The sequence below is a fragment of the Cupriavidus sp. FW216-B1 genome (assembly GCF_058789195.1).
Window position 1 is genome coordinate 1 of sequence record NZ_JBYTEL010000023.1, and the last position, 57,671, is coordinate 57,671.

Sequence of the window (57,671 nt, forward strand, 5' to 3'; positions counted from 1 at the left end):
GACTTCTTCATCTGCAGAACTCCCTCTTAACGAGAAAATTCTACTTCTCCCAGCGGTGGATTTCAGGGGGTATTACCGCTGCAGCCAACACTCCCAAGGCCGGCGAATCCTGCACCTGCCGTTGCAGGAGGCCAAACGCAAAAAGAAAAATCGGTACGTGGACAATATACAACGTGTAGGAATACCTGGATGCCTTGCGGGCAAAGATGGGAATCGAGACACGCCCCTGCAGCATCAACGCAAGCAGGGCAAAGACGCAGAAACCTACAGCAATGTTGAAATGCGCAATCGTAACGAACCGGTCTGCGACAGCATCGTGAGCGTAGCTCGCCTCGAGGAAGCGGGCCCCAAACCATATTGCTGCCGCAAAGGAAGCCGCCGCCCCACTCCACCACCATCCCGGGCGGCGCAGTAGCGCATTGTCATGCAATACGGCAAGCAGATATCCGGCCCACCATACGGGAAGGTAATAGACAAATGCATCATTGTTCATTCCGTGCCAGACCACGGCACCCATCAGCGGCAAGGCGAGCAGCTTCCACCAACCTCGCGGCACGGCAAGAATGGCAGCCAGGACGTAGTACCAGACCTCGATAGACAGGCTCCACAAGGGGCCATTCGCATTCGGTGTGTCGGTGACAAAGCCGTTCAGCATCAGTGCTGCCCCGACCAATTGAGTCCTGTCGCTGATGAATGCGGACCGCGCCAGCGCATGTCCCGGCGCTACCAGAAATGCATTGGTTCCACTTGGGAAAAACAGTGGCGCGAGCTGGAGCAGAACGGCGATGAGCAACAGTGAAACCACGAGCGGCGGCCAGATCCTGATGATCCGGTCCGCGAGATACCTTGGCAGCGAGAACGAACCACCATGCCTGGCGACATTGCTCGACACGGACTTGCCGATCAGCAGGCCGCTCATGACGAAGAACACCATGACCGCACTCTGAGCAAACAATCCCATCACGGGGTTGAGCTTGTCGAATGCCGGCGCAACGAGGACCTGGTTCGCGTGCCCGATGACTACGGCAAACGCCGACAGTCCCCGCAGCGAGTCAAGCTGGCTGGATTCGGCGTTGGTCAGGGACCTGAACGTCATATGGCGTGGGGCTTACGCAAACAGTCGGGGCATTACGTGAACACGGCCACGACCGTGCGACAGATGATGCACAGGTCGAGCCAAAGCGACCGGTTCCGCACATACTCCACGCAATACCGCAACTTGGCCGGCATCACCTCCTCAACATAGGTACGCTCCGGATCCGCGCTGTGGCCGAGCAGAGCGTTCTCGTCCTTGTACTCGATCGATGCCAGATCCGTGATGCCCGGCCTCACGCTCAACACGGTCTCGCGCACGTCGGCCGGGTACAGCGCCACGTACTTGGGCACTTCCGGCCGCGGTCCGACCAGGCTCATTTCGCCGGTGAATACGTCGATCAGTTGAGCGAGTTCGTCGAGTTTGTACTTGCGTAGAAACGCGCCACTGGCGGTGATGCGACGATCTGCACCGATCGTGATCAACGGCCCCTTTCCCTCGCCCGACACGACCATGGTGCGGAACTTGTGGATACGGAATGTGCGCCCATGCAGGCCGACACGCTCCTGGCGGAAGAAAACGGGGCCGGGCGACTCCCGCTTGATGGCAATGGCGATGGCGGCAAATACCGGTGCCAGCACGAGCAGGCCGGCCGCACTGGCGACCAGGTCGAAGAGCCTCTTGATCAGCATCAGTTGAACGCGCTCCGAATGGTCCGGATGACGCGCTCGACATCTTCGTCGCGCATGCGCGTGTACAGCGGCAGCGTCAGCGTGTGCTCATAGATGCGTTGGCTGACTGGGAACATTTCGGGCGTGAGCTTGTAGGTGTCGCGCCAATATGGCTGCAGATGCAAAGGGATATAGTGGACGCTACAGCCGATGCCCTGCTTGAACAGGTGGTCGATCAGCGCATCGCGCGTGCACGACGCGCCTTCGGCGAGCTGGATCACATAGAGATGCCAGGAATGGATGTCGCCTTCGGCGGCGTGCGGCGGCAGGACCAGCGGCAGGTCGGCCAGTGCCTCGTCGTAACGGGCGGCGATGGCGGCGCGGCGCTGGTGGAACGCATCCGCCTTCCTCAGTTGATGGATGCCGATCGCGGAAGCGACGTCGGTCATGTTGTACTTGAAGCCAGGTGCCACGATCTCGTAGTACCAGCTCGGCGCGGTCGACACGAAACGGTCGAACGCATCGCGACTGATGCCGTGCAGACGCATGACCTTGGCGCGCTTGGCGATCTCCGGGTCGCGCGTGACCACCATGCCGCCCTCACCGGTGGTGATGGTCTTGTTGGCGTAGAAGCTGAACACAGTGGCGTCGGTGTCGAGCGTGCCGACCAGCTTGCCTCCGCTGGTCGCGGGCAGCGAATGCGCTGCGTCTTCCACCACACGCAAGCCGTGCTTCTTCGCGATCGCGATGATTTTTCCCATCTCCGCGGCGCGACCGCCGAAGTGCACCGGCATGATGGCGCGCGTACGCGGCGTGATGGCCTGCTCGATTGCGTCCGCGTCGATGCACAGCGTCTCGGCGCTGACATCGACGAATACCGGGTGGGCCCCCAGGTAGCGGATGACCTCCGCGGTGGCGGTGAAAGTATGGGTGGTCGTGATGACTTCGTCGCCAGGACCCACACCCACAGCTTCCAGCGCGAGGTGCAGGCCGGCCGTGGCCGAGTTCACTGCGATAGACTCCACGCCACCGCCAAGGAACGCAGAGAAGTCACTCTCGAACTGCTTGGTCTTCGGCCCCGTGGTCACCCAGCCGGAACGCAGCGTTGCCACGACTTCCGCGATCTCTTCTTCGCCGATTTCCGGCTGTGCGAATGGAAGGAAACTAGTGTTCATGGTAAAGCCATCCCTTGGCTTGAATGCTTCGAAAATTGGCCGTGCGTCGGCCTGCGAGACAGCACCGCGAAGCGGTGCGGCAGTATTTCACGATCCTGTGCCGGGCTCGGCGATGCGGCGCAGTTCCGCCAGCCGGTCGGGATCGAAATAGGTGTCGTCGATGCCGCCGTTGCGGACGAACTCGAGATCGTATTTTTCCGTGGTGCCGACAATGCGTCCCGGGTTGCCGACGACTACGGAGTGATCGGGTATGTTGCCCCGGACCACGCTGCCGGCACCGATGACGCAGCCCTTTCCTATCCTCGTGCCCGGCAGAATAATCGCGCCGCTCCCTACAAATGTAAAGGCTCCGATCACCACCGGCGACTGGATGAAGCCAGTACGCTGCGGCGTCGGTGTGGAGATGAAATGCCTGCCCAGCAAGCGAATCGACACGTGGCTGCTATGCGACAGCACGGCATTGAGCGAACTGATCTGTACGCCCTCCCCTATCTCCACGCCGCCGCTAGCATCGATCAGGCAATGCGGCCCGATCCAGCAATGGTCGCCGATGACAAGGTCACGCTCGGACAGTATCTTGGCGCTGGAGCTGACCCGCGTAAAGCGCAGGAACCTGCCGTCACGCCGAGAAAAATATCCGTAGACCATGAACGGGCGCAACAACATGCCCAGGACATTGAGCACCACCGATATCGCGTAACCGGCTGGGGAGAGATAGAGTCGGCGGAACATGGGGGTCCTTTCAGCGCAGCGTATCGGTGAAACGCACGAACGCATCGTGTTGCACGTACTGGTCGAAGCGCGGCGCCAGCGCGGCGGAGTTGGCTTTGCAGGCATCGAGCAGCTTGCGATCCGCGACCAGGGTCTCGATCGCAGCGGCCAGCGAATCCGCATCGCCGGGCGTGTACTGCCGCCCGAGCTGCTGACTGGCGATCAGGCGCTGGATCTCGCGTTCGAGCGAATTGACGGTGGCCACGCCTGCCGCGAGGTAGTCGTAAAACTTGATCGGCATCGACACCGTCGAATGCGCCAGATAGGTACTCAACCCGATGTCGCAGTACTTGTACATCAGGTTGAGGTCATTCGGATCCAGCCGACCCAGATAGACCACATTGCCACCCGGTTCTGCGCAGGCGCCCTCGAGCAGGCCGCGCTGGGGGCCGTCGCCGGCGAACAGGAACTTGACCGGCTTGCCGCGCAGCCGCTCTGAACCAGCCGCCTTCAGGATCGACTCCATGTCGTAGCCCGCACCGAGCGTACCGGCGTAGATCACCCATACGTCATTCGGTTTCTTCTGCTCCAGGCCAAGCCTGCGCAGGACGCCGCCACTCTCCTCGGCCATGGCCGCGCGCATCTGCGCGACGTCCACGCCCCAGTAAGACACACCAGACGGTACCGACGGTGCCGAGCGCACGCCTACGTCGCGGTAGTCCTCGGACACGCCGACAATCCCGTCGCACGCACGCAGGATCGAGGCCCGCCGCATGTACAGCGGCGCCAGCAGCAGACGCTCGAACGGCCGCAGCGGCTTGGGCAGGATCATGGCGAAGACTTCCGGCCAGATGTCGATGATGTCCGCCACGAGCTTGGCACCAATGCTGCGCGCCATCTCCACCACGTACTTGCCGTAGAAGATTGACGGTTCGGCCAGGACGATCAGGTCGGCCTTGTCCTGCGGGTTGGCCTTCACCCGCTGCGCGACATTCTTGGCGAAGTTGCGCTCGCTGCGAATGCGCGCCATCGAGACGTGGCTGCTGTACGGGGTGGTCGGCACGATACGGACGTTGACGCCGGTTTCCAGCCGCCGCTCGCTGTAGCCCTCGCTGCGGAATTTCTTGGAGCGGTGCTCGAAGTTCGATAGCCACCAGGTCACCTCGTGGCCGGCGCGGGCATAGGCCTCCGCCAGCATCGCGCTGCGGTACTCGCGCCACGCTTCTCCTGGCAAGCTGCCGTAGGGATTGACGATCCAGACTTTCATTTTATGATTTTCGCGACCAGGTAAATAAGGCAGAACTGGAGAATGACGAAAGGAAACATCATCACATCTGCAACAAAGAGGATTGGGCTCGCCAGCAACACACACATCAGTGCCGTCAGACACCCCAGAGAGAGAATCGAAGGCGAGCTACGAAACCAGCACCGACTAAGTGCAGTGAGCGTGCCAAGGATAGCTCCTGCCAAAACTAGCATGAGCCATCCTCCTTGTAAGTAGAAGGCCCCCGGCAGAGAGGGAAAGGCCCCCGCAAGGAACCAGTCAGTATCCGGAGTCTGAATGATATGCAGCTTTGCTGCCAGACCTAGGACAGTAATGAAAACCACAGTCGCAGAATTATTCACGTGACCATAGTCAGCTATAGCAACTGTGGTCGCAAAGCTATGCGAAAAATAGGAAACCGACATCACCAGCAAATTAAGCAGACTGGTCGACGTGTTCCTCGGATCCATATCTTCCAGCCACTCACTTGGAAACAGACCGAGGTCCTGAAGCACGCCGTAAGAATAGTCTGTCACGGATATGCCGGCTGCATCTGCGCGCTGAAGAAAAATAAATACAAAATACAATCCGCTAACAAAAATAAGTCCCAGTGCCAACCATAGCGACTTGCGGCTCGCCGTCGGAATGCCGGGATATACACGTCTACCCATCAGAATCCGGGTAGCAATATAGAACAACAGCGTCAGGATCAGCGTTGACCGGCCTCCCGTCAGCACGGTATTGGCGAAGGCAAGAAGCCCCGCAACCGTTCCGTAGACAATGACCCGCCTGCCGAGGCCGGCATACGGAAAGAGAACAATTGCAGCTATATAGCAGGAACTTAACAAATATCCCAGGGCACTAGCCGGGGATGATATCGCGCCCTCCCGTTCGGCCCCAAGTTCCCGCCATTGCTCCCGGGCGACAGCGAGGCCCGCCGAGTAGTCTATCCCCTGCACTACGATCTTGTCATAAGCTAGCGCAGCAGTTCCGAGCGCTGACAGGATCAATGCAATCAGCACCAGCCTGCGATCAATCGTCCACTCCGGTATATCAGCCGGGGCATCTGGCCAACGCTCCACAGCCAGATAACCAAGGGTCACTGCCAGTACGAAAATCAACTGAATCACCAACCCCAATAGCACCGCCTCTCCCATTGGCCTTACCGGCAGAATTAACTGCAGCAACCAATAGAAGCACCATGCGACGAGGAAACTCTTTAGTATCTTCACGACAAGTTCATCGACAGACACAGCAAGTAGTAGAGCGCATTTGACTGGCCCTGAGCCGCAACTCGTTCATCCGTGACCGCCGTAGCACGCCAATGATCGCGACGTGACTGCAGCGAGAAAACGGTATCTGTACCATCGAATTCATTTATCTCTCCCGACACGCAGTGCAGCGAATCCGAAAGCAAATGACATGAATGAAAGCAGCAATGTCAGGAAGGAAAATCTGAAGAGCATCGTAAACGAGACAGTATAATGGCTCACGATGAGCCAAAGAAAGATCGCACCCAACAAGACCGCACTCTGGCTGATAAATAGTAAACGTGTCTTTGCAGAAATGATCAGATAATTTGACCAGAAATCCGAAGCTCGAAATGCCGCAGCCGCCAAAAACAGCGGTATATAATTCGCCACTTCTGCATACTGACGGTAATGAGCATCAATTCCCCACTTGATGATATAGAATCCCGGAATAGCGCTCACAGTCAGAACAGTAAGGATTCCCAGCGATACCTTGCACGTTTGCAGACGCACGGACTCGGGACCGTCGTGGTAGACACGCGCGGCAAGCCCCGGAAAGAAATTGGCATTGATGGTCGCCTGGAAAGTCGATGCCATCGAGAGTAGGGTCCAGCCAAAGGCAAACTGAGCAAAAACCCTTTTATCCAATACGTCCACAGCAATCCAACGGTCGACGTTCTGAATTAGAAAGGCAAGAATCACACTGAACAGAAGACCGCTGGCAACATGCCATTCCGAACGACGGAGGTGACGAACGGCCAGGCGTGGTAGCAAGCTGAGTCCCAACGGGAAGCGCTGCCCCGCCCGTACGGATGCAATCACCGTTACAGCGGCCGTGAGCCCCAGTTCCGCCATCAGGACTGCCTCCGCGCTGCCCCATTTCAAAGCCGCGCACAGTCCAGCAATGGAGACAACGCAGCTACGCACAGACAACGTGACAGCAAACTCGACCTGCCTCAACCGACTCTTGCTTTCCGTGGAGATCACGCCGAAGAGTTGATTGCTCAGGCCGTGGAATGTGGCAAGTGCCAGGAGCAACCCCGCCGCCCCGGCAAGTGACGCGCCCGTCAGACTCAGAACAATGAGGGGAACGGCAGAAGCAAGAGTCACGAGTGCGACCTTGCTCATCAGCACCATACCGCGCATGACACGTCCAGCCACGAACAATCGCGGCATGTCCCGTTGCATCAGCAGATAGAGACCAAATGCGTTGACCATCCCGAGCGATGCGGAAATCAGCAGGCCAACGCTGAGGGTGCCGAACTGCTCGACATCAAGCACTTTGGCATACGCGAACATGCGGCACATCATCAAGATGGCCGCAAATCCATTTAAGCATGTGGTTACAAGATTTCGCTTATGGCTCATCGGTTATCGCGCTGTCGCCTCTATCCACAAGGCTGTGCTCAGATCGGGTAACTAGTACCCCGAGGACGATTCTGCGGCCTTGAGGTATTCGGTTGCGACTGGGGTAGTTCCCCCCCCACTTGCCGTGGACTAATTTCCGCGATGCGGCACTCTGGCTCCTGACCGCGCGCCAAAAGCCGGGGACGGGGGCAAACTGGTCAGCACCACTAAAGATACGAGGCGAGCTCGTCGTACTTGTATGCCCGTACTCTTCCGGTCCGCATTATCTATCGCCAATCGGCATGCGCTCCCGGATTGCGTCCAGATAGCGGAACACGCCACGCCGATGTATCGGACGGTACGTCGGCGGAATCGGCTTCTGCGCTTCGCGCAATTCCTCCCAGCGCCGCTCGTGCAGCAGCTTCAGCACGCGATCCTCGCCGCTGGTGTCCGATGCGACTTCGGTATCGTCGGCCTCGACGCGGCGAGTAAGCAGCAGCCGTTCGAGCCGCGTGGCGTCCGGTTCCGGATTGTACGCATACTGCGTGGTCGTCCTGGCGCGAATGTCATCCACGTACTGGTTGAAGCGAAAATTGAACGCGTAGGCAAAGCGCAGCACCTGCCGCGCGATCTCGTCCGGCATCTGCTGGCCGACCCTGGCCAGATTGGGTGCATCGTCGGGACCGTAGAGCTGGATCTGGAAGCCGGCGGTCTGGTAGATCGAAGTACCGAGGGCGATGATCTGCTTGCCCAGCGCACCGGCTTCGAAAGCAGCGCTGCCGCCATTGACCACCACGGCGTCGGCCTGGGCGATCAGGTCGAGGGTGTTCGCCCGCTCCTTGCTGCCGATGATATGCACGCCGCGCCGTTGCGCCCACTCGGTGTACATGCGCTCGGCAAGGCTGCCGTCCCGCAGGCCGATCTTCTCACCCCAGTTCGGATGGCAACGCAGGATGCAGCTGGCCGGATCCACCTCGAGGTGATCGAACAGGAAATCCAGCGCTGCTATCTGGTCAGGCCACCTGGTACGCCAATCGGGATGCCCGTCGAACTCGTTCAGACTGCTGGGAGTGATCAACAGCTTCAGGCCGCTTCGTTGCGCTGGCCATGCGAGGTCTTCGGCATTGCGATTGTAGGCGCGCCACTCCAGCGTATTCGTGCGCAGGAAGCGCGCAGCAAGCAGCGACGCAACGATGCGCGCCTGGGCTTCGGTGAGCGGCTTGTCCGCATATTCGCCGACCACGCGGCCGACTTCCCCGAGCGCCAGGCAGTTCTGGTCCGGAATCAGCAACAGGCCGTCGCCGAACCAGGTACGCTCCATCGAGATGAACGGGATACCCTTGGCTCTGGCCGCTTCCAGCAGTGCTCGCGGACCTTCCATGCGCCCATTGAAACAGACGATGCCATCCAGCTTGCGGTCGTCGATCCAGCGACAGGCGGCGGCGAAGGCTTCGGCCGAGCCGGTAGCGAGCCGCTGGTGCAGCGCATGGAATTCCCCGGTCTGCTTATCGGTCTGGCTTTCGGTGCGAAGAATAGTGCAGGCACCGGAAAACCCCCATTGCTGCGCAGCGTCCGCAGCGGCCTTGGCACCGGCCGGATCGCGATAGCGCCGCATCGAATCCACCCCCGGGGCGAACGAGCGGATTCCGCCCATCGTGCACTTCAGGCATTCCTTGGCCGAACTCGAACTATCTCGCAGCTCGCGCGTGTAACACTCCGACAGCGCGCTGTCGCAACTGAGATAGAACACTTCGTGCCCGCGCGCCTTCATCATCGACGAAAGGAAGTAGACGTGTTCTACGTGTGGGCGATAGGCATAGATTGTGGCAAAACCGAGACGCATATAGTAGTAGTTATGGGTGCAAACAAGACCGGCGCGGCAGCGGCGGCAATAGCCGTGACCTCGCTCAGGCGAGCAGGTCCCAGGCGAGCGGCGTGCCGCGGCTGATGTCCCGCTTCACCGCGCGGCCCAGCACCTGATCGAAGTGCCGTGGTGCGAGGCCGAAACCGGGCCGGATAGCTCGCACGCTCGACGCGTCGAGTACGTCGCCGGCCTTGAGATCGCGCGTAATGTAGAGCGAGCGGCGGAACACCAGCGATTTCTGCTCCGCTTCGGTGGGGCCATAGCTCACTCCGCCGAGGCCCTGCCAAGCACGGTGCGTTTCCACTACCAGCGACTTGAACTCGGCTGGCTCGAGAGAGAACGTCGAGTCCACGCCGCCGTCGGCGCGGTCCAGCGTAAAGTGTTTCTCGATCACGGTGGCGCCCACGGCGATACTCGCCACCGACACGCCCACGCCCATGGTGTGGTCGGACAGGCCCACTTCGCAGCCGAACAGCTCTCGCATATGGGGAATGGTGCGAATATTCGTATTCTCGGGCGATGCCGGATATGTGCTGGTGCATTTCAGCAGGATCAGGTCCTTGCAGCCCGCCTCGCGTGCGGCACGCACGCTCAGATCCAGCTCGGCGATGCTGGCCATGCCGATGGAGATGATCATCGGCTTGCCGGTACGCGCGACCTTGCGGATCAGCGGGATGTCCGTGTTCTCGAACGACGCGATCTTGTAGACGGCCACATCGAGCCCTTCGAGAAAATCGACCGCGCTGTCGTCGAACGGCGTGCTGAACGGAATCATGCCGTGCCCGCGCGCGCGCTCGAAGATGGCCTTGTGCCATTCCCAGGGCGTATGCGCCTCGTGGTACAACTCGTAGAGCGACTTGCCCTTCCAGAGACTCTTGGGGTCCGAAATGAAAAATTCGCGCTCGCGGATATCCAGTGTCATGGTATCCGCCGTGTAGGTCTGGATCTTCAGCGCATGCGCGCCCGACGCCGCTGCGGCGTCGACGATTTCCAGCGCGCGGTCGAGCGACTGGTTGTGATTGCCGGACATCTCGGCGATCAGGAATGGCTCATGCTCGCGGCCGACCAGGCGTCCGCCGATATTGATCGTCATTTCGATGCTCCTTCGGGCAAGAAACACAGCGCGCGCAGCGCCTGCCGGTCACTTTCCCATTGATTGCTGAATTTGGCGAAGCACAGGATATCCTCGCGCCGGCCCTGCTTCATGTAGTGCTCGACGAGACGGCCCTCTTCGCGGAAGCCGAGCTTGCGGTGCAGCCCCACCGACCCCTGGTTGAAAGCGAACGCCTCCGAGGCCAGCTTATAGATGCCCAGCGTATCGAACGCATGGGCCAGCGACAGGTAACCGAGCGCCGAGCCGGTGCCTTTCGGTAGATCCTGCTCGCCCAGGTAGAAGCCCCAGGTACAACGCTGGTGCTCACGGCTGATTCCGGTAAACGAGCTGAACCCAACCGGCACGCCACGCAGCGCGAACACGGTGAACGATGCGCTCGGATGCTGGAGCGCCGATGCGAACCAACGCGCATGCTCTTCGGGCTTGATCAGGTGGTCCGTGTACATGTTGCTGCGCACCGGCTCGCTGTTGCGCCAAGCCAGCAGGATGTCCCTGTCTCCCTCACGGATCGGACGCAGTTCGCAATCGTCGAATCTATGCATGCTGCCGGCCCTCGTAGATCAGGTCAGCCGCTCCACGCGGCTGGCGCCGGGCCAGGGCCGTGACGCGCCTCGACATTGCTTGCCGTCCGGCGCCATCGGCCTGCATGGCAGCCACCGCCCGGGCGATGTCGCTCGGTGTGACCGTCGACACATCGCCCAGGTTGACGATATAACCGGCCCCGGCCAGATCGCCAGCAGACTTGCGCTGATTGTCGGCCAACACGATGGCGATGGTCGGCAGGCCCAAATAGCAGCGCTCCCATGTAGCGGAACCGCAGGCCCCGATCGCGATATCCGCCCGGGCCATCAGCTCGGCCATGTTGCCTACCTGCACATGCAGGCAGGCGTTAGGCGTGCGTTCACACAAGATCCGTACCTGCTCACGATGCGGCGCGGCGGCACCGAGCACCACGTCGATGACAATGCCGGCGGCGGCGGCATCGCGCAGGCCGAGCAGCGCGATGCCGGTGGCATTGTCTTGGTCCATGCCTCCCATGAACAACAGGACACGCCGGACCGGGCCCTCCGTGCGTTGCACGCTGGCGGCGGCGGTGAATTCCGGCCGCAGCAGTGCATAGCCCGGACCCAGCAGGCACGTGCAGTGCGCCGGCACGAGCCCACTATAGCGCCGGTCCATGTCACTGTAGTAATTCTGGTCGAGCAGGAGGTCGCAATCGTGGCGGCGGTCGGCCACGTCGTCGATGGCCATGATGCGCGGCGCGTGGCCGCGCATCGCCTGCTCCCACCGCCAGTCGATGCCATAGTGGTCGACGACCAGCCAGTCGGGGGCCCAGCCTGCGAGCACGGCGGAGCTTTGCGCCAGATCCTCTTCCCAGGCAACGCCCAGCCATGCGCTATGAGCCAAGTCGCCGACATGCCTGCCGGCCGCCGGGGGCAGCACATGGCACGCATAGCCCCGCTCGTCTAGCAGCGCCGCCGCCCCGCCCGGATGATCGCGGCTGATGAAACGCACCTCGGCTCCGCGCTCGCGCAGGGCATCGGCCAGCGTCAGGCAACGCATGACGTGGCCTGACCCGATCTGCACGGAAGCATCGGCGCGAATTGCAACCTTCATGGCAATCAGCGTACCTTGAACAGCGGCTCGAGCGGCGCGCACTTCAGCATCTGCTCGATGCCGCCGTCGCGCACCGCCTGGACCAGCATCGGCAGCGTGTGATCGTACGCGGAGAACAGCTTGGCGATGTCGGCGTCGGTATGCTTGTAGCCCATGTTGTGCGTGCCGAACGTCAGTATGCCCTGGGCCAGCATCTCCTGCATGAACAGGGTCTTCAGATGCCACATCGGGTAGCGCGCGGTGTCCTTGATCAGCAGGAAGCTCCAGCTCGGATGCCCGGAAACCGAGAGAAAATCGTCGGCACCCAGTGCGGCGATGCGTTGGCGCAGGCCGTCGATCACCACCTGCCCCTGGCTTGCCAGGGTGGCGGTGACGGGCTCGCGTTCGAGCTTCTTCATGGTGGCAAGCGCCGCGGCCAACGACAACGTTTCGCCGCCGAATGTGAACGAGAAGAAGATTTCCTCCATCAGTTGCATGACATCGGCGCGGCCCGCGACGGCGGAGACCGGATAGCCGTTGGCTAGACCCTTGCCGAAGGTGGCCAGGTCGGGGGTCACGCCGAACAGTTGCTGGGCACCGCCGTTGGCGTAGCGGAAGCCAGTGATGGTTTCGTCGAACACCAGCAGCGCGCCGTGCTTGTGCGCCAGTTCCTTGACCGCCTGCAGGAAACCCGGGGCCGGTTCGACCACGTTCATCGGCTCGAGGATGACCGCGGCAACCTGGTCCGGATGGGCTTTGAAGATCGCATCGAGACTGGCGATGTCGTTGTATGCCCAAGAGTGCGACAGGTCGCGCGTAGCCTGCGGCACGCCGCGGTTGCGCGCAGTGGTGCCGATGTACCAGTCCTGCCAGCCGTGATAGCCGCACACCGCCACGTGGTCGCGGCCGGTAAACGCGCGCGCCACTCGCACGGCGCCGGCGGTGGCATCGGAGCCATTCTTGCCGAAGCGGACCTTCTCCGCACAAGGAACCATCGACACCAGTTGCTCTGCCACTTCCATCTCGAGCCGATGCGGCAGCGAGAAGATGATACCGTCCTCCAGTTGCGCCTTGACCGCGGCGTCAACGTCGGGATCGCTGTAGCCCAGCGTCAACGCGCACAAGGCGCTGATCATGTCGACGTATTCATTGCCGTCGACATCCCACACGTGGCTGCCGCGACCGCGTTCGATGAAATACGGCGATACGCCGAACGGGTATTGCGTGCGGCTCTTGCTGAACGTCTGCGAACCGAGTGGAATGGTGCGCAAGGCGCGTTCGAGCAGGGCTTCAGACTGTTGATAGCGTTGCGACATGATGTTCACACACCTCGAGGTTGTTGGTCGTCTTGCACAAGAGATTTCAGGTAGCCTGCGTTGCGGACCTGTCCGGAATTGATTTCCAGCAGTTCGGGCCGCTGCGCCATCAGGCGTAGCACATCGGCCATCAAGAAGGCGGGATTGCCACGGTACAGCGCCTCGTAGATTGCCTCGACGAAGACCATGTCCGATGGCTCGTCCACGGTCCACCGCAGCGACGACAGGTCCTTTTTCCGCGTGAGCCCGCCCAGCCGGAAGCGCTCCGGATGCTGATAGATGAAGGAAGTGACATGCTCTCGCTGCGAAGGCAGGCTGGCCTCCCTCCAGATCGTCTCGAGCACGCTGAAACGGAACACTTCCACATCGAGCCCGTCCGGATAAGTGGGCGGCAGTACATTGCTGGCATAGTCGTAGCCGCCGTCACGATAAAAATCGATGACCGCATCGATGACTTCATGATCGGCCAGCGGGCAGTCGGCCGTCAGCCGCACGACATGCTCCGGCCTGATGTCCTTCACCGCCGAGTAGAAACGGTCCAGCACATCGTCGAGGCTACCGCGAAACACCTCCACGCCAGCCGCAGCGCAACAGGCCGCGAGCGCATCGTCGGAGGGACTGTCGCTGGTGACCACCATCAGCCGGTCGATGTTGCGGGCGCGCCGCAGGCGCTCGATCTGCCGCAGGATCATTGGCTCGCCGAGCAACGGCTTCAGGACCTTGCCCGGCAGGCGCGTCGAGCTCGTGCGCGCTTGCAGCAGTGCCATCACGGTCATTGATACTCCTTCTTCAGCCCGGGCCAGTTCGACGGCATGACAGCTGCCGATGGCGCCATATTGCATTCCGCGAAATCGAGATCGAGATAATCAGAGCTGCGCTCCCATGCCGCGGCGATCTGCCCAAGCTGGCCCTGGTCGAGCACGCCGACCACGACGTGGTCGATCGCGCCTTGCTGTCGCAGGAACGCGAGGCTGCCCTCGAGCTGGCTCGCACCGGCCTTCCTGCATATGGCCTGGAAACGACTGAAGCCGGGCACCAGCGCATGCAGGAATGCCGGCAACTGCTCGGACAGCAGGACGCCCTGCAGGAATGCCGAGCGCGTGTGGATCTCCACGCCAGCCGTCTTGAGACGCTGCAACTCGCCGGACGCGGTGAAAGACTGATCCAGGATGTTCAGCGGCAGTTGCATGGCATCGATGCCGAAACACTGCGTCGCGGCGCGCGCTTCCTCCACGCCGTAGACCGATACGCCGATACGCTCAACCAGTCCTTCCGCCTTGAGCGCCTGCAGCGCGGCGTACAGATCCTGGCCGCCCTCGCCCAGCAGGTCGCCCGCGTGATGCACCAGCAGGCCATCGAGGCGGTCCACTCCGAGATTGTGCAGGGAGTCGCGCACCCCCTGCACCACCCGCCGGATCGCGGCGGCGTCCGCCACGGCGCCGGCGAGCGGCAAGGTCTTGGTATAGATGCGGAAGGCGCGAGCGGTATCGCCGCTGCGGCCAAGCACACGCTCGCTATCGCCGTAGGCCGCGGCGGTGTCCAGCACCTCCAGGCCCAGTTCGCGCGCGCGCGCCAGAATGCGGGCCACCTCGTCCCCGGAAACCTGTCCGGCCGTATTGGTGATGCCATAGGGCAGTCCGAACTGCACCGTTCCCAACGCCAGCTTCATGCAAGTATCCCGCGCAGCGTGGACGTGACGTACTCTTGCTGCGCATCGGTCAGGCCGGGAAACATCGGCAGGCTGATCGCGCCCGCATAGTAGGCCTCGGCGTTGGGGAAATCGCCGTCCTTGAAGCCGAGCTCGCGATAGTACGGCTGCGTGTGCACGGGGATATAGTGCACGTTGACGTGGATGCCCGCCGCGCGCAACGCGTCGAACACGGCTTTACGGCGCGCGGTGTCGTGCAGCACAACCGGATACAGGTGAAGACCGGACAAACCATCCGAATGCTGAAGCGGCACCGTCACGGCGGCTCCGGCGAGCAGTTCGTGGTAGCGGCGTGCCAGTTGGTGGCGCCGCGCCACGAAGGCATCGAGGCGATGCATCTGGCTGACGCCCAGCGCCGCCTGCATGTCGGTCATGCGGTAGTTGTAGCCCAGTGCGACCTGCTGGTAATACCAGGCACCGTCCGCAGGGCCTGTCATCTCGTCCGGGTCGCGCGTGACACCGTGCGAGCGTGCCTTGCGCATCGCCTCCGCCAGATCGGCCCGGTGAGTTACGCACAGTCCTCCCTCGGCAGTGGTGATGACCTTGACCGGGTGGAAGCTGAAGACGGTGATGTCGGCGTAGTCGCCGCATCCGATCGGCTTGCCCAGATAACGGCCCCCGATGGCATGGGATGCGTCCTCGATGATCGCAAAGCCATACTCGTCACCAAGCGCGCGGATAGCCTTCATATCGCAGGACTGGCCGGCAAATGCCACCGGAATCACCACCTTGGGCAGGGCATCGCGCGCCGCGGCGTCCTTTAGTTTGGCAGCGAGCGCATCTGCGCACATGTTGTAGGTGCGCGCATCGATATCGACGAAATCGACGCAGGCGCCGCAGTAGCGCGCGCAGTTGGCCGACGCGACAAAGGTATTCGGCGTCGTCCAGACCGTGTCGCCAGGACCCACGCCCAGCGCCATGCAGGCAATGTGCAGCGCGGAAGTGGCACTGTTGACGGCGACCGCTTGCCCGCCACCAACGTAGGCCGCGACTGCTGCCTCGAAGGCCGGCACTGCCGGGCCCTGCGTCAGGAAATCGGACTTCAGGACGGCTACCACCGCCTCGATGTCATCCGCCGAGATGTCTTGCCGGCCGTAGGGAATCATGCCATCGCCTTGGCGTTGAATTCGCGGATTTCCTCCGGAGTGAGGAAATGCGGGTTGTTGCCGGAGTTGTACTCGAAGCCCTGGCTGACGCGCACGCCCTCCTCGCCCAGCGCATTGACCGTGTAGTCGATGTCCGAGTGATGGAACTTGATGGTCGGGCGCAGGACGTAGTGGTCCTCAAATTCAAGCGTGAGGTGCGAGTCGTCGGCGGGGCACATGATCTCGTGCAGCTTCTCGCCGGGGCGGATGCCGATCACGCGCGTGCCGACGCCGGGCGCCACCGCTTCAGCCAGGTCGGTAATGCGGATCGACGGAATCTTCGGCACGAAAATCTCCCCGCCGTGCATGCGCTCGAAATTCTTCAGCACGAAATCGACGCCATCCTGCAGGCTGATCCAGAAACGGGTCATATCCGCATGCGTGATCGGCAGTTCCTTTTCACCCTTGGCCAGCAGTTGCTCGAAGAACGGGACCACCGAGCCACGCGAGCCGACCACGTTGCCGTAGCGGACCACCGCGAACGAGGTCTGGTTGGCGCCGACCATATTGTTGGCCGCGACGAACAGTTTGTCCGACGCCAGTTTGGTCGCGCCGTAGAGGTTGATCGGGTTGGCCGCCTTGTCGGTCGACAGGGCGATCACCTTGTGCACGTTATTGGCGATCGCGGCGTTGATGACGTTCTCGGCACCGTGAATATTGGTCTTGATGCACTCGAGCGGGTTGTATTCCGCGGCCGGCACCTGCTTGAGCGCGGCGGCGTGAATGACATAGTCGATCCCGCGCATGGCCTGCGAAAGACGCTCACCATCGCGCACGTCGCCGATGAAGTAGCGCATCGCCGGCGCGTCGATCTCCTGCTGCATCTCGAACTGCTTGAGCTCGTCGCGCGAATAAATCACCAGGCGCTTGGGCTTGTAGCGGCGCAGAATGGTGCGCGCGTACTTCTTGCCGAACGAGCCCGTACCGCCCGTGATCAAAATAGACTTGTTATCAAACATTGCGTATCTCTTCTGAAGTATGAGCTGAGCCGCTTATACAAAGCGCTTGAAGTAATCGACCGTCTTGGCAAGTCCATCGCGGAAATGCACTGAAGGGTTCCAGCCGATTACTTCTTCAGCAAGGCGGGTGTCAGGGCGGCGTTGCGTGGGATCGTCGGCCGGCAGCGGCTTGAACTCGATGGTCGAGCGCGAGCCGGTCAGATCGATGACGTGGGTTGCCAGTTCGAGCATCGTCATCTCGTGCGGGTTGCCCAGGTTCATCGGGCCGGTGAATTCCTTCGGCGTGTCCATCATGGCAATGAAGCCGTCGATCAGGTCGTCGACGAAGCAGAACGAACGCGTTTGCTTGCCTTCGCCGAACACGGTGATCGGTTCGCCGCGCAGGGCCTGCATGATGAAATTCGACACCACACGACCATCGTTCTGATGCATGCGCGGGCCATAGGTGTTGAAGATCCGGGCGACCTTGATCTCCAGGCCATGCTGGCGATGGTAGTCAAAGAACAGCGTTTCGGCACAGCGCTTGCCTTCGTCGTAGCAGGAGCGGATGCCGATCGGGTTTACATTGCCCCAGTACGCCTCGGGCTGCGGATGCACTACCGGATCGCCGTAGACCTCGCTGGTGGAGGCCTGGAAGATCCTGGCGCCGAGCCGCTTGGCCAGGCCGAGCATGTTGATGGCACCATGCACCGAGGTCTTGGTAGTCTGCACCGGATCGTGCTGGTAGTGCACGGGCGACGCCGGGCAGGCCAGGTTGTAGATCTGGTCCACTTCCACGAACAGCGGGAAGGTCACGTCGTGGCGCATGAACTCGAAGCGGGGATTGCCCAGCAGATGCTCGATATTCTGCTTCGCACCGGTAAACAGGTTGTCGACGCACAGGACTTCGTTGCCTTGCTCGATCAGGCGGTCGCAAAGATGCGAGCCAAGGAAGCCGGCACCGCCGGTCACCAGGATACGCTGGCGGGAATTGTAATTTCGCATGTTCAGGACTTTGTTCTAGGAACGGCCAATGCCGAAATACTCGAAGCCCTGTTTCTTCATCGAAGACGGATCGAAAAGATTGCGGCCATCGAAAATCAGGGGGGTCTTCATTTCGCTGCGCATGGCTTCGAAATCGGGACTGCGGAAAGCCTTCCATTCCGTGACGATCACCAGCGCATCTGCGCCGTCCAGGGCAGCCTCCGGCCGGTCGGCGAAATGCAGGTGCTGCAAGGCTTCCGGCCGGCCGGCCAGATCCTGGGCCAGCACGCGGCGCGCCTCGTCGGTCGCCACCGGGTCATGCGCATGCACCACGGCGCCGCGCGCCAGCAGTTCCTGAATGATGACGCGGCTCGGCGCCTCGCGCATGTCGTCCGTTTCCGGCTTGAAGGCCAGGCCCCAAATCGCGAAGCGCTTGCCGACGAGATCGTTGCCGAAGCGCGCCAGGATCTTGTCGATCAGCACGCGCTTCTGTGCCTGGTTGACCTGTTCGACCGCGTCTAGCACGTGCATCGACTGGCCGAATTGCGCTGCGGTCCTCGCCAGCGCCTGTACGTCCTTCGGGAAGCACGAGCCGCCGTAGCCAATGCCGGCGTACAGGAAGCTGTAGCCGATGCGGGGGTCGGAGCCGATGCCCTGGCGCACTAGTTCGATGTCTGCGCCGACACGGTCGGCGAGGTTCGCCAGTTCGTTCATGAAACTGATGCGGGTAGCCAGCATGGCGTTGGCCGCATACTTGGTGAACTCCGCCGAACGCACATCCATGAAATACATGCGCTCATGATTCCGGTTGAATGGGGCATAGAGCGTGCGCATCATCGCCTTTGCCTTGTCGCCAGCCGCGTCGGCAGGTACTCCCACCACGATACGGTCGGGACGCATGAAGTCCTCGACTGCGGCGCCTTCCTTCAGGAATTCGGGATTGGAAACGACCGCGCAATCGAGATGAGATGCCTGGCGCTTTGCCAGCTCTTCTGCGACCGCGGCCTTGACCTTGTCCGCGGTGCCGACCGGCACCGTGGATTTGTCGACGATCACCTTGAATCCGTCCATGTACCGCCCGATGTTCCGGGCCGCTTCGATGACGTATTGCAGGTCTGCCGAGCCGTCTTCGTCGGGAGGCGTACCGACTGCGATGAACTGGATGTCGCCGTGGGCCACGCTCGCGGCCACGTCCGTCGAGAATTTCAGGCGGCCCGCCGCGCGGTTCCGGTCGATCAGGGCCTTCAGGCCCGGTTCATAGATGGGGACCCCGCCACCGTTGAGCAAATCGATTTTCTTGGCGTCTACGTCAAGGCAAAAAACATTGTTGCCCAATTCGGCCAGGCAGGTTCCTGTCACAAGCCCGACATAGCCGGTTCCGATAATAGTAATTCTCATTTCTCAAGCCAATATTTGCTTACACAAAGCGGCAACCGGAAGAAAAAACTGCTCCGTCGCCATGACTTCACATTCCCGAAAATAGTCCGCCGCCGCAATACAGATCTTCACGCTTCCAAACAAGGCATTCTCCGATGCGTAACCGGGTATTGACGGTTCGGGACTCGATTGGAATGCTGCAGCCTGGCATGCACGAATCTGCAAGCCAGGTGAGGAAGACAAGGGAGAAGGCTGCGCGAGCGGCTGCGACAGAACGCAAGACCGCGTCCCGTCCCCGTCTCTTGTCCGCTTGCTCAATGGCCGGCACGGGACAAGAAAATTGCCGATATTTTGCCACAGTTTGGATACGCCGAAATGAAACGGCACCAAGGCGAGACGAAGACGCCACACGGCACGCGATAACCGGCGTACTCTGCGTGACCTGAGGCTTGACCATCGTTCCGTCCTCAGCGCAGCAGGCGAATCCGGGGTGCCGGCTCTTCATGCAAGTGGTCCTTGATGTCACGGTCGGGACGAAAACCCGACACGCATTCGAGAAGAATATTCCGGATTGCTTCACAGTCGTTGCAGTCGCAGGCTGCGATAAGGCCGCGCATTTCTTCGTCGAGTTTCTCCCGACTCAGGCAGGATTCATCCGCTTTCATGATGCGCGGATGTCCGGTGCCGCTGACGGCATCCCCGATCAGGAGTTCCTCGTAAAGCTTCTCGCCCGGACGCAGGCCGGTAAATGCGATCTCGATATCCCCATTCGGATTGTTCTCGTCGCGCACCTGGAACCCGCTCAGGTGAATCATGCGGCGGGCCAGATCGACGATTTTCACCGGCTGGCCCATGTCGAGCACGAATACCTCGCCGTCGCCACCCATTGCACCAGCCTGGATGACAAGCTGAGCGGCCTCGGGGATCGTCATGAAATAGCGAATGATGTCCGGGTGGGTGACGGTCACCGGACCGCCGTTGGCGATCTGCGTCCTGAACAGGGGCACCACCGAACCACTCGATCCGAGCACGTTGCCGAAGCGCACGATGCTGAAGCGGGTGCGCACCTGCGGGTCCTGCGCGAAGGCCTGCAGGCAAAGCTCGGCCATGCGCTTGCTGGCGCCCATGACATTGGTCGGCCGCACCGCTTTGTCGGTCGAAATCAGCACGAACGCCTCTACGTTGGCGCGGATCGCCGCCTCCGCCGTGACCCGCGTGCCGACTGTGTTGTTCAGGATGCCCTCGGTCATGTTGAATTCGACGATCGGCACGTGCTTGTAGGCCGCTGCATGGTAGATCGTCTGTACGCCGTAACGGGACATAATCCCGTACACCCGCTCGCCGTTCTGCACCGAGCCAAGCACCGGCACCAGTTCGATCGACAGCCCCTTGGCCGCGATAGTCTGCTGGAGCTCGTATTCGAGCGCGTATAGGGCAAACTCGGACTGCTCATACAGAACCAGCCGCAACGGGCTGTTCTTGACGATCTGTCGGCACAGCTCTGAACCGATCGAGCCGCCCGCGCCGGTCACCATGACGCTCTTGCCATTGATGTTGCTCATCAACAGCTTCTTGTTGGGCGCCACCACATCACGGCCCAGCAATTCGTCGATCTCGACCTCGCGCACATCATCCAGGCGTACCTCGCCGGAAACCATCTCGGCCATGCCTGGCACGGCGCGCACCTCGACAGCCAGCGGCTCGAGCGCGTTCACGATCTCAATACGCCTGCTGCGCGCTGCCGACGGGATGGCGATCAGCACCTGCTGGACCGCAAAACGCTTGACCAGGACTGGCAACTCGTCCGCGCCGTGGACTTTGATCCCGGCGATGCTGAGGCCACGCTTGGCGGAATCGTCGTCGACGAACGCCACTGGCTCGTACTCCGTGCCGACGCCCAGTGCCACGGCAAGTTGGCGGCCTGCGTCTCCGGCACCGTAAATGATGACTTTCTGCCCGTGGCGGGCGAACGACGGCAGCATCCGAAACGCAGCCCGCACAAAAAACCGGCTGCACACGATGTAGACGATTGCGAGCAGCCAATAGATCAGCAATGCGCCACGCGGCACGTTGGACAGGTTCAGGAAGAAAATCAGCGAACCGAATATGCCGATCGAAATGGTGACCGCGGCCACGATCGTCAGAATGGCACGGTCCTCCATGTATCTGACCACCGACCGGTACAAGCCCAGTTTGATGAAGACAGGGATGGCAACCAGCGAGGTAACGAAGTAGATCCCGATCGGATACTGCGAACTGACCTGCCAATGATCCGTGCGCAAGCCGACAGCCGACCAGAGCGAAAGCGGCAGCAGAAAGAAGTCGAGCACCAGCATCAGAAGGATCTTTTTCTGGCGCGACATCTCGGAGATTTTCTTGAGCAGCATGATTAGTGTTGAATAGGTCGTTGCGTCATGTCAGGCAAAGACTTCTGCCTCGGCAAACGCACTGCCCTGACGGTCCTTTTCGGACTGTATCGCGGTTCCCTCCAGAGGCCAGCGGATACCCAGTTGCGGATCGCCCCACGCAAGGGTTTTTTCATGGCTCTGGCTCCAGTACTCCGACGTCTTGTAAATCACTTCCGCTGCATCGGACAAGACCAGGAATCCATGAGCGAATCCCGGCGGTACCCAGAGTTGCTGGAAGTGCTCTGCGGACAGCTCTATTCCTGCCCAATGTCCAAACCGCGGCGATGCGCGCCGCAAATCCACCGCCACATCGAAAATCCTTCCCGAAATGACACGAACCAATTTTCCCTGTGGCTGCCCGACTTGATAGTGCAAGCCACGAATCACATTTTTCACGGACCGGCTGTGATTATCCTGCACAAACGCGCCTGTGAAGCCGGTTGCACTTTCAAAATCACGGGCATTGAAGCTCTCAAAAAAATATCCCCGCTGATCCGCAAACACCTGGGGTTCGAGAATCAGCACCTCCGGAAGTGCGGTCGGTGTCGCTTTCAGCCTCATGCCAGCCGCCCCTCGGCAAGTATCTGATCCAGCAAGTGGTGAACGCCTTCCCGCCAGTCCGGCAGGTGAATGCCGAAGGTCTGCCGCAGCCTTGCCGTGTCGAGGCGGGCGCTGGCCAGACGCGGGGCCGGCAACGGATATTCGCTTGCAGGAATCGCCTGTAGTTGGTCAGGACCGGCCTTCAGCGCTATGCCATGCTTCGCCGCATAGCCAAGTACCTCGCTCGCGTAGCCGAAGGGACTTGTCTCTCCGGCAGCGGCAAGATGGAAGATACCCGCCGCAAAAACCTGCCGTTCGCCGAAAAGCCAGTGCCGGGCAACGATCTGCGCCGTAACGTCGGCAACGAGCGCCGCACTTGTCGGTGCGCCGAAGCGGTCGGAAATCACGCGGATGGACGTTTGCTCGCGCCCGAACCGCAACATGGTCTTGGCAAAATTACTGCCATGCACGCCCGCAACCCAACTGGTGCGAAGAGTCAACGCCGCCGCACCCGCGGCGGCAATCGCCCGCTCTCCGGCGGCCTTGCTCTTGCCGTAGACGGAAATCGGATTGACCGCGTCACTTTCCGTGTAAGGAGCATGCTGGTTTCCGTCGAATACGCAATCGGTCGAGTAGTGGACCAGGAGGCTGCCGAGCCGCTTCGCCTCTTCGGCAAGGATGCCGACGGCGGTCCCATTGACGGCGAAGGCCCCCTCCTCATCCGCCTCTGCCCTATCCATGCCAGTGTAGGCGGCCGCATTAAGGATGACGTCGGGACGATGTTCACGCACCACACGCCGGATCATGTCCGGCTGCGTCAGGTCGCACGCGGCGCGGTCAAGAGCCACTACCCGGCCAAGGGGGGCAAGGGCCCGCCGCAGTTCAAAGCCAACTTGTCCGTTTCTTCCTGTTACAAGAAGAGTCGGCGCACCGCATGACACATTACTCACATTACTCATCCCTGCATCTTCCTGCGCTGTCCGGACGCAACATTCGAAACCCACGACTGGTTGTCCAGATACCACTGGACGGTCTTGCGCAGGCCGGTCTCGAATGTCTCGGCACATGTCCATCCCAGTTCCGCTCGTAGCTTGCGCGCATCGACGGCATAACGTCGGTCATGCCCGGGGCGGTCGGCCACGAAGGCTATCTGGTCCCGATAGGAACCGAGGCCCTTGGGGGCTAGTTCGTCCAGCAGGTCGCACAGCGTCTGCACCACCGCGAGGTTGGTCTGCTCGTTACCGCTGCCGACGTTATAGGTCTCGCCTACCTTGCCCCAGGCCAGCACGCTGCGCAGCGCGGCACAGTGATCGCCGACATAGAGCCAGTCCCGTACATTGAGCCCATCACCGTAGACGGGCAGCGTTTCGCCGGCCAGCGCCCTCATGATGACCAACGGGATCAACTTCTCGGGAAAATGATAAGGACCGTAGCTATTGGAGCAGTTCGTCGCCAGGACAGGCAAACCGTAGGTGTGGTGATATGCCCTTACCAGATGGTCGGCCGCGGCCTTGGACGCCGAATACGGGCTATTGGGTGCATACGCTGTCGCTTCCGTGAAGGCCGCCTCATGGGCTTCGAGCGATCCGAAGACTTCGTCCGTGGAGACATGCAGGAAGCGAAAGGACTCACGCTCGGAGCCATCAAGATCGCGCCAGTAAGCCCGGCTGGCCTCGAGCAGCGTGAAGGTCCCGACAACATTGGTCTGGATGAATGCCGCCGGGCTCGCAATCGAGCGGTCGACGTGGCTTTCTGCCGCCAGGTGGACCACGGCACGCGGCCGGTACGCCGCAAAGAGCCGATCGAGTGCTCCCCTGTCGCAGATATCGGTCTGGGAAAAGACATGACGCCCGTTGCCTTCGAGCGATGCCAGGGAATCCAGGTTGCCGGCATAGGTCAGCTTGTCCACGTTGACGACGGCATCGGCGCGATCGTCGCGCAGCCAGTCGAGAACGAAGTTGGCGCCGACAAAACCGGCGCCACCAGTGACAAGAATATGGGACAAGACCTGTGCTCCCTGCTATCTAGGTATTCGAGAACACGGCGATCGCCAAGTCTCCGCCTGGCCCGGTTGGGGCGGCATCATGTTAAGTATTTGCAGAAGTGGCGGTATTCTATCCGACAGAATCCCCTAGCTTGAGATGCTCGCCCATCTTTTTGTAGCCTGTTGTAACGTATCTGTACCGCCAAATACCAGCAGCATGAGGCTCTGACACAATATTTAACCACTTCTGATTTGTGACTCAAAACCCTCTTTTCGCCATCGGCGACCTCCAAGGCTGCGCCGGTTCGTTCGACGAACTGCTCTCCCGCCTTCCCACCGACAGCACCCTGCGCTTCGTCGGCGACCTCATCAACCGCGGCCCCGCTTCCCTGCGGACGCTGCGCACCGTGCGCGCCCTCGGCGCGCGCGCCGAATCGGTGCTGGGCAACCACGACATCCATTTCCTGGCGGTGGCCGCGGGCGTGCGCAAGCGCGGGCGCAGCGATACGCTGGACGAGATGCTTGGCGCGCCGGATTGCGATGAATTGATCACATGGCTGCGGCACCGGCCGCTGGCCATCCGCGAGGGGGGTTTCCTGCTGGTCCATGCCGGTGTATTGCCCCAGTGGACCGCCGCGCAGACGGTGGAGCTTGCCCAGGAGATCGAGGAACAGCTCCGGGGCGCCAACTGGCAGGGTTTTCTCGCCGACATCTTCGGCAACGGCGCCGACCGCTGGAGCGACGGCCTGCGCGGCATCGAGCGTCACCGCGTCGTCGTCAACGCGCTCACGCGCCTGCGCTTTTGCAGCGCGGATGGCGTGATGGACCTGAAAACCAAGGAGGGGCTTGCCGATGCGCCGGCCGGGGTCATGCCGTGGTTCGACGTCCCGGGCCGCCGCACGGCCGACACCACCGTGGTGTGCGGCCACTGGTCCACGCTCGGGCTGGTGATGCGGCCGAACCTGATGGCGCTGGATACCGGCTGCGTCTGGGGCGGCAAGCTGACCGCCGCGCGGCTGACGGCGGATCCGGCCGGGCGGACGCTGGTGCAGGTCGAGTGCCCGCAGTACTGCGACCCGCTGGCCTAGCGCAGCCGGTTTATTGCGACGTAGCCGGCGCGGGCGAGCCGTCGTCCGCGAGGCCGGGCAGGTCGTCAGCGGGCGCGGCCGGCGGCGCTGGCGCTGTTGACCCGCACGACCGCGTCCACGGCGTGCTGCCGGGCGCCCTGGCTCAGGTGGCTGACCACTTCGCGCGCGGCTTCGGCCAGTTCGCGGCGGCTGGCCGACGTTGCGTGCAGCGCGGGGGCGAAGCTCAGGCGGGCGGTGATCGGGCCGGAGCGCAGCACGGCGTTGAGCGTATCGAGCAGGCTCAGGTCGCCGATGTACGCGGGCGCGGTGGTCGGCTGTCCGGTGGCGGCGTCGAGGTAGGACAGCCCGACCGGCTGCACCGGCAGGCCGCCGGAAACCGGCGCCTGCATCAGGTTGGCGTGAAACGGCAGCACGCTGGCGCCGTCGGTGGTGGTGCCTTCGGGGAACACGCAGACGAGGTCGCCCTGCAGCATCACGTCGGTGATGGCGTGCAGCACGCGGTGCGCGTCGCGCTTGCGCGCGCGTTCGATGAAGATGGTGCCGGTGTGGCCGCACAGCCAGCCGATCACGGGCCAGTCGCGGATCTCCGACTTGGCGACGAAGCGCGGCGGGTACCAGCTATTGATGACGTAGATGTCCAGCCAGGAGATATGGTTGGACACCACCATCGCGCCGCGCGGCGGCAGTTCGCCCGGCTCCAGCCCCTGGACTTCGAGCGTGATGCCGCAGATGCGCAGCAGCCGGCGCGACCAGCGCCGGATGTGCCAGCGCCGGGACTCGGCGCCCAGCCACGGGAACAGCAGCGCGCAGGTGACGATGCCGCGCAGCAGGTGGAGGATCAGCGCGGTCTTGCGCAGCCAGGTCATGCGTGGCTCCCCGGCACGGTGTCAGTGCAGTTCGTGGACGACGTGGCCGCTGACGAGCGTGGCGCGCACGCGGCCGCGCATGTCGTAGCCGAGCCACGGCGAGTTCTTGCCCTGGCTCTTGAGCACACGCCGCTCAACCTTCCATTCCTGTGCGGGGTGGAAGATGCAGATGTCGGCGGTGCTGCCGCTGGCCAGCGTGCCGGCGGGCAGGCCCAGCACGCGCGCGGGCTCGGAGGTGATGCGGGCGAGCGCGCTGGCGAGCGGGACCTTGTGCTGCTCGGCCCAGCGCAGCGTCAGCGGCAGCAGCAGTTCGAGCCCGGTGGCGCCGGGCGAGGCTTCGGCGAAGGGCAGCAGCTTTTCGTCGTCGTCCACCGGGGTGTGGTCGGAGCACAGCGCGTCGATGGTGCCGTCGATCAGCCCGGCGATGATGGCGTCGCGGTCGCGGCTGCCGCGCAGCGGCGGCGAGAAGCGCATCTGCGAGTTGAAGTAGCCGATGTCCATATCGGTCAGCGAGACGTGATGGATGTTGACGTCGCAGGTCACGGCCAGGCCTTCGCGCTTGGCCTGGCGCACCAGCTCGATGCCGGCGGCGGAGGACAGGCGGCACAGGTGCACGCGCGCGCCGGTGCTGCGCATGAGTTCGAAGATGGTGTGCAGGCGCACGGTCTCGGCGATCACGGACACGCCGGACAGGCCGAGGCGCGAGGCCACCGCGCCGCTGGCGGCCACGCCGCCGCCGAGATAGGGATCCTCGGGGCGCAGCCACACGGTGAAGCCGAAGGTCTGCGCGTATTGCAGCGCGCGCAGCAGCACGCGGGTGTCGCGGATCGGGGCTTCGGCCTGCGAGAAGCCGATGCAGCCGGCCTCGGTGAGCTGCGACATCTCGGTCAGCGTTTCGCCCTTGAGGCCGAGCGTGAGCGCGCCGAGCGGATAGACGTGGGTCTGGTTGAGCGTGCGGGCGCGGAACTTGAGCATTTCCACCAGGCCGGGCTCGTCGAGCACCGGATCGGTGTCGGGCGGGCAGACCAGGCTGGTGACGCCGCCGGCGGTGGCGGCGGCCACCTCGGATTCGAGCGTGGCCTTGTATTCGTAGCCGGGCTCGCGCAGGCGCGCGGAGAGGTCGACCAGGCCGGGGCAGACGACCAGCCCGCTGGCGTCGATGGTCTTGTTGGCGTGGAAGTCCGCCGGCGCGCTGCCGACGCCGACGACCTTGCCGGCGGCAATGTAGAGGTCTTGCTGCGCATCGACGTTCGCGGCCGGGTCGATCAGGCGGCCGCCTTTGATGTGGATCTTCATATCGTGTCGCTTGGCTTGTTGCGGTTGTTCTGGCTGTGGCGCTGGAGTGCGGTCGCGGTCAGTCGTGGTTCCCGGCCACGATCCCCATCACCGCCATGCGCACGGCGATGCCGAAGGTCACCTGGTTGAGGATCACGGACTGCGGCCCGTCGGCCACGGCGGAGTCGATCTCCACGCCGCGGTTCATCGGGCCGGGGTGCATCACGATGGCGTCGGGCCTGGCCAGCGCCAGCCGCTCGGGCGTGAGGCCGTAGGCCTTGAAGTATTCCTGCGCCGACGGCAGCAGCGCGCCGCTCATGCGTTCGTTCTGCAGGCGCAGCATGATGACCACGTCGACGCCCTTGAGCCCTTCTTCCATGTTGTGGAACACGCGCACGCCCATCTGCTCCAGGCCGGACGGCAGCAGCGTGCGCGGGCCGATCGCGCGCACTTCGGGCACGCCCAGCGTGGTCAGCGCGTGGATGTCGGAGCGCGCCACGCGCGAGTGCAGGATGTCGCCCACGATGGCCACCGTGAGCTTGGTGAAGTCCTGCTTGTAATGGCGGATCGTGTACATGTCGAGCAGCCCCTGGGTGGGGTGCGCGTGGCGGCCGTCGCCGGCGTTGATCACGTGCACGTGCGGCGCGACGTGCTCGGCGATCAGGTAGGGCGCGCCGGAGCTGGCGTGGCGCACCACGAACATGTCGGCCGACATCGCCGACAGGTTGTTGATGGTGTCGAGCAGCGACTCGCCCTTGCTGGTCGAGGACGCGTTGATGTTCAGGTTGAGCACGTCGGCCGAGAGCCGCTTGGCGGCGATCTCGAAGGTGGTGCGGGTGCGCGTGGAGTTCTCGAAGAACAGGTTGAACACGCTCTTGCCGCGCAGCAAGGGCACCTTTTTGACGTCGCGGTCGGAATCGGACAGCGAGACGAACTGGCTGGCCGTGTCGAGGATGTGCGCGATCATCTCGCGCGACAGGCCTTCGATCGACAGCAGGTGCTTGAGCTCGCCGTTCTTGGTCAGTTGCGGGTTGCGGAACGTCTTGATCATGGCAGTGGAAGAGAGCCGGGCGGCGGCGATTGGCTGGTCTGGAGCGGTCTGGTTCGTTGCTGAGCTTGCAGGCCGGCCCGGCGTGGCGGGCATCCGCCCGCGCGCGCCCGGCCCGGCCATGCGCCGGCCTCAGTTGCCGGTGGCCTCGACGGCGAAGGCGAAACGCATGCCGGCGCCGCTGCCCTCGTGCGACAGCACCAGCGTGGTGCCGGGCGGCAGCTCGACGTGCGCGGCGACGAAGTCGGCCGCGGCCGGCAGCTCGCGCCCGCCGCGGTCGGCCAGCACGGCCAGCGCCACGCGGGCCGGGCGGCCGTAGTCGAACAGTTCGTTGACGGCGGCGCGGATGGTGCGGCCGGTGGCGAGCACGTCGTCGATCAGCAGGATCTTGCGGTCCTGCACGTCGAACGGCAGCGTGGTCGGCTGGGCCTGGCTGTGCAGGCCCTTCTTGGCGTAGTCGTCGCGGTGGAAGGCGACGTTGATGACCCCGTGGCCGGCCAGATGCAGGTCGGCGGCCAGCCGCTCGGCGATCCAGGCGCCGCCGGAATGGATGCCGGCCACCGACCATTGCGCACGCTCGGCGTCAGGCAGCGCGGCCTGCACCTGGTCGCGCAGCGTGCGATAGAGCGCCTCGGCGTCTGGAGAGGAAGTCTGGGTCATAGGGGATGCTGGTCGAAGTACTGTTGCAGGATAAGGCGGGCGGCCTCGGCATCGAGCTCGCCGGGCCGGTAGCCGGCCATCTGGGCCAGGCGCGAGGTGTAGCGTTCGTCGACCCACTCCACCGGCAGGCCGAAGCGGCCGTTGAGCTGGTTGCCGAAGCGGCGGGCGAGGCGCATGGAAGGCTGCTCGCCGCCGTCCGGGTTGACCGGCATGCCCACCACGAACCGCACCGGCGCCCATTCCCTGACGAGCGCGGCCACCGCTTCGAAGCGGGCTTCCACGGTGGGATTGGGCAGGATGACGAGCGGGCGCGCCTCGCGCGTGATGAAGTTGCCGAGCGCCACGCCGATCTTCTTCTCGCCGTAGTCGAAGGCGAGGACGGTGCCGTCGGCGGGCAGCGGGCGTGGCGGCGTGGACGCCGCTGCGCCCTCAGGCATGCCCGGCCTCGCCCGAGAGCATGGTGAAGTCGATGCCCAGCAGGCGGATGGCGGCGGCGAAGCGTTCTTCGGGCGGCACGCTGAAGATGATCTCGGGATCGGCCTGGACCGTCAGCCAGCCGTTGCGGCTGAGCTCGTCCTCGAGCTGCCCGGCGCCCCAGCCGGCGTAGCCGAGCGTGAGCAGGAAGCGGTGCGGGCCGCTGCCGTTGGCGACGGCTTCGAGCACGTCCTTGGAGGTGGTCATCTCGAGCCCGCCGGGCACCGCCAGCGACGAGACGTAGATGCCGACCGGATCATGCAGCACGAAACCGCGCTCGGTCTGCACCGGACCGCCGAAATACACGGGCTGCTGCGCCACCGGCTGGATCTCGAGCTTGAGGTCGATCTTGTCGAACAGCGTGGCCATGTCGATGTCGATAGGCCGGTTGATCACCAGGCCCAGCGCGCCGCGGTCGTTGTGCTCGCACAAATAGACGACGGAACCCGAAAAGGTCGGGTCTGCCATGCCGGGCATGGCAATCAGGAACTGATTGGTGAGATTGATTGGGGCTTCCAGCGTCGCCATCCCTGCATTTTATCAAATCAAAGCCGTCCGTCCGGAAAAGATTCGCCCATGCCGCACTGCAACATGAACACCCTTCCGGCCCCGGCGCGCGTTGCCGCGCGCCCTACTCCTTGCGCGTCAGCGCGGCGAGGTCGTCCGGCGTGAGCCAGCGCCATTCGCCCGGCGCCAGTGCCGGCTCCAGCACCAGCCCGCCGATGGCGCTGCGGTGCAGCGCCTCCACGTGGTTGCCGGCCGCCGCCACCATGCGCTTGACCTGATGGTACTTGCCCTCCGACAGGGTCAGGCGCAGGCCGCGCTCGCCGGTGGCCTCGCAGGCCACGGCGGCAAGCGGCGCCGGCTCGTCCTCCAGTTGCACGCCGGCCAACAGCGCGTCGACCTGGGCCTGCGTGACGGGCTCGGCGGTCGTCACCTCGTAGACCTTGGGCACCTTCTTCTTGGGCGAGGTCTGGGCGTGGATGAACTGGCCGTCGTCCGACAGCAGCAGCAGCCCGGTGGTGTCCTGGTCGAGCCGGCCCACCGCCTGCACCTCGCGCTGGCGCAGCGGCACCGGCAGCAGGTTGTACACGCTGGGATGGTGGCGCGGGCGCTGCGAGCATTCGTAGCCGACCGGCTTGTTGAGCATCAGGTAGGCCTTGGTGTGGCCGATCCATTCCTCGCCGTCCACGGTCAGGCGCAGCCCGTCGATCTCGAACTGCGCGCGCGAGTCCTCGCACAGCACGCCGTCGACCTCGACCAGGCCGGCGCCGATCAGGTCGCCGCAGTAGCGGCGGGTGCCGAAGCCTTGCGATTGGAGGATGCGGTCGAGTGTGGTGGCCATGTCTTGCTTCTTGCTGTCTGGAATGCTGGAAAAATCGGGAAGTATATGCACCGGCATGCAAAACCGGCGCCGCGGCGCGGCCTCCGGCCGCCCGTGTGCTAGGGTAGCAGGCTTCAATCCCGAGGAACGCCGATCTTGCCCACCCCGCCCGCCGGCACGCGCCAGCCCTACCGGATCGACCGGCGCTTCGAACGCGGCCTGGTCTGGTTCCGGCGCGACCTGCGCGCCGACGATCACGCGGCGCTGCATTATGCCCTCAAGCACTGCCGCCGGGTGTGGTGCGCGTTCGTGTTCGACCGCGAGATCCTCGCCGCGCTGCGCGCGCGCGGCCTTGCCGCCGACCGCCGCGTGGAGTTCATCCTCGCCTCGCTGGCGCCGCTGGACGCCGCCCTCAGGGCGGCCGGCGGCGGCCTGATCGTGCTCGACGCCGCGGCGCGCGCGGCCATCCCCGCGCTGGCCGCCGAACTGGACGCGGAGGCGGTCTTCGCCAACCACGACTACGAGCCCGCCGCGCAGGCGCGCGATGCCGACGTCGGCCAGGCGCTGGCGGCGGCATCCCGCGCCTTCTTCACCTTCAAGGACCAGGCGGTCTTCGAGCGCGACGAGATCCTGACCGGCCAGGGCGCGCCGTTCTCGGTGTTCACGCCGTACAAGAACGCCTGGCTCAAGGCGCTGCTGCCGTTCGACCTCAAGCCCTACCCGGTCGAGCCTTACCTGCCGGCGCTCGCCCCGGTCCCCAGGGCCCACGCGCGGGCGCTGCCCACGCTGCGCGCGCTGGGTTTCGCGCCATCCAACCTGGCCGAGATCGCCATGCCGGCGGGCAGCGCCGGCGCCCACGCGCTGCTCGGCGACTTCCTCGCGCGCATGGGCGACTACGCCCGGCGGCGCGACTTTCCCGCGCTGCGCGGGCCGAGCTACCTGTCGGTGCACCTGCGCTTCGGCACGCTCTCGATCCGCACGCTGGCGCGCGCGGCCCACGAGGCGGTGCTGCACGGCGGCGCCGACAGCGCGGGCGCGGCGACGTGGCTGTCGGAGCTGATCTGGCGCGACTTCTATTTCATGATCCTGCACCACCATCCGCGCGTGGCCGCCGGACAGGCGTTCCATGCGGCCTACGACGCCATCCGCTGGGTGGGGGGCGACACCGGCGAGCGCTATTTCCAGGCCTGGCGCGACGCCCGCACCGGCTACCCGCTGGTGGACGCGGCCATGCTGCAGATCCGGCAGAGCGGCTACATGCACAACCGCCTGCGCATGGTGGCGGCCAGTTTCCTGGTCAAGGACCTCGGCGTGGACTGGCGGCGCGGCGAGCAGTATTTCGCCGACCAGCTCAACGATTTCGACCTGGCCGCCAACAACGGCGGCTGGCAGTGGGCGGCCTCGACCGGCTGCGACGCGCAGCCCTACTTCCGCATCTTCAACCCGGTCACGCAATCGCAGAAGTTCGATCCGCAGGGGCGCTTCATCCGCAAGTACCTGCCGCAACTGGCGCGGCTGCCGGACAAGTACGTCCACGCCCCGTGGACCGCGCCCGACGACGTGCTGGCCGCCGCCGGCGTGAAGCTCGGCGAGGACTACCCGCGCCCGCTCGTGCAGCACGACGTGGCGCGCAGGGAGACGCTCGCGCGTTACGCGGTGGTGAAGGAAAAACGCCCGGACGGCAGTCCGGGCGAGGCGGATACAAAGTCGGAGGCGGGGGCGATTCCCGACGACGCGGGCGGCAAACCGGCCGGATGAGCGCCCGGCGCGGCGGCCGCTACCTCGCTACGCCGCCAGCATGGCGCTTTCGCGATAGTGCTTCTGCGCTTCCTCGGGCCGCTCGGTCTCTTCGTACAGCCGGCCCAGCGCCAGGTGCGCGCGCACGCGCAGCCGGCGCTGCGATTCGTCGTCGGCGTACCGCAGCGCGCGCTCGAAGCTCGACTGGGCCTTGCCCCACAGCTTCTCGCCCAGGCACAGCATGCCCAGCGCGAAATACAGGTCGGCATCGACCGGATGCTGCGCCAGCCATTTCTCGGCCTGCTGGATCTGCGGCAGCGCGTGGCCCGGCTCGGCGCATTCGGCATAGCGCAGCACCAGCCGGCTGTCCCAGTTCACCTTGAGCGCGTCTTCCACGATCTTGCGCGCCTCGTCCTGGCGGCCCAGCGCGGCGAAGTAGCGCGCGGCGGGCTCGGCGATGCGCGCGGCGCGGCGCTCGTCGGCCGACAGCGAGCGCCACAGGTCCTGCAGCGCCTCGGCGTCGTGGCGGCGCTCTTCGAGCAGCGCTTCGCAGGCCAGTTGCTTGAGGCGCAGCGCCAGCACCGGGTGGATGGCGTTGCGCTTTTCCAGCGAGCGCGCCAGGCGCAGCACCTCGGACCAGTTCTTCAGGTGCTGGTGCGCGCGCAGCGCGATGCGCTGCACGTGGATCTGGCGCGCGCCCTGCGACTGCAGTTGCGCGATGGTCTCGAGCGCGCCTTCGGCGTCGCGCGCGTCGACCAGCAGCTCGGCCATCGACACCAGCCGCGCCTGCTCGCGCTCGGGGTCGGTGACTTGCGCCATCCAGGCGTCGCGCCGCTCCATTTCCTGCATGCGGTGCGCGGCGCGCGCGCCGATCAGCGCCGCGGTCTGGGCCTGCTCGGGCCAGGCCTGGGCTTCGCGCGCGGTGCGCTCGGCGCGCGCGAAGCGGCCGGCGAACAGGTTCTCGATCGACTCGCGCAGCGCGGCCTGCGCGCGGTTCATGCGGCTGCGCTCGCGGTAGGCGGCGGCGCGCCCGGGCATCTCCGACAGGTGCCGCACCGTGGTGAGGATGGTCCAGACCACGAAGAACGCCAGCAGCAGCAGGGCCAGCGCGAGGTTGAGCGAGAGTTCGACCCGGTACGGCGGGTAGAACAGCACCACGTTGCTTTGGTTGAATTGCGTAAACAGCGCCAGTCCGACCGCGCCGCCAAAGAGGATCGCCACCCAGAACAGAAGCCGCATGCGCTACTCCTTCTTGAGCGCCTGCAGCGCGCCGAGGCTTTCCGCCATCGTCGGCAGCTGCACCGACACCGCGCCGGCCTGGGCCTGCTTGAGCAGCGTCAGCGCGGCCTGCACGCGGCGCGACTTGGTGTCGAAATAGCGGCCGATCATGGCCTGCGCGGCGGCGAGGTCGTTGCGGAACACCGGCTCGTTGCGCGACAGCAGCGCCAGCCGCGCGTTGAGCAGGCGCAGCTTGACGTTCTCGCGCAGGAACCAGCCCTGGTCGCCGGTCAGCAGCAGCGCCTGGGCGTCGTCCACGCGGCGGATGCGGATGACCTGCGTCAGCTCGTCGCGCACGCTGTCCCACAGGCCGCCGAACCAGCCGGCCACGGCGTTGCCCACCGACGGCGCGGCGGCGCTGCGCGCCACGTTCTTCGTATTGCCCTTGTCGGGCTTCGCCTCGGCCCTGGTGGTCGCCTCCGCCTTGCGCGCGTCGGCCTCGCTGCGCTCGAGCATGCGCTCGCTCGACAGCAGCGGCAGCGTGTCGACCTGGTTGATGGCTTCGTCGAGCTTGATGGCGGCGCCGGTCAGGTCGGTGTCCGGCACCGCCTTCATGCGCGCGACATCGCGCGCGATGGCCCGGCGCAGCAGGTTGTACTGCGGCTTGTCGGTGCGCGCCAGGCGGGTGTCGGCGCTTTGCAGCGCGGCCAGCGCCACCTGCACGTTGCCGGTCAGCTGGAGCTGCTGGCCGGCGTTGGTCAGCAGTTGCTGGATCTCGGCGATTTCCCAGTCGTCGCGGTTGCGCATCAGGTCCTGGTAGACCTGTTCGAGCGCGGACTGCTTGTCGCGCGCCTCGCCGAGCTGGCCGTCGAGCGCGCCGACCTTGGCCTGCAGCTCCTTGACCGTGTCCTGCGCGTTGCGCGACAACACGCGCGTTTCCTGCACCAGCGCGTCGTTGCTCTGCTGGCGCCGCGCCAGTTCCTGCGTAAGGTGCTCGACGCGGTTCTGCAGCCACCAGAAGCCGCCGCCGATGGCGAGGATCAGCAGGACCAGCAGCAGCCACCACGGACTGACGCGCGCCGCGCCGCGGGCGGGCGGCGCCGCGGGTGGCGGGCTGGTGGCGGGAGGAGCGGTAGCGGTATGTTCTTGCGTCACGCGATCGGCCTTCGTTGGCGTTGTTGACGATATGGCGGAGGAAGCGTTGTCCGGCAAGGCCGGCGGCGGCGGCGCCACCGTTGCCACGGCGGACGGTGCCGATGCCGGCGCCGGCATCGGCGCGGGCGGGCCGGCGTGGGCCTGGGCCCACTGGCGGCACGCGGCGAGCAGGCCTTCGTCGCCCGGCGCGGCGCGCAGCACGTGCGCGAAGCCCAGCGCGGCGGCCTGCTCGGCGATTCTCGCATGCGGCGCGATGCACTGCACCTGGCGCAGGCCCGCCAGCTCCTGCGGGCTGAGCGCTTCGCGGGCCATGCCGTCGAGATTGCGCACGGCCTCGGAACTGGTCAGCAGCCACGCCTGCGGCGGCGCGCCCGGCTTGAGCCCGTCGCGCACGGCCTGCCACTGCATGCTGCCGGGCGCGGGCACCGAGCGCCGGTAGGCCTCGACGGCGCGCACCTCGGCGCCGGCGCCGCGCAGGCGCTCGGCCAGCCAGTCGCGCCCGCCGTTGCCGCGCACGATCAGGACCTGGCGCCCGGCCAGCGCCGCCGCGCCGAGCTGGCTGTCGATCTGCTGCCACAGGGCTTCGGAGTCGAAGCGGGTGTCGCCGCCGTCGTTGCCGTTGCTGCTGTCGTTGCCGTTGCCATTGCCGTTTTCGTTGTCGGCGCCGTCGCCGTTGTCGGCCAGGCCGGCGCCGTCCGCCTCATGCGCATGGCTGCCCGCCGGCGCGATCACGCGGCAGGCGGGCGCGGCGATGCCGCGTTCGGCCAGCGCGGCCACGCTGGCCGGGCCGACCACCGCGAGCGGCACGGCCTCGGGCCAGCGCGGCGCGGGCTTGTCCTGCACCTGGGCCAGCGCGTCGAGCGCGAAAGCCACGGCATTGGGGCTGACGAAGACCACCAGCGCGAAGTCCGCCAGTTGCGCCAGCGCGGCGCGCAGCGGGCCTTCGTCGGCGGCGGGGCCGATCGCCAGCAGGGGAAAGCCGAGCACGTCCAGGCCGGCTGCCGAGAGCGCCTCGGTCAGTTGCCGGGACTGCCCGGCGGGTCGTGTCACAACGACGGTCGGGCGGGGCATGGGCCGGCCTCAGGCGGGAGCTTGCGGCGAAGCCGGATCCGCCAGCGCGGCCAGGATGCCGGCGGCGCCCTGGTCGAGCAGGTCGCGGGCGACGGCGCTGCCGAGCGCCTCGGCGCGGGCCACCGCGTCGTCGCCCGCGACCAGCGCCGCGGCGCTGGCGCGCACGCTGCGGCTGCCGTCGGGCAGCGCCACGAAGGCGTCGATGCGCAGCTGCGCGCCGTCCCAGCGCGCGTGGGCGGCCAGCGGCACCTGGCAGGAGCCGCCCAGCAGGCGCGACACGGCGCGCTCGGCGGTCACGGCCAGCGCGCTGGGCGCGTGGTTGAGCGGGGCAAGCCAGGCGGCCAGCTCGGGGCGGCCGGCGGGAATCTCGATGCCCAGCGCGCCCTGGCCCGCGGCCGGCAGCGAGCTGACCGGATCGAGCACGGCGCGGATGCGGCCGGCCAGCCCGAGGCGCTTGAGCCCGGCGGCGGCCAGGATGATGGCGGCGTAGTCGCCGCGGTCGAGCTTGGCCAGGCGCGTGTCGAGGTTGCCGCGCAGCGGGCGGATCTCCAGGTGCGGGTAGCGCGCGCGCAGCGCGGCCTCGCGGCGCAGGCTGGAGGTGCCCACCACGGTGCCGGCGGGCATCTCGTCGAGCGAGCCGAAGCGCGCCGACACCAGCGCGTCGTGCGGGTCCTCGCGCTCCATGATGGCGGCCAGCGCAAACCCGGCGGGTAGCTCCATCGGCACATCCTTGAGCGAGTGCACGGCGAGATCGGCGCGGCCGTCGGCCATCGCGATCTCCAGCTCCTTGACGAAGAGCCCCTTGCCGCCGACTTTCGACAGCGTGCGGTCTAGAATCTGGTCTCCGCGGGTCGTCATGCCCAGGATGGACACATCGCACGCGGGATAGTATTGTTGCAACGCAGCACGCACATGCTCGGCCTGCCACATCGCCAGACGGCTTTCGCGGGAGGCGATGACAAGCTTGCGCGGCGCGGCGCCGGAGGAAGACTGGGGAACGGATGCTTGCATCCGCGCATGTTAGCACGCACCCCAAGCCGCTCCAGGCGACGAATAAGAGAGACGAGACAACAGGAGATTGCATGACGCAGCAAGCCGCGCGCCCTGCCGGCCGGCGCCAGACCGCCGCCAGCCGGGCCGACGCCCCCGATGCCGCCCTGGCCCTGGCCACGGTTCCCGCAAGCCCCCCCGCCCCGCCCGCCGCCGGCGCCAGACCGGCCCGGCTCCCCCGATCCGCCGACGCCGCCAAGCCCGTCAAGGCCACCAGGCCCACCAGGCCCACCAAGGCCGCCAGTGCCGCGAACGCCACCGCCGCGCCGGTGCCGGCCCGCCGCGCCAGCGACAAGGACGTGCCGCTGCGCGAGGACATCCGCTTCCTGGGCCGCCTGCTGGGCGACTGCGTGCGCGAGCAGGAAGGCGAGGCCGCCTTCGAGCTGGTCGAGACCATCCGCCAGATGGCGGTGCGCTTTCGCCGCGAGAACGACCGCGCCGCCGGCGCCGAGCTGGACCGCCTGCTCAAGCGCCTGTCGCGCGACCAGACCAACTGGGTGGTGCGCGCGTTCAGCTATTTCTCGCACCTGGCCAACATCGCCGAGGACCAGCACCACAACCGCCGCCGCCGCGTGCACGCGCTGGCCGGCTCGCCGGCGCAGCCGGGCAGCCTGGCGCGCGCGCTGCAGGCCATCGACGCGGCCGGCGTGTCGGGCAAGACCCTGCGCCAGTTCTTCGACGAGGCGCTGATCGTGCCGGTGCTCACCGCCCACCCGACCGAGGTGCAGCGCAAGAGCATCCTCGACGCCGAGCGCGAGATCGCGCGCCTGCTGGCCGAGCGCGACCTGCCCATGACCGCGCGCGAGCGCGAGCACAACACCGCGCTGCTGCGCGCGCGCGTGACCACGCTGTGGCAGACCCGCATGCTGCGCAACACGCGCCTGATGGTGGTGGACGAGATCGAGAACGCGCTGTCCTACTACCGCACCTGCTTCCTGCGCGGCATCCCGCAGCTGATGAGCGAGCTGGAGGAGGACATCGCCGCGGTGTTCCCGGCCTCGCGCCGCCACAAGGGCGCGCCGGCCGCCGCCGGCCCGGCGCAGCTCGCGCCGTTCTTCCAGATGGGCTCGTGGATCGGTGGCGACCGCGACGGCAACCCCAACGTCACCGCGGCCACGCTGGAGCAGGCCGCGACCAAGCAGTCGTCGCTGATCCTGGAGTGGTACCTGGACGAGGTGCACGCGCTCGGCGCCGAGCTGTCGATGTCCAGCCTGATGGTGGAGGCCAGCCCCGAGCTGCTGGCGCTGGCCGACATCTCGCCCGACCACTCCGACCATCGCGCCGACGAGCCCTACCGCCGCGCGCTGATCGGCATCTACGCGCGCCTGGCGGCCACCTGCCTGGCCATCAACGGCCAGGCCGCGCCGCGCCACCCGGTGGCCGACGCCGCGCCCTACGCCGACGCGCAGTCGTTCGCCGCCGACGTGCAGGTGGTGACCGACTCGCTGCGCGCCCACCACGGCGCGGCGCTGGCGCGCACGCGCATCGACGCGCTGGCCAAGGCCATCGCCGTGTTCGGCTTCCACCTGGCGTCGATCGACATGCGCCAGGTCTCCGACGTGCACGAAGCCGTGATCGCCGAGCTGTTCGCCGCCGCCGGCGTGGAGGCCGACTACGCCGGCCTGCCCGAGGCGCGCAAGCTCGAGCTGCTGCTGGCCGAGCTGCGCCAGCCGCGCCTGCTGACGCTGCCGTGGCACACCTACTCCGAGCAGACCCGCAGCGAACTCGCCATCCTGGACACCGCGCGCCAGCTGCGCGCCCGCTACGGCGCGCGCGTGGCGCGCAACTACATCATCTCGCACACCGAGACGCTGTCCGACCTGGTGGAGGTGATGCTGCTGCAGAAGGAAGCCGGCATGCTGCGCGGCACGCTCGGCAGCAAGACCGACCCGGCCCGCATGGAGCTGATGGTGATCCCGCTGTTCGAGACCATCGAGGACTTGCGCAACGCCGCCGGCATCATGCAGTCGCTGCTGGAGCTGCCCGGCTTCGCCCCGGTGATCGCCCACCACGGCGGCGAGCAGGAAGTGATGCTGGGCTATTCGGACTCCAACAAGGACGGCGGCTTCCTGACCTCGAACTGGGAGCTGTACAAGGCCGAGCTGGCGCTGGTGCAGCTGTTCGAGCAGCGCAAGGTCAAGCTGCGCCTGTTCCACGGCCGCGGCGGCACGGTCGGCCGCGGCGGCGGCCCGACCTACCAGGCCATCCTGTCGCAGCCGCCGGGCACGGTCAACGGGCAGATCCGCCTGACCGAGCAGGGCGAGATCATCAACAGCAAGTTCGCCAACGCCGAGATCGGCCGGCGCAACCTGGAGACGGTGATCGCCGCCACGCTGGAAGCGTCGCTGCTGCCCACGCAGAACGCGCCGAAGGAGCTGGCCGCGTTCGAGGCGATGATGCAGCGGCTCTCGGACCGCGCCTTCGCGTCCTACCGCGACCTGGTCTACGACACGCCGGGCTTCAAGGACTATTTCTTCGCCACCACGCCGATCACCGAGATCGCCGACCTGAACCTCGGCTCGCGCCCGGCCTCGCGCAAGCTGATGGACAAGAAGCACCGCCGCATCGAGGACCTGCGCGCGATTCCGTGGGGCTTCTCGTGGGGCCAGTGCCGGCTGCTGCTGCCGGGCTGGTTCGGCTTCGGCAGCGCGGTCAGGGCGGTGCTGGACGCGGCGCCCGACGACAAGGCGCGCAAGGCGGCGCAGGCCACGCTGCGGCGCATGGTCAAGTCGTGGCCGTTCTTCTCCACGCTGCTGTCCAACATGGACATGGTGCTGGCCAAGACCGACCTCGCGGTGGCCTCGCGCTACGCCGCGCTGTGCGAGGACGCGGCGCTGCGCAAGACCGTGTTCGCGCGCATCAGCGCCGAGTGGCACCTGACCTGCGACATGCTGGCGCTGATCACCGGGCGCCAGGAGCGCCTGGCCGACAACCCGCTGCTGGCGCGCTCGATCAAGAACCGCTTCGCCTACCTCGACCCGCTCAACCACTTGCAGGTGGAGCTGCTCAAGCGCTACCGCTCGGGCAAGGACGGCGACGACATCCGCGTGCGGCGCGGCATCCACCTCACCATCAACGGGGTGGCGGCGGGGCTGCGCAACAGCGGCTGATTCCGCGGGTTCCGCGGGTTCCGCCGATTCCGCCGATTCCGCCGATTCCGCCGACCCCGCCGGGGCCTCGGCGGCGCCAGTCCGCCCGGCCCGGGTTTCCGTTCGGGCCGCGGCAGGCTCGCGCGCGCCGGCCCGCGCCGGTCTTGTGCCGCAGGCATCACCCGCCGCCGGCCATCGGCGCCGCGGCGCGCCCGCCCGGCCGGCCCCGGCGCGCCGCCGGCGTCCGCGCGGCCTGCCGCCGGCGCCAGCCACAAGCCGGGCTGGGAAGGCGGCGGCAGCGATATAATCGCTGTTTCCCCGATTTTCCCGCTCGCGCCGCGGTGCCGCCGCCGGCCTGCGAGCCAACCCAGCCTTACCCGCCCATGACCTCCCAACTTGCCAAGAAAGGCGAAGCCTGGTCCGCCCGCTTCTCCGAACCGATGTCCGACCTGGTGAAGCGCTACACCGCTTCGGTGTTCTTCGACAAGCGCCTGGCGCTGTTCGACATCCAGGGCTCGCTCGCGCACGCCGCCATGCTGGCCAAGCAGGGAATCATCGCCGAGGCCGACCGTGCCGAGATCGAGCGCGGCATGGCGCAGATCCGTGCCGAGATCGAGGCCGGCGGCTTCGAGTGGAAGCTCGACCTGGAAGACGTCCACCTCAACATCGAGGCGCGCCTGACCGCGCTGGTCGGCGACGCCGGCAAGCGCCTGCACACCGGCCGCTCGCGCAACGACCAGGTCGCCACCGACATCCGCCTGTGGCTGCGCAGCGAGATCGACGCCATCATCGGCCTGCTGGGCGCGCTGCGCGGCGCGCTGCTGGACCTGGCCGAGAAGAACGCCGGCACCATCCTGCCCGGCTTCACCCACCTGCAGGTGGCGCAGCCGGTCACCTTCGGCCACCACCTGCTGGCCTACGTGGAGATGTTCACGCGCGACGCCGAGCGCATGGCCGACTGCCGCCGCCGCGTCAACCGCCTGCCGCTGGGCGCCGCCGCGCTGGCCGGCACCAGCTACCCGATCGACCGCGAGTTCGTGGCGCAGCAGCTTGGCTTCGACGGCGTGTGCCGCAACTCGCTCGACGCCGTGTCCGACCGCGACTTCGCCATCGAATTCTGCGCCGCCTCGGCGCTGGTGATGACCCACGTCTCGCGCTTCTCCGAGGAACTGGTGATCTGGATGAGCCCGCGCGTGGGCTTCATCGACATCGCCGACCGCTTCTGCACCGGCAGCTCGATCATGCCGCAGAAGAAGAACCCGGACGTGCCCGAGCTGGCGCGCGGCAAGACCGGCCGCGTCAACGGCCACCTGGTCGGCCTGCTGACGCTGATGAAGGGCCAGCCGCTGGCGTACAACAAGGACAACCAGGAAGACAAGGAACCGCTGTTCGACACGGTCGACACCGTGGCCGACACGCTGCGCATCTTCGCCGACATGGTGCCGGGCATCTCCGTCAAGCCCGACAACATGCGCGCCGCCGCGCTGCAGGGCTACGCCACCGCCACCGACCTGGCCGACTACCTGGTCAAGCGCGGCCTGCCGTTCCGCGACGCGCACGAAGCCGTGGCCCACGCCGTGCGCGCCTGCGACGACCGCCGCTGCGACCTGGCCGACCTCACCGTGGCCGAGCTGCGCGAGGCCACCGGCCTGGGCGACAAGGCCGCGCTGATCGGCGACGACGTGCACGCGGTGCTGACGCTGGAAGGCTCGGTCGCGGCGCGCGACCATGTCGGCGGCACCGCGCCGGCGCAGGTGCGCGCGGCGATCGCCGCCGCGCGCACGGCGCTTTGAGCGAAACGCCGTCCGCCGATGTAGGTCCCACGTAAGCCGCGCATCGCGCAAGAGCCGCCAGGGCGCATGCCCTCGGCGGCTTTTTCATTTGTGCCGCCGGTTCGCGCCGCCGATCTTTGCGCAATGCGGTAGGTATTAGCCCCAAGCGCCGATGCATTTTGTTACAGATAAACTAATCGGCGCAAAAACAGGGGGAGACAACCCATGTACTACTTGCTTGGTCTGTCACGGCAGATCGACAGGTTGAATCAGCACACGGGCAGGCTTGCAAACATCATGATCCTGCTGTCGTGCCTGATCAGCGCGGGCAACGCCCTGCTGCGTTACGGCTTCAACCTCAGCGACAACTGGCCGCTCGAACTGCAGTGGTACATGTTCGCCATCGCCGTGATGTTCGGCGCGTCGTACACGTTCCAGCGCAACGAGCACGTGCGCGTGGACCTGATCTACGGCAACGTGTCCGAGCGCGCGCAGCACTGGATCGACATCTTCGGCATCGTCGTCTTCCTGCTGCCTTCGTGCGTGCTGTTCGCGTGGCTGTCGTGGGAATCCCTGTTCCTGCCCTCGTGGCGCATCCTCGAGCAATCCGGCAACTCCGGCGGCCTGCCGCGCTACCCGATCAAGCTGGTGGTGCCGCTCGGCTTCGCCCTGCTCGGCCTGCAAGGCGTGTCCGAACTGATCAAGCGCATTGCCGCCCTCAAGGGGCTGGTGCGCATCGAATCGAAATACGAGAGGCCGGTGCAATGATGATTCCGTTGGAATATATGCCGCCGCTCATGTTCGGCGGCCTGGTGGTATTCATGCTGATCGGCTTCCCGGTCGCATTCTCGCTGTCGGCGGTCGGCCTCGCGTTCGGCTTCCTCGCCATCGAGTGGGGCTATTTCCCGGTCAGCTTCCTGCAGGCGGTGCCGAGCCGCGTGTTCGGCAGCGTGCTGGCCAACGAGCTGCTGCTGGCGATCCCGTTCTTCACCTTCATGGGCGCGATCCTCGAGAAATGCGGGCTGGCCGAGGACATGCTCGACTCGATGGGCCAGCTGTTCGGCCCGGTGCGCGGCGGCCTGGGCTACTCGGTCATCATCGTCGGCTTCATCCTCGGCGCCATCACCGGCACGGTGGCGGCCCAGGTGATCGCGATGGCGATGATCTCGCTGCCGGTGATGATGCGCTACCGCTACAACATGAAGTACGCCACCGGGGTGCTGGCGGCGTCGGGCACCATCACGCAGCTGGTGCCGCCGTCGCTGGTGCTGGTGGTGCTGGCCGACCAGCTCAAGACGCCGATGGGCAGCGCCGACGTGGGCAGCATGTACCTGGGCGCGTGGGGCCCGTCGGTGGTGCAGATCGCGCTGTTCGCGCTCTACACCTTCGTGCTCGCGCGCATCAAGCCGGACTGGCTGCCGCCGGTGCCGGCGGAAGAGCGCACGCTGCGCGGCTGGGCGCTGTGGCGCAAGTGCCTGCGCGGCATCGTGCCGTGCGCGGTGCTGATCTTCCTGGTGCTGGGCACCATCATGCTGGGCATCGCCACGCCCACCGAGTCCGGCGCGATGGGCGCGGTCGGCGCGCTGGTGCTGGCGGTGCTGCGCAACCCCGGCTTCGGCAAGCTCGACCGCGCGCTCTACCGCACCGCCATCGCCGCCACCGGCATCGCCATCGTGGCCGGCTTCTTCGCCTTCGGCTCGCACCTGTTCCGCATTCCGCTGGCGGTGGTCTACCTCGTCATCGCCTGGCTGCTGCTGCGCGCCGGGCAGCTGACCGACCTGCGCGTGCTGATCGTCGACGCCTACCAGTCCACCGCGCGCATCACGGCGATGGTGGTGTTCATCCTGATCGGCTCGACCTGCTTCTCGGTGGTGTTCCAGGGCGTGGACGGCGGCGCGTGGGTGGAGCACATGTTCACCTCGCTGCCGGGCGGCTGGATCGGCTTCCTGCTGGTGGTCAACCTGTTCATCTTCTTCCTGGCGTTCTTCCTCGACTTCTTCGAGATCGCCTTCATCGTGGTGCCGATGCTGGCCCCGGTCGCGGTCAAGGTGCTGGCGCCGGTGGTGGCCGACTCGATGGGCGGCAACCCGGAGGCGGCCGCCACCGCGGCGCTGGTGTGGTTCGGCGTGATGCTGTGCGTGAACATGCAGACCTCGTTCATGCACCCGCCGTTCGGCTTCGCGCTGTTCTACCTGCGCGGCATCGCCCCCAAGGAAGTGAAAAGCGCGGACATCTACTGGGGCGCGCTGCCCTGGGTCGGCCTGCAGCTCATCATGGTGGTGATGGTGATGTTTTGGCCGGGCATGGTCACGATGTTCCTCGACAAGGGCTCGCTGCACCATAGCAACGCGGCGGAGGTGTCGATCCCGCTCGGCGGCGACAGCGGCGGAGCCTCGGCGCCGCCCTCGAGCGCGGCCGGCGGCGCCGGCACGCTCGAGCTGCCCTCGGCCCCGGCGCAGGACGAGCCGGCCGCGCCGCAGTTCGAGTTCGACAAGAAGAAGTGAGCGGGATGGGTGTCCTGCGCGGACAAGGGCCGCGCGGCGCGGCTTTCAGGCTGTCGGAGGTTTGCTCCCCTCTCCCATGAAATGGGCGAGGGGAGAACACAGGCGGCATGCTGGCTTTGCCGGCAATCCGAAGGTCCCGCACGCGGGACCTTTTTCTTTACCCGCCGCGCCCGGCCGCTCAGGGCAGCAGCACGATCGCGCCGGTGGTGGCGCGCGCCTCGGCCGCACGGTGCGCCTCGGCGACCTGCTCCAGCGGATAGCGCGCGCCGATGGTGGCGCGGATCGCGCCCTGTTCGATGGCCTGGAACACGTCCGCCGCGTTGGCGCGGAAGGTCTGGGTGTCGGCGTTGTGCGGGAACACCGAGGGCCGCGTCAGGAACAGGCAGCCCTTCTTGTTGAGCAGCTCCGGCTCGAACGCCGCGACCGGGCCCGATGCCGCGCCGTACAGCGCCACCAGCCCGAACGGCGCGGTGCAGTCGAGCGAGCCCATGAAGGTGTGCTGGCCGACCGAGTCGTAGACCACGCGCGCCTTGCGCCCGCCGGTGGCGTCGATCACCTGCCGCACCCAGTCCGCCTGCGAATAGTCGATGGCGGCGTCGCAGCCGGCCGCCCGCGCGACCTCGCACTTGGCTGGCGAGCCGGCCGTGCCGATCACCGTGGCGCCGAGCGCCTTGGCCCAGCTGGCGAGGATCTGGCCCACGCCGCCGGCGGCGGCATGCACGACCACGATGTCGCCGGGCTGCACGCGATGGGTCTTCTTCACCAGGTACTGCGCGGTCATGGCCTTGAAGAAGACCGCCGCGGCGGCCACGTCGTCGATGCCGTCGGGCAGCTTCACTACCTTGTCGGCGGCGACGTTGCGGCGCCCGGCGTAGGCGCCGATGCCGGCGTTCATGTAGACCACGCGGTCGCCCGCGCGCAGGTCCGCCACGCCCTCGCCCACCGCCTCGATCACGCCGGCGGCCTCGTGGCCGAGGCCGGTCGGGTTGGGCAGCGGATACTTGCCCGCGCGCTGGTACACGTCGATGTAGTTGAAGCCGACGGCGGTCTGGCGCAACTGCACCTCGCCCGCCGCCGGCGCCGGCAGGTCGACCGTCACCAGCCGCATCACCTCGACGCCGCCGAACTCAGTCAATTCCACTCTACGCGCTGAAGCCATGCTCACTCCGTCCGATGGGATTTCCACATGCCGCCGGGCCGCGGCGATTCAGGCGCCACTCTAGCGCATTCCCGCGCGGCTTGCCGGCGGGCGGATTGCCAATGGAAAGGGCCTCGCTCGCGCGAGGCCCTTGGGATGCCGGGGAGGCTCCTGCTGCCGGCCAGCCTCAGCGAACCTGCTTCACGCAGTCGACGAAATACGCCCTGCCGCCGCCGTCGGTCTCTTCCTCCACCAGGCCGTGGATGTCGGTCTCGAAGCCGGGGAACAGCTTGTTGAAGTCGCGCGCGAACTTCAGGTACTGCACGATGATGTGGTTGAAGCGCTCGCCCGGGATCAGCAGCGGGATGCCCGGCGGGTACGGCGTGAGCAGGATGGCGGTGACGCGGCCTTCGAGCTCGTCCACGGCCACGCGCTCGATCTCGCGGTGGGCCATCATGGCCCAGGCGTCGGACGGCTTCATCGCCGGCTCCATGTCCGACAGATACATCTCGGTGGTCACGCGCGCCACGTCGTTGGCCTTGTAGACGCTGTGGATGGCGTCGCACAGGTCGCGCAGGCCCATGCGCTCGTACTGCGGATGCTTGGCCACGAACTCGGGCAGCACGCGCCACAGCGGCTGGTTCTGGTCGTAGTCGTCCTTGAACTGCTGCAGCTCGGTCACCAGCGAGTTCCAGCGGCCCTTGGTGATGCCGATGGTGAACATGATGAAGAACGAGTACAGCCCGGTCTTCTCGATGATGATGCCGTGCTCGGCCAGGTACTTGGTGACGATGGCCGCCGGGATGCCGCGCTCGCTGAACTCGCCGTCCACGTCCAGGCCCGGGGTGATGATGGTGGCCTTGATCGGGTCGAGCAGGTTGAAGCCGTCGGCGAGATCGCCGAAGCCGTGCCAGCGCTCGTTGGACTTGAGCATCCATTCCTCGCGGTCGCCGATGCCGTCCTCGACCAGCGCGTCGGGGCCCCACACCTTGAACCACCAGTCGCCGTTGTTGCCGGCTTCGTAGTCGCCCTCGACCTTGCGCATGGCGCGGCGGAAGTCGATCGCTTCCTGGATGCTTTCCTCCACCAGCGCGGTGCCGCCCGGCGCTTCCATCATCGCCGCGGCCACGTCGCACGAGGCGATGATCGAGTACTGCGGGCTGGTCGAGGTGTGCATCAGGTACGCCTCGTTGAAGCGGTAGCGGTCCAGCTTGCGCGTCTCCGAGTCCTGCACGAGGATCTGCGAGGCCTGCGACAGGCCGGCCAGCAGCTTGTGCGTGGACTGCGTGGCGAACACCAGCGCGTCCTTGCTGCGCGGGCGGTCGCGGCCGATCGCGTGCATGTCGCGGTAGAACTCGTGGAACGCCGCGTGCGGCAGCCAGGCTTCGTCGAAATGCAGCGTGTCGATCTCGGTCGCCAGCATTTCCTTGATCTGCTCGGCGTTGTACAGCACGCCGTCGTAGGTGCCCTGGGTGATGGTCAGGATGCGCGGCTTCTGGTTCTTCGCCAGGCTGGCGAACGGGTGCGCGGCGATCTTGCGGCGGATGGTCTCGGGGTCGAACTCGCTCTTCGGGATCGGGCCGATGATGCCGTAGTGGTTGCGCGTGGGCATCAGGAACACCGGGATCGCGCCGGTCATCATGATCGCGTGCAGGATCGACTTGTGGCAGTTGCGGTCCACCACCACGATGTCGCCCGGCGCCACGTTGGCATGCCACACCATCTTGTTCGAGGTGGAGGTGCCGTTGGTGACGAAATACATGTGGTCGGAGTTGAAGATGCGCGCGGCATTGCGCTCCGAGGCCGCCACCGGGCCGGTGTGGTCGAGCAGCTGGCCGAGCTCGTCCACCGCGTTGCAGACGTCGGCGCGCAGCATGTTCTCGCCGAAGAACTGGTGGAACACCTGGCCGACCGGGCTCTTGAGGAACGCCACGCCGCCCGAGTGGCCCGGGCAGTGCCACGAGTACGAGCTGTCCTGCGCGTAGGCGATCAGCGCCTTGAAGAACGGCGGCGCCAGCGAATCCAGGTAGACCCGCGCCTCGCGGATGATGTGGCGCGCCACGAACTCCGGCGTGTCCTCGAACATGTGGATGAAGCCGTGCAGCTCGCGCAGGATGTCGTTGGGGATATGGCGCGAGGTGCGGGTCTCGCCGTACAGGAAGATCGGCAGGTCGGTGTTGCGGCGGCGCACTTCGTTGACGAAGGCGCGCAGCTTCTCGATGGCGGCGGCTTCGGGGCGGTCGTCCTCGCTGACGAATTCGTCGTCGTCGATCGACACGATGAACGACGAAGCGCGGCTGGACTGCTGCGCGAACGAGGTCAGGTCGCCGTAGCTGGTCAGGCCCATGACCTCCATGCCTTCCTGCTCGATGGCCTGCGCTAGCGCACGGATGCCCGAGCCGGAAATGTTCTCGGAGCGGAAGTCTTCATCGATGATGATGACGGGAAAGCGGAATTTCATAGGGCATCCTTGGACGGCAGGAAGGACTTGAGCCACATGGCCCGGGGACGCTCTCCCCTGGGCGGCATGTGGCTCGACGTTCGGGCTTGGCGCGCGGCCCGCCGGCGCTCACTCGGGAGCCGGCGCATGCCGCGACGCGCGCATTGTAAAGCGATCAGGTCTTCGGCAGTGTGACACCGTGCTGGCCCTGGTACTTCCCGCCGCGGTCGGCGTAGGAAGTCTCGCAGATATCGTCGCTTTCGAAGAACAGCACCTGGGCGCAGCCCTCGCCGGCGTAGATCTTGGCGGGCAGCGGCGTGGTGTTGGAGAACTCCAGCGTGACATAGCCTTCCCATTCCGGCTCGAACGGGGTCACGTTGACGATGATGCCGCAGCGCGCGTAGGTGCTCTTGCCCAGGCAGATGGTCAGCACGCTGCGCGGGATGCGGAAATACTCCATCGTGCGCGCCAGCGCGAACGAGTTGGGCGGGATGATGCAGACGTCGCCCTTGAAGTCGACGAAGGACTTCTCGTCGAAGTTCTTGGGATCGACGATGGTGCTATTGATGTTGGTGAATATCTTGAATTCGTCGGCGCAGCGGATGTCGTAGCCGTAGCTCGAGGTGCCGTAGGAAACGATCTTGCGGCCGTCGGACTCCCGTACCTGGCCGGGCTCGAACGGCTCGATCATGGCGTGCTGCTCCGCCATGCGGCGGATCCACTTGTCGGATTTGATGCTCATATGGGTACCGGGATGAACAAATGCGGGCAGGCTCGGGCGCGGCCGGCGGCGTTGCCGCGCCGGGCAGCCGGGAACGCTGCTCGCATTTGCTCACGGCACGCCGGACCTGCCGGGGCCTCGCGATGGGCCGCATTGTACAACCAATCGGAAGCGCTTCCGGCGCGCGGGCATCGGGGAAGTGAGCCGGAGTGGAATCAGGCGCGGATCGGGCTCGGATCGGGCTCGCATCAGGCCGGAACCAGGCCGGAACCAGGCCAGGACCGGACCGAAAAGCTGGCCGGGAGCGGCCGTGAGCGACTATGGACGGCGCGGGGAGCGGCGCGGGAAACCGGGACGGCGCGCCCCGCTTCCCGCGCCCGCCCGTCAGGACTTGGCGATGACGCCGCAGGCGACGCGCCCGCCGGAGTTGCCGGTCGGCTGGGTGCGGTAGTCGTCCGGGTCCTTGTGCACCACCACGGCGCGGCCGACCACGCTGGTGGGGCCAGGGGCCACGGTCACGCCGGTCAGCTCGAAGCTGGCCTGGGCGCGCCCGCCGGCGTCCGCCCGCAGGTTGTTGATGTCGCCGGCATGGTGGTCGGGCATCGACATCGAGCCGTGCGGCTTGCCGGTCGGGTTGAAATGGCCGCCGGCGCTCATGGCATCGGGGCTCGAGCAATCGCCCTTCTCGTGCACGTGGAAGCCGTGTTCGGTGTTGGGCGGCAGGCCGCTCACGTCGGCCTTGACCAGCACGCGGTCGCCGCGCTGGGTGAAGGTCACGGTGCCTTGCGTGGCGGTGCCGCTCTTGGCGTCGAGCTTGGCCACCGCGCTGTCGCCGCCGATGTCCATGCTGCCGCAGCCGGCCAGGGCGCCCACTGCCGCCAGGCAGAAAAGTACGCGTACATGCTTCATGCAGAACCTCCTCTCACGGTGTTGTGCGGCCGATTGTACCGCCGCAATGTGACGTGCCGGCGAGAGTTTGCCGCCCGATGGCGCGCGCCGGCGGGCAGGTGGCGGGCAAGCGACGGACAGGCGGCGGACGCCCGCCCGGGCCGGCCCGCCGGACGCCGCTCAGGTGTTCTGCACCACGATGCTGGGGAACTTGCTGCTCATGTCGCGCGCGCGGTCGGCCACCTTGACCGCCACCTTGCGCGCCATCGCCCGGTACAGCTCGGCCACCGGGCTGTCGGGATCGGCCACCACGGTCGGGCGGCCGGTGTCGGCCTGCTCGCGGATCGAGCGGTTCAGCGGCATGCTGCCGAGCAGGTCCACGTGGTAGTCCTCGCACATCTTCTCGCCGCCGCCCTCGCCGAAGATATGTTCGACGTGGCCGCAGTTCGGGCAGCAGTAGACCGCCATGTTCTCGACGATGCCGAGGATGGGAATGCCCACCTTCTCGAACATCTTGAGGCCCTTCTTGGCGTCCAGCAGCGCGATGTCCTGCGGCGTGGTGACGATCACTGCGCCGGTGACGGGCACCTTCTGCGACAGCGTGAGCTGGATGTCGCCGGTGCCCGGCGGCATGTCGACGATCAGGTAGTCGAGGTCGTGCCAGTTGGTCTGGCGCAGCAGTTGCTCCAGCGCCGAGGTCACCATCGGGCCGCGCCACACCATCGGGTTGTCCTGCTCGATCAGGAAGCCGATCGAGTTGGCCTGCAGGCCGTGGCCTTCGAGCGGCTCCATCGTCTGGCCGTCCGACGACTCGGGCCGGCCGGTGATGCCGAGCATCATCGGCAGGCTGGGGCCGTAGATGTCGGCGTCGAGCATGCCCACGCGCGCGCCCTCGGCGGACAGCGCCAGCGCCAGGTTGACGGCGGTGGTGGACTTGCCCACGCCGCCCTTGCCGGAAGCCACGGCGATCACGTTCTTGACGCCGGGCAGCAGCTTGACGCCGCGCTGCACCGCGTGCGACACGATCTTGCTGGTCACGGTCACGCTGGCATTGGCCAGGCCCGGGATTTGCTGCAACGCAGCAAGCACCGCCTGGCGGATCGGCTCGAGCTGGCTCTTGCCGGGATAACCCAGTTCCACTTCCAGCGACACGTCGCCGCCATCGACGCGCACGTTGCGCGCCGAGCGGGTGGACACCAGATCCCGGCCCGTGTTCGGGTCGATCACGGTGCGCAGGACTTCGGTAACCTGGTCGATGGTGAGGCTCAAGACAATCTCCGCTGCTGGATGTGGGGGAAGGCGCGTACTGTATCAAAGTATGGACCACGCGCCCGCCGAGGGTGGCGCGCGGCCGACAAGCCCATGCGCCGCGCATGGAATTACACGCACTTACAACTGTCACAGGCTTGCGCTTGTGCGCCCGGCTTCATGTCCTTATTGTAGTGCGCCAGAAACGCCGCCCGGCGCGGACCGCCGGATACTTGTATTCACGTGCCTTCCGCGTTATTTCTAGCGTTGTGGTGCGCACCGTGTCAAAAAACCAGCCAACAACGATTCGTCCTGAAGGAGAAAGCATGAAACTCAAGCTCGTCAGCCTCGCCACCGTCGCCGTGCTCGCTGCCGGCTGCGCCACCGAACAAGGCACCCAGACCGCGGTCGGCACCGGCGTGGGTGCCGCGGTCGGCGCCGGGCTGGGCAACCTGATCGGCGGCAACACCACCGGCACGCTGGTCGGCGCGGCGGTGGGCGGCGCCCTGGGCGGCGCCACCGGCTACAACTGGAACGCGATCCGCGGCAAGCTGAACAAGGACACGGCCGGCACCGGCACGCAGATCACCGAGCAGCCGGACGGCTCGCTGAAGGTGAACATCCCGAGCCAGGTGACGTTCGACACGGACAGCTCGACCATCAAGCCGTCGTTCCGCGCGGTGCTCGACCAGGTCTCCCAGACCCTCAATCAGCATCCGGACGTGGCCGCCACCGTGGTCGGCCATACCGACAGCACCGGCAACCCGAGCTACAACATGCAGTTGTCGCAGCGCCGCGCGCAGAGCGTGGCCGGCTACCTGGGTGACCGCGGCGTCGCGCGCAACCGCCTGGCGGCCGAGGGCCGCGGGCAGACGCAGCCGATCGCGGACAACGCGACCGAGGCGGGACGCGCGCAGAATCGCCGCGTGGAAATTTTTTTGAAACCAATTCAAGGGTGATGCAGTCATAGAAACAGGTACCGCTTGTCACCGTTGCTGGCTCGCGATGGGTGACTGACCTCCCGGGCGGTACCTGATTTCTCCTCCTTTTCCGTTGTGGAAAGCTGCGCCGGTTCTGACCGGCGCTTTTTTTGCCCGCAGCTCTACAAGTGGCATATAAGTCACTACAAAGCCGCGCCGGCCCTCCCCGCCACCGTCCTGTCCGCCACCGGTCCGCCGCGCGCCACCCGCGCCTGCGGCCCCGCTTGCTAGAATAGCCGTCTCACGGTGCGCGCCGGCCTCCCGCCGCGCGTGCCCGCTTTCCCCGTTTACCCCTGACCGGCACCATCCATGACCGCACGTCGCATCCTCGTCACCTCTGCCCTGCCATACGCCAACGGCCAGATCCACATCGGCCACCTGGTGGAGTACATCCAGACCGACATCTGGGTGCGCTTCCAGCGCATGATGGGCAACGAGGTCTACTACGTGGGCGCCGACGACACGCACGGCACGCCCGTGATGCTGCGCGCCGAGAAGGAAGGCATCACCCCCAAGCAGCTGATCGACCGCGTCTGGAGCGAGCACAAGCGCGATTTCGACAGCTTCCTGGTGTCGTTCGACAACTACTACAGCACCGACTCGGACGAGAACAAGCAGCTTTCCGAGAAGATCTACCTGGCGCTGAAGGCCGAAGACCTGATCGCCGAGCGCGAGGTCGAGCAGTTCTACGACCCGGTCAAGAACATGTTCCTGCCGGACCGCTTCATCAAGGGCGAGTGCCCGAAATGCGGCGCCAAGGACCAGTACGGCGATTCCTGCGAGGTGTGCGGCACCACCTACGCGCCCACCGACCTGAAGAACCCGTACTCGGTGGTGTCGGGCGCCACGCCGGTGCGCAAGTCGTCGGCCCACTATTTCTTCAAGCTGTCCGACCCGCGCTGCGAGACCTTCCTGCGCGAGTGGGTGGCCGACCTGGCCCAGCCGGAAGCCGCCAACAAGATGCAGGAATGGCTCGGCGCCGAGGGCGAGGCCTCCACGCTGTCGGACTGGGACATCTCGCGCGACGCGCCCTACTTCGGCTTCGAGATCCCGGGCGCGCCCGGCAAGTACTTCTACGTGTGGCTGGACGCGCCGATCGGCTACTACGCCAGCTTCAAGAACCTGGCCGAAAAGAAGGGCATCGACTTCGACGCCTGGGTCGGCCCGCACTCCACCGCCGAGCAGTACCACTTCATCGGCAAGGACATCCTCTACTTCCACACGCTGTTCTGGCCGGCCATGCTGCGCTTCTCGGGCCACCGCACGCCGACCAACGTGTTCGCCCACGGCTTCCTGACCGTGGACGGCGCCAAGATGAGCAAGTCGCGCGGCACCTTCATCACCGCGCAGAGCTACATCGACACCGGCATGAACCCGGAATGGCTGCGCTACTACTTCGCCGCCAAGCTCAACGCCAGCATGGAAGACCTCGACCTGAACCTCGAGGACTTCATCGCGCGCGTCAACAGCGACCTGATCGGCAAGTACGTCAACATCGCCAGCCGCGCCGCCGGCTTCCTGGTCAAGCGCTTCGACGGCGCGGTGGACGAGGCCGCGCTCGCGCACCCGCTGCTCAAGCAGCTGCGCGAGGCCGCGCCGCAGGTCGCGCAGCTCTATGAAAGCCGCGAGTACAGCAAGGCGCTGCGCCTGGTGATGGAGCTGACCGACGCGGTCAACGCCTTCGTCGACACCGAGAAGCCGTGGGAACTGGCGCGCGACGACGCCAGGCGCGCCGCCCTGCACGCGGCCTGCTCGGTCTCGCTCGAGGCGTTCCGCCTGCTCACCGTCTACCTCAAGCCGGTGGTGCCGCAGATGGCCGCCGGCGTGGAGCGCTTCCTCAACGTCGAGCCGCTCGACTGGCGCGCGATCGACAAGCAGCTGAGCGCCGCGCGCCCGGTGCAGCCGTACTCGCACCTGATGACGCGCGTGGACGCCAAGCAGGTCGACGCGCTGCTGGCCGCCAACCGCGACTCGCTGCAGGCCGCCGCGCCGGCCGGCGCCGCCGCGATCGAGCCGGTCGCCGAGACCATCACCATCGACGACTTCGCCAAGGTGGACCTGCGCGTGGCGAAGATCGTGGCCTGCCAGAAGGTGGAAGGCTCGAGCAAGCTGCTGCAGCTCACGCTGGACGCGGGCGAAGGCAAGACCCGCAACGTCTTCTCCGGCATCCAGTCGGCCTACGCGCCCGAGCAGCTGGTCGGCAAGCTGACCGTGATGGTGGCCAACCTGGCACCGCGCAAGATGAAGTTCGGCCTGTCCGAAGGCATGGTGCTGGCCGCCTCGGCCGCCGACGAGAAGGCCACGCCGGGCCTGTGGATCCTGGAGCCGCACGACGGCGCCGTGCCCGGCATGCGCATCCGCTGAGCGCGCGCCGGTGCGCAGGCGAGCGCGCCCGCGCGCCACGCGGGCCGGCCGCCGCGCGGCGGCCGGCACCGGCGATTGACGACACCGCGCCGGCAAGCCCATACTGCATTCCTGCCCCACAAGGGCGTTGATGGAGTCCCTGGCATGCCCGACAGCGTTCCCGGCCACGCTCCCGTCGCCGGTACCCCGCGCAGCGGCCCACGCCTGCGCCAGCCCTTTCCCCTCGCCGCCTTCCACCCGCGCCTGCGCGACAGCCTGCGGGACTACGACCGCGCCACCTTCGCCAAGGACCTCGCCGCCGGCCTGACCGTGGGCGTGGTGGCGCTGCCGCTGGCGATGGCCTTCGCCATCGCCTCGGGCCTGCCGCCCCAGGCCGGCCTGTTTACCGCCATCATCGCCGGCTTCCTGATCGCCGCGCTGGGCGGCTCGCCGGTGCAGATCGGCGGCCCCGCCGGCGCCTTCATCGTCATCGTCTACGGCATCGTGGCGCGCTACGGCGTGGCCAACCTGCTGATCGCCACCATCCTGGCGGGGATGCTGCTGTTCGCGATGGGGCTGTTCCGGCTCGGCACGCTGGTGCGCTTCATTCCGGTGGCCATCGTGATCGGCTTCACCAACGGCATCGCGGTGCTGATCATGGTGTCGCAGATCGGCGACTTCCTCGGCCTGCGCACCGGCAAGCTGCCGGGCGACTTCCTCTCGCAAATGCGCGTGCTGGGCCAGGCGCTGCCGACCATATCGTGGCCCACGGTGGCGCTCGCGCTGGGCTCGCTGGCGGTGGTGGCGGGCTGGTCGCGCCTCGCGCGGCTGGCGGACCGGCGCCGGCATGCCGCGCCGGCGCAGCCGCCGGCCGCGCCCGGGCGCTGGAGCCGGGTCCTGTCGATGGTGCCCGGCACGGTGGTGGCGCTGGTGCTGGCCACCGCGGCCAACGCGCTGCTGGAGCTGCCGGTGGAGACCATCGGCACGCGCTTCGGCGGCATCCCGCAGGGCCTGCCGCCGTTCGCGCTGCCGCACCTGAGCTGGCAGCTGGCGCAGCAGCTGCTGGCGCCTACGCTGACCATCGCGCTGCTCGGCGCGATCGAGTCGCTGCTGTGTGCGCGCGTGGCCGACAGCCTCATCGACGACCGCCACGACCCCAACCAGGAACTGATGGCGCAGGGCATCGCCAACATCGTCACGCCGTTCTTCGGCGGGCTGCCGGCCACCGGCACCATCGCTCGCACCGTCACCAACGTGCGCAGCGGCGGACGCACGCCGGTGGCCGGCATCATCCACGCCGCCACGCTGCTGGTGATCATGCTGGCGGCGGCGCCGCTGGCCAGCGCCATCCCGCTGGCCACGCTGGCCGCCATCCTGCTCTACGTGGCGTGGAACATGGGCGAATGGCACGTGTTCGGGCTGGCGCACCTCAAGCGCTTCAGCAACAACTACCGCATCATCATGCTCGGCACCTTCGTGCTGACGGTGGTGTTCGACCTCACCGTGGCGGTGCAGGTGGGGCTGGTGCTGGCCTGCCTGTTCTTCATCTACCGCATGGCCTCGCTGACGCAGATCGAGCCGATCGCGCCGGCCGAGCTGCCGCCGGCGCCCGGCGGCGCGCTGCCGGCGGGCGAGGTGCAGGCCTACCGCATGACCGGCGCGCTGTTCTTCGGCGCGGTCAACAAGGTGGAAGCGCTGATCGACCCGCGCGACCGCAGCCAGCCGGCGCCGGCGGTGCTGATCCTGGAAGTGGGCAAGCTGGTGGCGCTGGACACCACCGGGCTGGACACGCTCGACGCGCTGCGCCGCACGCTGGCGCGCCGCGGCGGCACGCTGGTGGTGTGCAACGCCGCCGCGCAGGTGTTCTCGCTGATGCGGCGCGCCGGCTTCCTGGAGCGCATAGGCCCCGAGAACTGCTGCGACACGCTGGCCGCGGCCTGCGCCCGCGCGGGCGTGCTGCTGGCCGGGCGCGCTGCCCGCGATGCCGCCCAGGCGACGCAGGCCGCCCCCGCCGCGCCGCCGGCCTAGCTAGCCGCCCTGCATCTTCGACGGATCGTCGCTGCGCGAGGTGTGCGTCACCTTGCCGGCGGCGTCGAAGTGCACGTTGAAGAAGGCCTTGTCCTGCGAGCTCTCCCACCAGCGGTAGCCCCACACCTCTTCCTTCTTGAGCGCGAACGCTTCCACCTTGGTCGGCTTGCCGAGCAGGCGGCGGATGTCGTCGCGGCTCATGCCGGCATGCACGCGCGCGAAATTCTCCGCGGTCAGCACCTGCTCGATGGCGCCGACCTTGCCGTCCGCGCCGATGGTCACCATCCACGTGGTGGCGCCCTCGGGCCCGCGCGGGTATTCGAGCCGGCGCGCGCCGTTGTCCTCCTCCCACACGATTTCCGGGCGCCCGGCCTGGCGCCGCACGTCGTCCTCGCCCGACTGGCCGACCACGATGCCCTTGAACAGCTCGCTGTCGGGCTTGACGGCGTTCCATACCGAGCGCGCGCCCTCGCCCGCCTTCTTCATGGCTTCGTCGACCTTCTGCTGGTCGCAGCCGAACAGCGCAAGCACGGAGGAAATCAGTCCCATGGCGGCAAGGCGCCGGTACGGCGCGTGAGTGGAGAACATGGCGAAAGCGCGCCCGCCGGGCTCAGCGCGCGCGGGCATCCGAGGCGGCGCCGGCCGGCGCTGTGGCGTTGTCGGTAGTGGTGTCCTGGCTGGCATCGGTCTGGCTCCTTGCGCCCGCGGCGCGGCGGGAAGTGCCGCTGAACAGGTTGCCCCAGCTGTCGAAGCGGCGGTTGAACAGCACGGACAGCCCGTTGATCGAGCCGCCCTTGGCAATCAGCGACCAGCGCCGCGAGAAGGCCCAGGTCAGCTTGACCACGTTGGAGGCGCTGGTCAGGCTCTGCTCGTAGCCGACCGAGATCTTCTCGGTCACGGCCTTGCCCACGCTCACCACCTGCTGGTCGTTCAGGCCCGCGGTGCTGGGGCCGATCGAGAATTCGTCGATGCCGAGCTGCTGCACCACGCCCTTGCCCGCGCGCCCGCCCAGCATGCCCAGCGCCGCGCCGCCCAGCGCGCCGGCGCTGAGCTGCCGCTGCTGGCCGCTGGTATTGCTCTCGGCGCCGTAGCCGAACATCAGCCACGACAGCTTGTCCTCGTCCGGCAC

General features: G+C 66.2%; 48 protein-coding genes (1 of these 48 running past the window's edge). 9 read left to right on the forward strand and 39 right to left on the reverse strand.

Annotated elements, in window-relative coordinates; genetic code table 11:
• Positions 1-40 precede the first annotated feature (40 nt).
• The 22 genes from AC3WXD_RS29725 to rfbB form a co-directional block, all read right to left on the reverse strand.
• A complete protein-coding gene (locus tag AC3WXD_RS29725) occupies positions 41-1,096 on the reverse strand; it encodes an acyltransferase family protein (protein ID WP_492325246.1) in 1,056 nt (351 codons plus the stop codon).
• Positions 1,097-1,128: 32 nt separating this feature from the next.
• Positions 1,129-1,722 (reverse strand): sugar transferase, encoded by a 594-nt coding sequence (locus AC3WXD_RS29730; RefSeq protein WP_492325305.1) that lies wholly within the window; start codon positions 1,720-1,722, stop codon positions 1,129-1,131.
• A gap of 2 nt (positions 1,723-1,724) precedes the next feature.
• A complete protein-coding gene (locus AC3WXD_RS29735) occupies positions 1,725-2,879 on the reverse strand; it encodes a DegT/DnrJ/EryC1/StrS family aminotransferase (RefSeq protein WP_492325247.1) in 1,155 nt (384 codons plus the stop codon).
• A gap of 87 nt (positions 2,880-2,966) precedes the next feature.
• Positions 2,967-3,611, reverse strand: coding sequence for an acyltransferase (locus AC3WXD_RS29740; protein WP_492325248.1), 645 nt, complete (start codon positions 3,609-3,611; stop codon positions 2,967-2,969).
• 10 nt (positions 3,612-3,621) lie between these two features.
• Positions 3,622-4,857: a glycosyltransferase family 4 protein gene (locus AC3WXD_RS29745; RefSeq protein ID WP_492325249.1), complete on the reverse strand. Its 1,236-nt coding sequence runs from the start codon at positions 4,855-4,857 to the stop codon at positions 3,622-3,624.
• Positions 4,854-6,086 (reverse strand): oligosaccharide repeat unit polymerase, encoded by a 1,233-nt coding sequence (locus AC3WXD_RS29750; RefSeq protein WP_492325250.1) that lies wholly within the window; start codon positions 6,084-6,086, stop codon positions 4,854-4,856. The genes AC3WXD_RS29745 and AC3WXD_RS29750 overlap by 4 nt, the downstream gene beginning before the upstream one ends.
• Positions 6,087-6,227: 141 nt before the next feature.
• Positions 6,228-7,472, reverse strand: a complete 1,245-nt coding sequence (locus AC3WXD_RS29755) for a polysaccharide biosynthesis protein (protein ID WP_492325251.1) — start codon at positions 7,470-7,472, stop codon at positions 6,228-6,230.
• Between the two features lie 262 nt (positions 7,473-7,734).
• A complete protein-coding gene (locus tag AC3WXD_RS29760) occupies positions 7,735-9,294 on the reverse strand; it encodes a hypothetical protein (protein WP_492325252.1) in 1,560 nt (519 codons plus the stop codon).
• A 64-nt stretch (positions 9,295-9,358) separates the two neighbouring features.
• Entirely contained in the window at positions 9,359-10,408 is a 1,050-nt protein-coding gene (gene pseI, locus AC3WXD_RS29765; RefSeq protein ID WP_492325253.1) for a pseudaminic acid synthase, read from the reverse strand.
• Positions 10,405-10,971: a UDP-4-amino-4,6-dideoxy-N-acetyl-beta-L-altrosamine N-acetyltransferase gene (pseH, locus tag AC3WXD_RS29770; RefSeq protein WP_492325254.1), complete on the reverse strand. Its 567-nt coding sequence runs from the start codon at positions 10,969-10,971 to the stop codon at positions 10,405-10,407. Before pseH ends, pseI begins: the two co-directional genes overlap by 4 nt.
• A complete protein-coding gene (pseG, locus tag AC3WXD_RS29775; RefSeq protein WP_492325255.1) occupies positions 10,964-12,046 on the reverse strand; it encodes a UDP-2,4-diacetamido-2,4,6-trideoxy-beta-L-altropyranose hydrolase in 1,083 nt (360 codons plus the stop codon). Before pseG ends, pseH begins: the two co-directional genes overlap by 8 nt.
• 5 nt (positions 12,047-12,051) lie before the next feature.
• On the reverse strand, positions 12,052-13,341 hold the full coding sequence (locus tag AC3WXD_RS29780) for an aminotransferase class III-fold pyridoxal phosphate-dependent enzyme (protein ID WP_492325256.1): 1,290 nt from the start codon (positions 13,339-13,341) through the stop codon (positions 12,052-12,054).
• Between the two features lie 5 nt (positions 13,342-13,346).
• Positions 13,347-14,117 (reverse strand): cytidylyltransferase domain-containing protein, encoded by a 771-nt coding sequence (locus tag AC3WXD_RS29785; protein ID WP_492325257.1) that lies wholly within the window; start codon positions 14,115-14,117, stop codon positions 13,347-13,349.
• Positions 14,114-15,010 (reverse strand): aldo/keto reductase, encoded by an 897-nt coding sequence (locus tag AC3WXD_RS29790; protein ID WP_492325258.1) that lies wholly within the window; start codon positions 15,008-15,010, stop codon positions 14,114-14,116. Before AC3WXD_RS29790 ends, AC3WXD_RS29785 begins: the two co-directional genes overlap by 4 nt.
• Positions 15,007-16,155, reverse strand: a complete 1,149-nt coding sequence (gene pseC / locus AC3WXD_RS29795) for a UDP-4-amino-4,6-dideoxy-N-acetyl-beta-L-altrosamine transaminase (RefSeq protein WP_492325259.1) — start codon at positions 16,153-16,155, stop codon at positions 15,007-15,009. Before pseC ends, AC3WXD_RS29790 begins: the two co-directional genes overlap by 4 nt.
• Entirely contained in the window at positions 16,152-17,153 is a 1,002-nt protein-coding gene (pseB, locus tag AC3WXD_RS29800) for a UDP-N-acetylglucosamine 4,6-dehydratase (inverting) (protein WP_492325260.1), read from the reverse strand. The genes pseC and pseB overlap by 4 nt, the downstream gene beginning before the upstream one ends.
• Before the next feature lie 33 nt (positions 17,154-17,186).
• The gene (locus AC3WXD_RS29805; RefSeq protein ID WP_492325261.1) at positions 17,187-18,137 is read right to left on the reverse strand and encodes a UDP-glucuronic acid decarboxylase family protein; all 951 of its coding nucleotides are present in this window, start codon (positions 18,135-18,137) and stop codon (positions 17,187-17,189) included.
• A gap of 15 nt (positions 18,138-18,152) precedes the next feature.
• Positions 18,153-19,514 carry a UDP-glucose dehydrogenase family protein gene (locus AC3WXD_RS29810; RefSeq protein WP_492325262.1) on the reverse strand — a complete coding sequence of 454 codons (1,362 nt, stop codon included), beginning with the start codon at positions 19,512-19,514 and terminating at the stop codon, positions 18,153-18,155.
• Between the two features lie 446 nt (positions 19,515-19,960).
• Positions 19,961-21,880, reverse strand: a complete 1,920-nt coding sequence (locus AC3WXD_RS29815) for a polysaccharide biosynthesis protein (RefSeq protein WP_492325263.1) — start codon at positions 21,878-21,880, stop codon at positions 19,961-19,963.
• A 30-nt stretch (positions 21,881-21,910) separates the two neighbouring features.
• Complete coding sequence (gene rfbC / locus AC3WXD_RS29820; RefSeq protein ID WP_492325264.1) at positions 21,911-22,462, reverse strand: dTDP-4-dehydrorhamnose 3,5-epimerase; 552 nt, start codon at positions 22,460-22,462, stop codon at positions 21,911-21,913.
• Complete coding sequence (rfbD, locus tag AC3WXD_RS29825) at positions 22,459-23,400, reverse strand: dTDP-4-dehydrorhamnose reductase (RefSeq protein WP_492325265.1); 942 nt, start codon at positions 23,398-23,400, stop codon at positions 22,459-22,461. Before rfbD ends, rfbC begins: the two co-directional genes overlap by 4 nt.
• Positions 23,397-24,446 carry a dTDP-glucose 4,6-dehydratase gene (gene rfbB / locus AC3WXD_RS29830; RefSeq protein ID WP_492325266.1) on the reverse strand — a complete coding sequence of 350 codons (1,050 nt, stop codon included), beginning with the start codon at positions 24,444-24,446 and terminating at the stop codon, positions 23,397-23,399. Before rfbB ends, rfbD begins: the two co-directional genes overlap by 4 nt.
• A gap of 233 nt (positions 24,447-24,679) precedes the next feature.
• Between rfbB and AC3WXD_RS29835 the strand changes: the two genes are divergently transcribed.
• Positions 24,680-25,513 (forward strand): symmetrical bis(5'-nucleosyl)-tetraphosphatase, encoded by an 834-nt coding sequence (locus tag AC3WXD_RS29835; protein WP_492325267.1) that lies wholly within the window; start codon positions 24,680-24,682, stop codon positions 25,511-25,513.
• A gap of 65 nt (positions 25,514-25,578) precedes the next feature.
• On the opposite strand, the gene AC3WXD_RS29840 is transcribed toward AC3WXD_RS29835, so the two are convergent.
• The 7 genes from AC3WXD_RS29840 to AC3WXD_RS29870 form a co-directional block, all read right to left on the reverse strand.
• Positions 25,579-26,379 carry a lysophospholipid acyltransferase family protein gene (locus AC3WXD_RS29840; RefSeq protein ID WP_492325268.1) on the reverse strand — a complete coding sequence of 267 codons (801 nt, stop codon included), beginning with the start codon at positions 26,377-26,379 and terminating at the stop codon, positions 25,579-25,581.
• A gap of 21 nt (positions 26,380-26,400) precedes the next feature.
• On the reverse strand, positions 26,401-27,675 hold the full coding sequence (locus AC3WXD_RS29845; protein ID WP_492325269.1) for a dihydroorotase: 1,275 nt from the start codon (positions 27,673-27,675) through the stop codon (positions 26,401-26,403).
• Positions 27,676-27,733: 58 nt separating this feature from the next.
• A complete protein-coding gene (locus AC3WXD_RS29850; RefSeq protein WP_020206189.1) occupies positions 27,734-28,705 on the reverse strand; it encodes an aspartate carbamoyltransferase catalytic subunit in 972 nt (323 codons plus the stop codon).
• A 129-nt stretch (positions 28,706-28,834) separates the two neighbouring features.
• Complete coding sequence (gene pyrR, locus AC3WXD_RS29855) at positions 28,835-29,362, reverse strand: bifunctional pyr operon transcriptional regulator/uracil phosphoribosyltransferase PyrR (RefSeq protein WP_020206188.1); 528 nt, start codon at positions 29,360-29,362, stop codon at positions 28,835-28,837.
• Positions 29,359-29,799, reverse strand: coding sequence for a Holliday junction resolvase RuvX (gene ruvX / locus AC3WXD_RS29860; RefSeq protein ID WP_492325270.1), 441 nt, complete (start codon positions 29,797-29,799; stop codon positions 29,359-29,361). Before ruvX ends, pyrR begins: the two co-directional genes overlap by 4 nt.
• On the reverse strand, positions 29,792-30,364 hold the full coding sequence (locus AC3WXD_RS29865; RefSeq protein ID WP_020206186.1) for a YqgE/AlgH family protein: 573 nt from the start codon (positions 30,362-30,364) through the stop codon (positions 29,792-29,794). The genes ruvX and AC3WXD_RS29865 overlap by 8 nt, the downstream gene beginning before the upstream one ends.
• 103 nt (positions 30,365-30,467) lie before the next feature.
• Positions 30,468-31,181, reverse strand: a complete 714-nt coding sequence (locus tag AC3WXD_RS29870) for a 16S rRNA pseudouridine(516) synthase (RefSeq protein WP_492325271.1) — start codon at positions 31,179-31,181, stop codon at positions 30,468-30,470.
• Positions 31,182-31,316: 135 nt separating this feature from the next.
• Here AC3WXD_RS29870 and AC3WXD_RS29875 point away from each other — a divergent pair, with 135 nt between their 5' ends.
• Positions 31,317-32,918: a cryptochrome/photolyase family protein gene (locus AC3WXD_RS29875; protein ID WP_492325272.1), complete on the forward strand. Its 1,602-nt coding sequence runs from the start codon at positions 31,317-31,319 to the stop codon at positions 32,916-32,918.
• 27 nt (positions 32,919-32,945) lie between these two features.
• Here the strand turns inward: AC3WXD_RS29875 and AC3WXD_RS29880 are convergent, their stop codons facing one another.
• Genes AC3WXD_RS29880 through hemC form a run of 3 tightly spaced genes read right to left on the reverse strand, consistent with a single transcriptional unit; the run spans position 32,946 to position 37,352 of the window.
• Positions 32,946-34,136 (reverse strand): heme biosynthesis protein HemY, encoded by a 1,191-nt coding sequence (locus tag AC3WXD_RS29880; RefSeq protein ID WP_059411104.1) that lies wholly within the window; start codon positions 34,134-34,136, stop codon positions 32,946-32,948.
• Positions 34,137-34,139: 3 nt separating this feature from the next.
• Complete coding sequence (gene hemDX, locus AC3WXD_RS29885; RefSeq protein WP_059411102.1) at positions 34,140-36,341, reverse strand: fused uroporphyrinogen-III synthase HemD/membrane protein HemX; 2,202 nt, start codon at positions 36,339-36,341, stop codon at positions 34,140-34,142.
• A 9-nt stretch (positions 36,342-36,350) separates the two neighbouring features.
• Complete coding sequence (gene hemC, locus AC3WXD_RS29890) at positions 36,351-37,352, reverse strand: hydroxymethylbilane synthase (protein ID WP_059411100.1); 1,002 nt, start codon at positions 37,350-37,352, stop codon at positions 36,351-36,353.
• Between the two features lie 71 nt (positions 37,353-37,423).
• Here hemC and ppc point away from each other — a divergent pair, with 71 nt between their 5' ends.
• The 4 genes from ppc to AC3WXD_RS29910 all read left to right on the forward strand — a co-directional run bounded on the left by ppc (position 37,424) and on the right by AC3WXD_RS29910 (position 44,756).
• A complete protein-coding gene (gene ppc / locus AC3WXD_RS29895) occupies positions 37,424-40,501 on the forward strand; it encodes a phosphoenolpyruvate carboxylase (protein WP_492325273.1) in 3,078 nt (1,025 codons plus the stop codon).
• Between the two features lie 362 nt (positions 40,502-40,863).
• On the forward strand, positions 40,864-42,273 hold the full coding sequence (argH, locus tag AC3WXD_RS29900) for an argininosuccinate lyase (protein ID WP_492325274.1): 1,410 nt from the start codon (positions 40,864-40,866) through the stop codon (positions 42,271-42,273).
• A 204-nt stretch (positions 42,274-42,477) separates the two neighbouring features.
• A complete protein-coding gene (locus tag AC3WXD_RS29905; protein WP_420993424.1) occupies positions 42,478-43,020 on the forward strand; it encodes a TRAP transporter small permease subunit in 543 nt (180 codons plus the stop codon).
• Positions 43,020-44,756: a TRAP transporter large permease gene (locus AC3WXD_RS29910; protein WP_492325306.1), complete on the forward strand. Its 1,737-nt coding sequence runs from the start codon at positions 43,020-43,022 to the stop codon at positions 44,754-44,756. Before AC3WXD_RS29905 ends, AC3WXD_RS29910 begins: the two co-directional genes overlap by 1 nt.
• A 178-nt stretch (positions 44,757-44,934) precedes the next feature.
• Here the strand turns inward: AC3WXD_RS29910 and AC3WXD_RS29915 are convergent, their stop codons facing one another.
• The 5 genes from AC3WXD_RS29915 to apbC form a co-directional block, all read right to left on the reverse strand.
• Positions 44,935-45,915, reverse strand: a complete 981-nt coding sequence (locus AC3WXD_RS29915; protein ID WP_492325275.1) for a quinone oxidoreductase family protein — start codon at positions 45,913-45,915, stop codon at positions 44,935-44,937.
• Between the two features lie 166 nt (positions 45,916-46,081).
• Positions 46,082-48,355 carry an arginine/lysine/ornithine decarboxylase gene (locus AC3WXD_RS29920; protein WP_020204345.1) on the reverse strand — a complete coding sequence of 758 codons (2,274 nt, stop codon included), beginning with the start codon at positions 48,353-48,355 and terminating at the stop codon, positions 46,082-46,084.
• A gap of 154 nt (positions 48,356-48,509) precedes the next feature.
• Positions 48,510-49,076, reverse strand: coding sequence for a dCTP deaminase (gene dcd, locus AC3WXD_RS29925; protein ID WP_492325276.1), 567 nt, complete (start codon positions 49,074-49,076; stop codon positions 48,510-48,512).
• Between the two features lie 363 nt (positions 49,077-49,439).
• Complete coding sequence (locus AC3WXD_RS29930) at positions 49,440-49,964, reverse strand: superoxide dismutase family protein (protein WP_492325277.1); 525 nt, start codon at positions 49,962-49,964, stop codon at positions 49,440-49,442.
• A gap of 159 nt (positions 49,965-50,123) precedes the next feature.
• A complete protein-coding gene (gene apbC, locus AC3WXD_RS29935) occupies positions 50,124-51,212 on the reverse strand; it encodes an iron-sulfur cluster carrier protein ApbC (protein ID WP_020204342.1) in 1,089 nt (362 codons plus the stop codon).
• A gap of 305 nt (positions 51,213-51,517) precedes the next feature.
• Between apbC and AC3WXD_RS29940 the strand changes: the two genes are divergently transcribed.
• The 3 genes from AC3WXD_RS29940 (at position 51,518) to AC3WXD_RS29950 (ending at position 56,542) form a co-directional block, all read left to right on the forward strand.
• A complete protein-coding gene (locus tag AC3WXD_RS29940; protein WP_020204341.1) occupies positions 51,518-52,150 on the forward strand; it encodes a YiaD family glycine zipper/OmpA-like lipoprotein in 633 nt (210 codons plus the stop codon).
• A 330-nt stretch (positions 52,151-52,480) separates the two neighbouring features.
• The gene (gene metG / locus AC3WXD_RS29945; protein ID WP_492325278.1) at positions 52,481-54,535 is read left to right on the forward strand and encodes a methionine--tRNA ligase; all 2,055 of its coding nucleotides are present in this window, start codon (positions 52,481-52,483) and stop codon (positions 54,533-54,535) included.
• Between the two features lie 144 nt (positions 54,536-54,679).
• The gene (locus tag AC3WXD_RS29950; protein WP_492325279.1) at positions 54,680-56,542 is read left to right on the forward strand and encodes a SulP family inorganic anion transporter; all 1,863 of its coding nucleotides are present in this window, start codon (positions 54,680-54,682) and stop codon (positions 56,540-56,542) included.
• On the opposite strand, the gene bamE is transcribed toward AC3WXD_RS29950, so the two are convergent.
• Positions 56,543-57,091: an outer membrane protein assembly factor BamE domain-containing protein gene (gene bamE / locus AC3WXD_RS29955; protein WP_029043882.1), complete on the reverse strand. Its 549-nt coding sequence runs from the start codon at positions 57,089-57,091 to the stop codon at positions 56,543-56,545.
• Positions 57,092-57,152: 61 nt separating this feature from the next.
• Positions 57,153-57,671 carry the 3' portion of a translocation/assembly module TamB domain-containing protein gene (locus AC3WXD_RS29960; protein ID WP_492325280.1) on the reverse strand. Its footprint extends 3,642 nt past the window's final position, so 519 of the gene's 4,161 nt are visible here — the last part of the coding sequence; its start codon lies off the right edge, out of view; its stop codon occupies positions 57,153-57,155.

Coding starts and splice junctions, on each gene's coding strand:
- ppc (WP_492325273.1), top strand. CDS start 37,424: ATGACGCAGCAAGCCGCGCGCCCTGCCGGCCGGCGCCAGACCGCCGCC.
- AC3WXD_RS29755 (WP_492325251.1), bottom strand. CDS start 7,472: ATGAGCCATAAGCGAAATCTTGTAACCACATGCTTAAATGGATTTGCG.
- AC3WXD_RS29850 (WP_020206189.1), bottom strand. CDS start 28,705: ATGATCAAGACGTTCCGCAACCCGCAACTGACCAAGAACGGCGAGCTC.
- AC3WXD_RS29915 (WP_492325275.1), bottom strand. CDS start 45,915: ATGGCTTCAGCGCGTAGAGTGGAATTGACTGAGTTCGGCGGCGTCGAG.
- AC3WXD_RS29865 (WP_020206186.1), bottom strand. CDS start 30,364: ATGGCGACGCTGGAAGCCCCAATCAATCTCACCAATCAGTTCCTGATT.
- pseG (WP_492325255.1), bottom strand. CDS start 12,046: ATGAAGGTTGCAATTCGCGCCGATGCTTCCGTGCAGATCGGGTCAGGC.
- AC3WXD_RS29880 (WP_059411104.1), bottom strand. CDS start 34,136: ATGCGGCTTCTGTTCTGGGTGGCGATCCTCTTTGGCGGCGCGGTCGGA.
- AC3WXD_RS29780 (WP_492325256.1), bottom strand. CDS start 13,341: ATGTCGCAACGCTATCAACAGTCTGAAGCCCTGCTCGAACGCGCCTTG.
- AC3WXD_RS29815 (WP_492325263.1), bottom strand. CDS start 21,880: ATGCTGCTCAAGAAAATCTCCGAGATGTCGCGCCAGAAAAAGATCCTT.
- pseB (WP_492325260.1), bottom strand. CDS start 17,153: ATGTTTGATAACAAGTCTATTTTGATCACGGGCGGTACGGGCTCGTTC.
- AC3WXD_RS29805 (WP_492325261.1), bottom strand. CDS start 18,137: ATGCGAAATTACAATTCCCGCCAGCGTATCCTGGTGACCGGCGGTGCC.
- AC3WXD_RS29920 (WP_020204345.1), bottom strand. CDS start 48,355: ATGAAATTCCGCTTTCCCGTCATCATCATCGATGAAGACTTCCGCTCC.
- argH (WP_492325274.1), top strand. CDS start 40,864: ATGACCTCCCAACTTGCCAAGAAAGGCGAAGCCTGGTCCGCCCGCTTC.
- rfbD (WP_492325265.1), bottom strand. CDS start 23,400: ATGAGTAATGTGAGTAATGTGTCATGCGGTGCGCCGACTCTTCTTGTA.
- metG (WP_492325278.1), top strand. CDS start 52,481: ATGACCGCACGTCGCATCCTCGTCACCTCTGCCCTGCCATACGCCAAC.
- rfbC (WP_492325264.1), bottom strand. CDS start 22,462: ATGAGGCTGAAAGCGACACCGACCGCACTTCCGGAGGTGCTGATTCTC.
- AC3WXD_RS29905 (WP_420993424.1), top strand. CDS start 42,478: ATGTACTACTTGCTTGGTCTGTCACGGCAGATCGACAGGTTGAATCAG.
- ruvX (WP_492325270.1), bottom strand. CDS start 29,799: ATGCCTGAGGGCGCAGCGGCGTCCACGCCGCCACGCCCGCTGCCCGCC.
- pseI (WP_492325253.1), bottom strand. CDS start 10,408: ATGACGATCAATATCGGCGGACGCCTGGTCGGCCGCGAGCATGAGCCA.
- AC3WXD_RS29950 (WP_492325279.1), top strand. CDS start 54,680: ATGCCCGACAGCGTTCCCGGCCACGCTCCCGTCGCCGGTACCCCGCGC.
- AC3WXD_RS29735 (WP_492325247.1), bottom strand. CDS start 2,879: ATGAACACTAGTTTCCTTCCATTCGCACAGCCGGAAATCGGCGAAGAA.
- pseC (WP_492325259.1), bottom strand. CDS start 16,155: ATGATTCCCTACGGCCGGCAAGACATCTCGGCGGATGACATCGAGGCG.
- AC3WXD_RS29740 (WP_492325248.1), bottom strand. CDS start 3,611: ATGTTCCGCCGACTCTATCTCTCCCCAGCCGGTTACGCGATATCGGTG.
- hemC (WP_059411100.1), bottom strand. CDS start 37,352: ATGCAAGCATCCGTTCCCCAGTCTTCCTCCGGCGCCGCGCCGCGCAAG.
- AC3WXD_RS29870 (WP_492325271.1), bottom strand. CDS start 31,181: ATGGCCACCACACTCGACCGCATCCTCCAATCGCAAGGCTTCGGCACC.
- bamE (WP_029043882.1), bottom strand. CDS start 57,091: ATGGGACTGATTTCCTCCGTGCTTGCGCTGTTCGGCTGCGACCAGCAG.
- AC3WXD_RS29940 (WP_020204341.1), top strand. CDS start 51,518: ATGAAACTCAAGCTCGTCAGCCTCGCCACCGTCGCCGTGCTCGCTGCC.
- pseH (WP_492325254.1), bottom strand. CDS start 10,971: ATGCATAGATTCGACGATTGCGAACTGCGTCCGATCCGTGAGGGAGAC.
- AC3WXD_RS29810 (WP_492325262.1), bottom strand. CDS start 19,514: ATGAGAATTACTATTATCGGAACCGGCTATGTCGGGCTTGTGACAGGA.
- AC3WXD_RS29785 (WP_492325257.1), bottom strand. CDS start 14,117: ATGACCGTGATGGCACTGCTGCAAGCGCGCACGAGCTCGACGCGCCTG.
- AC3WXD_RS29745 (WP_492325249.1), bottom strand. CDS start 4,857: ATGAAAGTCTGGATCGTCAATCCCTACGGCAGCTTGCCAGGAGAAGCG.
- AC3WXD_RS29725 (WP_492325246.1), bottom strand. CDS start 1,096: ATGACGTTCAGGTCCCTGACCAACGCCGAATCCAGCCAGCTTGACTCG.
- AC3WXD_RS29930 (WP_492325277.1), bottom strand. CDS start 49,964: ATGAAGCATGTACGCGTACTTTTCTGCCTGGCGGCAGTGGGCGCCCTG.
- AC3WXD_RS29845 (WP_492325269.1), bottom strand. CDS start 27,675: ATGAAGATCCACATCAAAGGCGGCCGCCTGATCGACCCGGCCGCGAAC.
- dcd (WP_492325276.1), bottom strand. CDS start 49,076: ATGAGCATCAAATCCGACAAGTGGATCCGCCGCATGGCGGAGCAGCAC.
- AC3WXD_RS29790 (WP_492325258.1), bottom strand. CDS start 15,010: ATGAAGCTGGCGTTGGGAACGGTGCAGTTCGGACTGCCCTATGGCATC.
- AC3WXD_RS29910 (WP_492325306.1), top strand. CDS start 43,020: ATGATTCCGTTGGAATATATGCCGCCGCTCATGTTCGGCGGCCTGGTG.
- hemDX (WP_059411102.1), bottom strand. CDS start 36,341: ATGCCCCGCCCGACCGTCGTTGTGACACGACCCGCCGGGCAGTCCCGG.
- AC3WXD_RS29840 (WP_492325268.1), bottom strand. CDS start 26,379: ATGACCTGGCTGCGCAAGACCGCGCTGATCCTCCACCTGCTGCGCGGC.
- pyrR (WP_020206188.1), bottom strand. CDS start 29,362: ATGACCCAGACTTCCTCTCCAGACGCCGAGGCGCTCTATCGCACGCTG.
- AC3WXD_RS29760 (WP_492325252.1), bottom strand. CDS start 9,294: ATGCGTCTCGGTTTTGCCACAATCTATGCCTATCGCCCACACGTAGAA.